59 protein-coding genes (2 of these 59 running past the window's edge) are annotated in these 57025 nt (G+C 37.3%); 23 read left to right on the forward strand and 36 right to left on the reverse strand.

Translation table 11 applies throughout. The features are described from left to right. Positions 1-1073 carry the 5' portion of a carboxynorspermidine decarboxylase gene (nspC, locus tag F3H00_RS03680; protein WP_148800411.1) on the reverse strand. The gene continues 67 nt to the left of window position 1, outside the view, so 1073 of the gene's 1140 nt are visible here — the first part of the coding sequence; its start codon is at positions 1071-1073; its stop codon lies beyond the left edge, outside the window. A gap of 83 nt (positions 1074-1156) precedes the next feature. Between nspC and F3H00_RS03685 the strand changes: the two genes are divergently transcribed. The 10 genes from F3H00_RS03685 (at position 1157) to F3H00_RS03730 (ending at position 8964) form a co-directional block, all read left to right on the forward strand. Further along, entirely contained in the window at positions 1157-1378 is a 222-nt protein-coding gene (locus F3H00_RS03685) for a MoaD/ThiS family protein (RefSeq protein WP_148800409.1), read from the forward strand. Position 1379: 1 nt separating this feature from the next. Beyond that, a complete protein-coding gene (locus tag F3H00_RS03690) occupies positions 1380-1814 on the forward strand; it encodes a molybdopterin synthase catalytic subunit (protein WP_021090672.1) in 435 nt (144 codons plus the stop codon). Between the two features lie 11 nt (positions 1815-1825). Further along, complete coding sequence (locus F3H00_RS03695) at positions 1826-2287, forward strand: molybdate transport repressor (RefSeq protein WP_087576576.1); 462 nt, start codon at positions 1826-1828, stop codon at positions 2285-2287. Positions 2288-2530: 243 nt separating this feature from the next. Beyond that, a complete protein-coding gene (locus F3H00_RS03700) occupies positions 2531-4378 on the forward strand; it encodes a TonB-dependent receptor domain-containing protein (RefSeq protein ID WP_149703709.1) in 1848 nt (615 codons plus the stop codon). A gap of 11 nt (positions 4379-4389) precedes the next feature. Further along, the gene (locus tag F3H00_RS03705; RefSeq protein WP_087585427.1) at positions 4390-5355 is read left to right on the forward strand and encodes an ABC transporter substrate-binding protein; all 966 of its coding nucleotides are present in this window, start codon (positions 4390-4392) and stop codon (positions 5353-5355) included. Next, positions 5352-6149, forward strand: coding sequence for an ABC transporter permease (locus F3H00_RS03710; protein WP_148800407.1), 798 nt, complete (start codon positions 5352-5354; stop codon positions 6147-6149). The genes F3H00_RS03705 and F3H00_RS03710 overlap by 4 nt, the downstream gene beginning before the upstream one ends. Beyond that, entirely contained in the window at positions 6149-6838 is a 690-nt protein-coding gene (locus F3H00_RS03715; protein WP_148800405.1) for an ABC transporter ATP-binding protein, read from the forward strand. The genes F3H00_RS03710 and F3H00_RS03715 overlap by 1 nt, the downstream gene beginning before the upstream one ends. Then, complete coding sequence (locus F3H00_RS03720; protein ID WP_148800403.1) at positions 6831-7937, forward strand: NnrS family protein; 1107 nt, start codon at positions 6831-6833, stop codon at positions 7935-7937. Before F3H00_RS03715 ends, F3H00_RS03720 begins: the two co-directional genes overlap by 8 nt. 111 nt (positions 7938-8048) lie before the next feature. Then, entirely contained in the window at positions 8049-8594 is a 546-nt protein-coding gene (locus F3H00_RS03725) for a YceI family protein (RefSeq protein ID WP_148800401.1), read from the forward strand. A 190-nt stretch (positions 8595-8784) separates the two neighbouring features. Next, positions 8785-8964: a hypothetical protein gene (locus F3H00_RS03730; protein WP_223155234.1), complete on the forward strand. Its 180-nt coding sequence runs from the start codon at positions 8785-8787 to the stop codon at positions 8962-8964. A 659-nt stretch (positions 8965-9623) separates the two neighbouring features. On the opposite strand, the gene F3H00_RS03735 is transcribed toward F3H00_RS03730, so the two are convergent. Next, entirely contained in the window at positions 9624-10835 is a 1212-nt protein-coding gene (locus F3H00_RS03735; RefSeq protein ID WP_148800399.1) for a saccharopine dehydrogenase family protein, read from the reverse strand. A gap of 93 nt (positions 10836-10928) precedes the next feature. Here F3H00_RS03735 and F3H00_RS03740 point away from each other — a divergent pair, with 93 nt between their 5' ends. Next, the gene (locus F3H00_RS03740; RefSeq protein WP_148800397.1) at positions 10929-11651 is read left to right on the forward strand and encodes a tetratricopeptide repeat protein; all 723 of its coding nucleotides are present in this window, start codon (positions 10929-10931) and stop codon (positions 11649-11651) included. On the opposite strand, the gene F3H00_RS03745 is transcribed toward F3H00_RS03740, so the two are convergent. Then, a complete protein-coding gene (locus tag F3H00_RS03745) occupies positions 11644-12285 on the reverse strand; it encodes a non-canonical purine NTP pyrophosphatase (RefSeq protein WP_148800395.1) in 642 nt (213 codons plus the stop codon). The two genes, F3H00_RS03740 and F3H00_RS03745, sit on opposite strands and share 8 nt — an antisense overlap. 113 nt (positions 12286-12398) lie before the next feature. Here F3H00_RS03745 and F3H00_RS03750 point away from each other — a divergent pair, with 113 nt between their 5' ends. Next, on the forward strand, positions 12399-13700 hold the full coding sequence (locus tag F3H00_RS03750; RefSeq protein ID WP_148800393.1) for an MFS transporter: 1302 nt from the start codon (positions 12399-12401) through the stop codon (positions 13698-13700). Next, positions 13697-14833 carry a BaiN/RdsA family NAD(P)/FAD-dependent oxidoreductase gene (locus F3H00_RS03755; protein ID WP_148800392.1) on the forward strand — a complete coding sequence of 379 codons (1137 nt, stop codon included), beginning with the start codon at positions 13697-13699 and terminating at the stop codon, positions 14831-14833. Before F3H00_RS03750 ends, F3H00_RS03755 begins: the two co-directional genes overlap by 4 nt. 247 nt (positions 14834-15080) lie before the next feature. Here the strand turns inward: F3H00_RS03755 and F3H00_RS03760 are convergent, their stop codons facing one another. From F3H00_RS03760 to F3H00_RS03785, 6 genes are all read right to left on the reverse strand, one after another. Beyond that, the gene (locus F3H00_RS03760; RefSeq protein ID WP_148800390.1) at positions 15081-15719 is read right to left on the reverse strand and encodes an HAD family hydrolase; all 639 of its coding nucleotides are present in this window, start codon (positions 15717-15719) and stop codon (positions 15081-15083) included. 74 nt (positions 15720-15793) lie between these two features. Then, positions 15794-16816 (reverse strand): OmpA family protein, encoded by a 1023-nt coding sequence (locus F3H00_RS03765; protein ID WP_149703710.1) that lies wholly within the window; start codon positions 16814-16816, stop codon positions 15794-15796. 154 nt (positions 16817-16970) lie between these two features. After that, complete coding sequence (gene rpsI, locus F3H00_RS03770; RefSeq protein WP_002939337.1) at positions 16971-17360, reverse strand: 30S ribosomal protein S9; 390 nt, start codon at positions 17358-17360, stop codon at positions 16971-16973. A gap of 2 nt (positions 17361-17362) precedes the next feature. Further along, entirely contained in the window at positions 17363-17791 is a 429-nt protein-coding gene (rplM, locus tag F3H00_RS03775; protein ID WP_002939292.1) for a 50S ribosomal protein L13, read from the reverse strand. An 80-nt stretch (positions 17792-17871) separates the two neighbouring features. Further along, positions 17872-20691 (reverse strand): RecB-like helicase, encoded by a 2820-nt coding sequence (locus F3H00_RS03780; protein ID WP_148800386.1) that lies wholly within the window; start codon positions 20689-20691, stop codon positions 17872-17874. Next, positions 20688-23033: a PD-(D/E)XK nuclease family protein gene (locus tag F3H00_RS03785; protein ID WP_148800384.1), complete on the reverse strand. Its 2346-nt coding sequence runs from the start codon at positions 23031-23033 to the stop codon at positions 20688-20690. The genes F3H00_RS03780 and F3H00_RS03785 overlap by 4 nt, the downstream gene beginning before the upstream one ends. A 151-nt stretch (positions 23034-23184) precedes the next feature. On the opposite strand from F3H00_RS03785, the gene F3H00_RS03790 reads away from it, so the two are divergent. Next, positions 23185-23772 carry a flavin reductase gene (locus F3H00_RS03790; protein WP_148800382.1) on the forward strand — a complete coding sequence of 196 codons (588 nt, stop codon included), beginning with the start codon at positions 23185-23187 and terminating at the stop codon, positions 23770-23772. Between the two features lie 123 nt (positions 23773-23895). Here F3H00_RS03790 and F3H00_RS03795 read toward each other — a convergent pair whose 3' ends face one another. From F3H00_RS03795 to F3H00_RS03910, 24 genes are all read right to left on the reverse strand, one after another. Then, positions 23896-24366, reverse strand: a complete 471-nt coding sequence (locus F3H00_RS03795; protein ID WP_085657825.1) for a FixH family protein — start codon at positions 24364-24366, stop codon at positions 23896-23898. Then, complete coding sequence (locus tag F3H00_RS03800) at positions 24359-24928, reverse strand: hypothetical protein (RefSeq protein WP_148800380.1); 570 nt, start codon at positions 24926-24928, stop codon at positions 24359-24361. Before F3H00_RS03800 ends, F3H00_RS03795 begins: the two co-directional genes overlap by 8 nt. 106 nt (positions 24929-25034) lie before the next feature. Then, entirely contained in the window at positions 25035-25247 is a 213-nt protein-coding gene (locus F3H00_RS03805) for a DUF4006 family protein (RefSeq protein WP_021090794.1), read from the reverse strand. Continuing rightward, the gene (locus F3H00_RS03810) at positions 25247-26110 is read right to left on the reverse strand and encodes a cbb3-type cytochrome c oxidase N-terminal domain-containing protein (protein WP_021091000.1); all 864 of its coding nucleotides are present in this window, start codon (positions 26108-26110) and stop codon (positions 25247-25249) included. Before F3H00_RS03810 ends, F3H00_RS03805 begins: the two co-directional genes overlap by 1 nt. After that, entirely contained in the window at positions 26098-26307 is a 210-nt protein-coding gene (locus F3H00_RS03815; protein ID WP_021090915.1) for a cytochrome c oxidase, cbb3-type, CcoQ subunit, read from the reverse strand. Before F3H00_RS03815 ends, F3H00_RS03810 begins: the two co-directional genes overlap by 13 nt. Positions 26308-26316: 9 nt before the next feature. Next, positions 26317-26982, reverse strand: a complete 666-nt coding sequence (gene ccoO / locus F3H00_RS03820) for a cytochrome-c oxidase, cbb3-type subunit II (RefSeq protein WP_084041629.1) — start codon at positions 26980-26982, stop codon at positions 26317-26319. Next, positions 26982-28469 carry a cytochrome-c oxidase, cbb3-type subunit I gene (ccoN, locus tag F3H00_RS03825; RefSeq protein ID WP_148800378.1) on the reverse strand — a complete coding sequence of 496 codons (1488 nt, stop codon included), beginning with the start codon at positions 28467-28469 and terminating at the stop codon, positions 26982-26984. The genes ccoO and ccoN overlap by 1 nt, the downstream gene beginning before the upstream one ends. A 92-nt stretch (positions 28470-28561) precedes the next feature. Next, positions 28562-29245, reverse strand: coding sequence for a response regulator transcription factor (locus F3H00_RS03830; RefSeq protein WP_084041627.1), 684 nt, complete (start codon positions 29243-29245; stop codon positions 28562-28564). A gap of 81 nt (positions 29246-29326) precedes the next feature. Then, the gene (locus F3H00_RS03835) at positions 29327-29971 is read right to left on the reverse strand and encodes a sulfite exporter TauE/SafE family protein (RefSeq protein WP_148800595.1); all 645 of its coding nucleotides are present in this window, start codon (positions 29969-29971) and stop codon (positions 29327-29329) included. A gap of 22 nt (positions 29972-29993) precedes the next feature. Continuing rightward, positions 29994-31112, reverse strand: coding sequence for a glutamine-hydrolyzing carbamoyl-phosphate synthase small subunit (carA, locus tag F3H00_RS03840; protein ID WP_148800376.1), 1119 nt, complete (start codon positions 31110-31112; stop codon positions 29994-29996). Beyond that, positions 31112-31663, reverse strand: coding sequence for a DUF507 family protein (locus F3H00_RS03845; RefSeq protein ID WP_087578297.1), 552 nt, complete (start codon positions 31661-31663; stop codon positions 31112-31114). The genes carA and F3H00_RS03845 overlap by 1 nt, the downstream gene beginning before the upstream one ends. Positions 31664-31712: 49 nt before the next feature. Beyond that, complete coding sequence (locus tag F3H00_RS03850; RefSeq protein WP_021090558.1) at positions 31713-32153, reverse strand: hypothetical protein; 441 nt, start codon at positions 32151-32153, stop codon at positions 31713-31715. A gap of 163 nt (positions 32154-32316) precedes the next feature. Then, a complete protein-coding gene (gene carB, locus F3H00_RS03855) occupies positions 32317-35577 on the reverse strand; it encodes a carbamoyl-phosphate synthase large subunit (RefSeq protein WP_148800374.1) in 3261 nt (1086 codons plus the stop codon). After that, the gene (gene mreC, locus F3H00_RS03860; protein ID WP_148800372.1) at positions 35577-36332 is read right to left on the reverse strand and encodes a rod shape-determining protein MreC; all 756 of its coding nucleotides are present in this window, start codon (positions 36330-36332) and stop codon (positions 35577-35579) included. Before mreC ends, carB begins: the two co-directional genes overlap by 1 nt. Further along, complete coding sequence (locus F3H00_RS03865) at positions 36322-37359, reverse strand: rod shape-determining protein (RefSeq protein WP_021090637.1); 1038 nt, start codon at positions 37357-37359, stop codon at positions 36322-36324. The genes mreC and F3H00_RS03865 overlap by 11 nt, the downstream gene beginning before the upstream one ends. 9 nt (positions 37360-37368) lie before the next feature. Next, positions 37369-38601, reverse strand: a complete 1233-nt coding sequence (gene clpX, locus F3H00_RS03870; protein ID WP_148800370.1) for an ATP-dependent Clp protease ATP-binding subunit ClpX — start codon at positions 38599-38601, stop codon at positions 37369-37371. Beyond that, positions 38601-39389, reverse strand: a complete 789-nt coding sequence (lpxA, locus tag F3H00_RS03875) for an acyl-ACP--UDP-N-acetylglucosamine O-acyltransferase (RefSeq protein WP_148800368.1) — start codon at positions 39387-39389, stop codon at positions 38601-38603. Before lpxA ends, clpX begins: the two co-directional genes overlap by 1 nt. 26 nt (positions 39390-39415) lie before the next feature. Next, entirely contained in the window at positions 39416-39862 is a 447-nt protein-coding gene (fabZ, locus tag F3H00_RS03880) for a 3-hydroxyacyl-ACP dehydratase FabZ (protein WP_087578292.1), read from the reverse strand. A 111-nt stretch (positions 39863-39973) separates the two neighbouring features. After that, positions 39974-41050, reverse strand: coding sequence for an epoxyqueuosine reductase QueH (locus F3H00_RS03885; protein ID WP_148800366.1), 1077 nt, complete (start codon positions 41048-41050; stop codon positions 39974-39976). A 26-nt stretch (positions 41051-41076) separates the two neighbouring features. Next, on the reverse strand, positions 41077-41826 hold the full coding sequence (locus tag F3H00_RS03890; protein WP_148800364.1) for an ATP-binding cassette domain-containing protein: 750 nt from the start codon (positions 41824-41826) through the stop codon (positions 41077-41079). Then, positions 41823-42503, reverse strand: a complete 681-nt coding sequence (locus tag F3H00_RS03895) for an ATP-binding cassette domain-containing protein (protein WP_148800362.1) — start codon at positions 42501-42503, stop codon at positions 41823-41825. The genes F3H00_RS03890 and F3H00_RS03895 overlap by 4 nt, the downstream gene beginning before the upstream one ends. After that, complete coding sequence (locus tag F3H00_RS03900) at positions 42500-43300, reverse strand: ABC transporter permease (protein WP_148800360.1); 801 nt, start codon at positions 43298-43300, stop codon at positions 42500-42502. Before F3H00_RS03900 ends, F3H00_RS03895 begins: the two co-directional genes overlap by 4 nt. Then, complete coding sequence (locus F3H00_RS03905) at positions 43297-44235, reverse strand: ABC transporter permease (protein ID WP_148800358.1); 939 nt, start codon at positions 44233-44235, stop codon at positions 43297-43299. The genes F3H00_RS03900 and F3H00_RS03905 overlap by 4 nt, the downstream gene beginning before the upstream one ends. A 12-nt stretch (positions 44236-44247) precedes the next feature. Next, a complete protein-coding gene (locus F3H00_RS03910) occupies positions 44248-45783 on the reverse strand; it encodes an ABC transporter substrate-binding protein (protein WP_410369063.1) in 1536 nt (511 codons plus the stop codon). 171 nt (positions 45784-45954) lie between these two features. Here F3H00_RS03910 and F3H00_RS03915 point away from each other — a divergent pair, with 171 nt between their 5' ends. Beyond that, the gene (locus F3H00_RS03915) at positions 45955-49263 is read left to right on the forward strand and encodes a DUF748 domain-containing protein (RefSeq protein ID WP_148800355.1); all 3309 of its coding nucleotides are present in this window, start codon (positions 45955-45957) and stop codon (positions 49261-49263) included. On the opposite strand, the gene F3H00_RS03920 is transcribed toward F3H00_RS03915, so the two are convergent. Next, positions 49260-49664 (reverse strand): hypothetical protein, encoded by a 405-nt coding sequence (locus F3H00_RS03920; protein ID WP_148800353.1) that lies wholly within the window; start codon positions 49662-49664, stop codon positions 49260-49262. The genes F3H00_RS03915 and F3H00_RS03920 overlap by 4 nt on opposite strands. Positions 49665-49780: 116 nt before the next feature. Here F3H00_RS03920 and F3H00_RS03925 point away from each other — a divergent pair, with 116 nt between their 5' ends. From F3H00_RS03925 to F3H00_RS03960, 8 genes are all read left to right on the forward strand, one after another. Beyond that, positions 49781-49984 (forward strand): tautomerase family protein, encoded by a 204-nt coding sequence (locus tag F3H00_RS03925; protein ID WP_021090801.1) that lies wholly within the window; start codon positions 49781-49783, stop codon positions 49982-49984. Beyond that, the gene (bcp, locus tag F3H00_RS03930; protein ID WP_085657869.1) at positions 49981-50478 is read left to right on the forward strand and encodes a thioredoxin-dependent thiol peroxidase; all 498 of its coding nucleotides are present in this window, start codon (positions 49981-49983) and stop codon (positions 50476-50478) included. The genes F3H00_RS03925 and bcp overlap by 4 nt, the downstream gene beginning before the upstream one ends. Positions 50479-50487: 9 nt before the next feature. Next, positions 50488-51129: a thiol:disulfide interchange protein DsbA/DsbL gene (locus tag F3H00_RS03935; protein WP_148800351.1), complete on the forward strand. Its 642-nt coding sequence runs from the start codon at positions 50488-50490 to the stop codon at positions 51127-51129. 104 nt (positions 51130-51233) lie between these two features. Further along, complete coding sequence (locus F3H00_RS03940) at positions 51234-52148, forward strand: branched-chain amino acid transaminase (protein WP_021090882.1); 915 nt, start codon at positions 51234-51236, stop codon at positions 52146-52148. A gap of 17 nt (positions 52149-52165) precedes the next feature. Next, a complete protein-coding gene (locus F3H00_RS03945; RefSeq protein ID WP_148800350.1) occupies positions 52166-53284 on the forward strand; it encodes a prohibitin family protein in 1119 nt (372 codons plus the stop codon). A gap of 2 nt (positions 53285-53286) precedes the next feature. Beyond that, complete coding sequence (gene hisIE, locus F3H00_RS03950) at positions 53287-54027, forward strand: bifunctional phosphoribosyl-AMP cyclohydrolase/phosphoribosyl-ATP diphosphatase HisIE (RefSeq protein ID WP_148800348.1); 741 nt, start codon at positions 53287-53289, stop codon at positions 54025-54027. After that, complete coding sequence (locus F3H00_RS03955; protein ID WP_148800346.1) at positions 54011-54541, forward strand: DUF2393 family protein; 531 nt, start codon at positions 54011-54013, stop codon at positions 54539-54541. The genes hisIE and F3H00_RS03955 overlap by 17 nt, the downstream gene beginning before the upstream one ends. Beyond that, complete coding sequence (locus F3H00_RS03960; RefSeq protein ID WP_148800593.1) at positions 54541-55092, forward strand: DUF2393 family protein; 552 nt, start codon at positions 54541-54543, stop codon at positions 55090-55092. Before F3H00_RS03955 ends, F3H00_RS03960 begins: the two co-directional genes overlap by 1 nt. A gap of 99 nt (positions 55093-55191) precedes the next feature. Here the strand turns inward: F3H00_RS03960 and F3H00_RS03965 are convergent, their stop codons facing one another. Together F3H00_RS03965 and purF are read right to left on the reverse strand one after the other, a co-directional pair. Beyond that, a complete protein-coding gene (locus F3H00_RS03965; RefSeq protein ID WP_148800345.1) occupies positions 55192-55851 on the reverse strand; it encodes a DUF8095 domain-containing protein in 660 nt (219 codons plus the stop codon). Then, positions 55848-57025, reverse strand: the 3' portion of a protein-coding gene (purF, locus tag F3H00_RS03970) for an amidophosphoribosyltransferase (RefSeq protein ID WP_107811560.1). The gene runs 160 nt beyond the window's last position; only the last 1178 of its 1338 coding nucleotides appear in the window; its start codon lies beyond the right edge, outside the window; its stop codon occupies positions 55848-55850. The genes F3H00_RS03965 and purF overlap by 4 nt, the downstream gene beginning before the upstream one ends.

Consider the following 57025-nt stretch of genomic DNA (forward strand, 5'->3'; position numbering starts at 1 on the left):
AAAAGCAGTAGATCAGGCAGCTTTATGCCGTTAAATGTCGTGTTTTTCACGATCGTATAATGGATTTGATCTTCAAAGATGACTCGGTCGCCGATTTTTAGCTCGCTATCAAATTTATACTCCGCATCGCCCGCTTCAAGCCCTACTATATCGCCAGCTAGGCAGGTATTACCGCCAAATCTATAAGTAAATTTACCATTTTCACTCTCACCTCTAACGGCTGGACGATACGGCATGAGCACAGTATCAGGCATATGCGCCTCGGCTGATGTGTCAAGGATAGCGATGTCTTTCTCGTTATGCACGATGTCAAGCACGCTACTTATCAAAAAGCCAGTTTGCCAGCCAACTGCCTCGCCAGGCTCCAGATAGACCTCAACGCCATATTTCTCGCGGAAGCGCCTAATGATATTTATAAGCAGCTCCACGTCATAATCAGCCCTCGTAATGTGGTGACCGCCACCCATATTTATCCACTTCATCTTTGGTATAAACTCACCAAATTTCTCTTCAAATGCCTCCAGTACGATCTGCAAGCTGCTCGCACTCTCCTCGCAAAGTGCGTGAAAATGAAGCCCACTAATGCCATCAAGAAGCTCAGGCTTAAAATTTGCCCTTGTAATGCCAAGCCTGCTAAATTTACCGCATGGATTGTAGCTGTCAGTTGGGGCTAGCGAGACCTCTGGATTGACTCTTAAGCCGCAGATGATGCCGTTTTGCAGGGCAATACCCTTGAATTTTTGCCACTGCGCAAAAGAGTTAAATGTAATGTGCTTTGAAATTTTTAAAATTTCATCAAAATCCTCGTCCTTAAAGGCTGGACTATAAGTATGAATCTCGCCTTTTACGTATTCGTTTGCAAATTTTGCCTCATGAAGCCCACTGCAAGTCGCACCGTCAAGATAAGAGCCCACCATGTCCATCACTCCGCTAAATGCAAAGCCCTTAAGTGCTACTAAAATTTTAGCTCCGCTTTGCTCTTTGACATATTTTAAAAGCTCTAAATTTTTACGTACTTTTGCCTCTTCGCAGACGTAGGCTGGGGTTTTTATACTTTTTAAAATTTCGTTCATTTTTTCTCGCTTTTTAAATTTTTAAATAAGTATATCTAAATTTATTTTTAAGTAAAATCAGCAAAAATTTCAAAGGATAAAATGTGGTAGAGATCGAATTTCTTGGGCCTATCGGACTTGAAAGTATAAAAGTAGAGGCAAAAAATTTAGGTGAAGTAAAAGAGGCTTTAAGCGAGAAAGAAGAGCTTAAAAAATGGCTAAATATCTGTGCGGTTGCCGTAAATGACGAGATCGTAAGCGATATAAATTTCGCTCTTAAATCAGGCGATAAAATTTCTATTTTGCCACCAGTTTGTGGGGGCTAAGATGCAAATTTATAATGGAAGTTTGGATGTTCAAAGCATCACAAACGAGTGGTATGAACGCTTTAAGGATAAAAACTGCGGTGCGCTCATCACTTTTGTTGGAATCGTAAGAGAAGAAGGTGGCATTTCGGCGCTTAGCTTTGATATCTATGAGCCAATACTTAAAAAATGGCTAGATGCCTGGGAAGAGCGAGCCAAAAAAGAAAATGCCTACGTGCTCTTTGCTCATTCAAAAGGCGACGTGGCAGTACATACGAGCTCATATGTAGCAGGTGTAGTAAGCCCTCAAAGAAAGGTTGCGCTAAGGCTCATAAACGAATTTGTCGAGGACTTTAAGGCCAATGCACCGATCTGGAAATATGACGTCATAAACGGCGAGAGAATTTATGCAAAAGAGCGCAGCCAAGCGATAAATGGTGCTGGAATTTTAGCTTAAAAGGAAAAGTGATGATAACAAAAGAGAGTAAAAAAGATGTTTTTTGGGCGCTTGCATTTGGGCTTGGACTTTTTATATTTAGCATCATTGGCTACTTTTATCTAGCTCTTGGCACAGCGTCTCTCTTTGGCATCATCATTGGCGCTCTCTCAGCGTTCTTTTGTGTTAGAAAAATTTTTCAAAACAACTTTTTACGTATTGAAGATGATGGATTTATTATCACAAAAGGCTCAAAAAGTATAAAATTTTACTTTAAAGATATCGACGAAATCGCCATTAAGAGTTTTGGCGATAAGAAAAAAGTCGAAACTTTAAGCGTAAAATTTAAGAAAAACCGTCTTGATAGAGATGCTTGCTTTGGGTTAGTGCAACCACTAGGTGATGATTTGATCATCATTTTTGATAAATACGAACTCTCGAAATTTACCATTTCAAAAGAGCTAAGAGATAGGCTTAATAATTTTAGAGCATAATTAAATCAACCTATGATCTAAAAATTTTTATATAACAATTATCAAAATTTTATACATTTTTTCACATTAAATTTACACCATTTAGCTACTCTTGCAAAAATAAAATTAAGCATTTTATCTACAATAGACTCGTAATTATGGATTAAAAATTTAAAGGATGACTTACATCAACTTTTATAAAGGGTTTTGCTACTATAATTATGATAAAAGAAATCATAATTATATCTTTAAAAAGGAGTTTACATGAGGCCCATTTTAAGCCTAGCAGTTCTTTCATCACTGCTTCTAGCAAATGAAGCAAATTTAGACATTATAAAGCCTATTAGAGAATTTGCTCCGCCACCAGTCATTACGCCAAACGTTGCACAAAGCGCCTTTGTAGAAAATCAGTTTGACCGCACTCAAAGAGGCGAATACCCATTTGTTACAAATTTACTTGATAACTCAGCTGATATGTTTCATATCTCAGCTGGAATGTATGGCAAAAGCTTTTACAACTCATCGCTTTTTAAATATCGCGGCGCAAATTTTTATACGATTTTAAACGCAAATTTCACCAAAGCAAATAGCTATAAAGATGGCAGTGGCAAAAGATGGGACTATGGCTACAATAGGCAAGGCCAAAGCGCTATCTTAGGTTTCGTACCAAATGATCTTAGCGAGCTTAGGCTTACGTTTTTAAGGGATAATATCGATAAAGACAAGCAGCCAGAGCACGAGATGGACGCTTTTAAAACGACAAGAAAAGTTGGCAAGCTAAATATTAGATTAGGCGAAGAAGATCTTTCAAATACGCTAAATTTTGAATTTGTCCTAAAAAAAGTTGAGCGAAAAGCTGATAATTTTCATCTAAGAGATGCCAATCAAAATGTAAAAGTGGATTTAAAGAGAAATATATTTGAGACAAATCTAAAATATGACGCTGACTTTGCAAGCTTTCACAATCAAATAGGCGCTGGCTTTGAAAAAGATAAACATGACGGCAAAAGATACATGAAACAAGGCAACAACTGGGTCTTTAACGGATACAGATTTGCCGATGTTAGAAATGATAAATTTATGCTCTTTGACACACTTGCTTATAAATTCAATGAGGCAAACGAAGCTTCTCTTGCTTTAAAATATGAAGATCAAAAAAGCAAGCTCAACGGACTTGATACTAAATATTTTGCACCAAATCCAATTAGCACCACTCGCAGGCTACTTCGTCAAATTTACGGTGAAGACGTAAGTGATAAGATCAAAAAAGACGCTTTTAGCGCAAGTTTAAAATATAAATTCAAACCAAACGATAAAGATATCTATTTTGCAAAACTTGAGAGTTTATCTCGTTTGCCAAGCAACATGGAGCGTTTTAACGCACTTTATGGCGCAGGCGATAAAGGCTGGATAGCAAATCCAAATTTAGAGCCAGAAAGACACAATAGAGCAGTTCTTGGCTTTAAATTTGGCAGTGAGTTTTACAAAGAATACCTAAACTCTTTGCAAAACAAAGACGCATTTAGCTTTGGAGGACATTTCATCGCTGATAGCGTTAAAAATTTAATCATTTTTGATAGAAGACACTCAAAAGCTGCCACGTCACTAAACAAAAATGCTGTCATCTCAAGAAACGTTGACGCAACGCTTTATAGTGTAAATTTCAATACAGAATATAGCTTTGCAAGGCACTTTGGCTTAAAAAGCTCACTTTACTACAACTATGGACAAAATAAAACCGATGGCAGGCCACTTTATCAAATAAGGCCTTTTGAGGCAAATTTTGCATTTGACTACAAAGACTATGCAAGTTTTGGTAGCTACAACCTAGGCACTGCACTAAGACTAGTTTCAAAGCAAACTAGAGGTGATTTTAGCAAGCAAAATGGCTTAGGCATCGATAAAAAAGAGGCGGCAAAAGGATTTGGCTTGCTCGATCTTTATGGTGGCGTAGAGTTTAAAAACAAAGTTGGCATAAGATTTGGCGTAGCAAATTTATTTAATAAAGATTATGCGGAATTTATCAGCGGTGATCACGTAGCAGCACTTGATCCAGTAGTCGTTCATGCCCCTGGCAGGACATTTTTCATTAGCTTTCACAGCAGTTTTTAAAGGAGAAAAAGATGTTAAATAGAAGAAAATTTTTAGGACTTAGCGCAGCTTTAGGCGTTAGTGCATTTGCACCAAATTTATTTGCAAAAGAGAGCTTTACTATGTGGGGTGCACCAGCGATCCCAAGCGTTATCATGGCGGTTGCTGCGCTGCAAGGCGAGTTAAACAAAACTTATGATGTAAGTCTAAATATATGGAAAACACCAGATCAGCTGCGTGCAGGCGTAGCTAGCGGGGATATCAAAGTCACGATGTCACCATCAAATGTCGCTGCAAATTTAAGAAACCAAGGGCTTGATTTTGCGATGTTAAATTTACTGACACTTGGCGTTATGAACGCTATGGTTAAGGATGAAAAGATCAAAAATTTAGAGGATTTTGTAGGCAAAAAGCTCATCATGCCATTTCGAGGCGACATGCCTGATCTTGTTCTAAGAGCGCTTTGCAAGAAGCGAGGCATAGACGTTAATAAGATAGACATCACCTATACAGCAACGCCACCCGAAGCTCTGCTTTTATTTTTACAAAAAGATTTTGACATTTTAATAGTCCCACAACCTCTTGGTGAAGCGACTATTTTGCGTGGTAAAAAAGCAGGTGTTAGCGTGCATTACTCAGTTGATTTTCCAAAAATTTGGGGCGAGAGCTTTGGTACAAAACCGATAATCCCAATGGCTGGCATTATCGTAGAAAGAGGCTTTTACGAGAAAAACTTAAATCTATTTGACACGCTTCATAGCGATCTTAAAAATGCACTTTCATGGATACTTGAAAACAAGCAAAGTGCAGCAAAGATAGGCTCAAGCTACCTGCCAGCTCCAGAAGTAGCACTTGCAAATGCTTTTGATAAGGCAAATTTAACGGTTACAAAAGCAAATGAACTGCAAAATGAGATCATGGCATTTTTTGAAGAAATTTATCAGTTTAATCCAAAATTTCTAGGCGGCAAGATGCCAGATAAAGGTCTATTTTTATGATACTAATTGATGGCATTAAAAAAGATCGCTCAAGCTTTTTAAAAATAATTGACTATTTTTGGGGCGGATTTAGCGGATTTGCCGTAGTTTTTTTGATCTTAGCCATTTGGCAAGTGGGAAGCGAGTTTAGCTCCCCACTCTTGCTTCCACCACCAAAAGATGTATTTTTAAAAGCCTGTGAAATTTTAAAAGATTATAAAAACAGCGAGATAAACATAACGCTTTGCAGATCACTGATCGGAGTTTGCTCGGCAACATTTTTTGGTATATTTTTAGGGCTAATAGCAGGTAGTTTTAAAAGTTTTGCAGCCCTTTTAAAGCCTGTTATTACCTTGCTTTTGTCGATGCCACCAATTATTTGGATAGTGCTTGCTATTTTTTGGTTTGGATTTGGAAATTTTAGCACCGTTTTTACTATCTTTATAACCGTTTTACCGCTTACTTTTGCAAGCTCAGCAGTTGCTATGAGTAGTGTAGATGAGGAGCTAAAAGAGATGTTTGACGCTTATAATCTAGGAATTTTAAAAAAGATAAGACACCTTTACATCCCGCATCTTACGAGCTACATAATAAGCTCTATTAGCGTAGCTGTCGCAATGGGTGTAAAGATAGTCATAATGGCTGAGCTACTAGGTGCAAATAACGGCATGGGAGCAAAGATAGCAAATGCAAGGGCAATGCTTGAAACAACCGAGGTAATGGCGTATGTTCTTTTAAGCATCACTCTTATCATGCTTTTTGAATACCTCATCATCGAGCCATTAAAAATAGCTTTGATGCCTTGGAGAAGATGATGCTTGAGCTTAAAAATGTAGAGTATGAAATTTTAAGAGATAAGGTCGTAAGGAATTTTAGTCTAAATGTAAAAGGTGGCGAGGTAGTGACGCTTTTTGGGCCATCAGGATGTGGCAAAACAACGATACTTCGGCTTATTAGCGGACTAAATGAGCCTAGAAAAGGAAAAATTTTTAATAGCTTTAAAAAGACTACATATTTTTTCCAAGAAAATCGCCTGCTTACATGGAAAAATGCTCTTGAAAATGTGCTTTTAGTTATGGATAAACCAGACATTAACGCTGTTTTAGAGCTTTTTAAAAAGGTTGGACTAAGTCAAAAGGACACTTTAAAATACCCAAGCGAGCTAAGTGGCGGCATGAGACAAAGGGTAGCTTTCGTAAGAGCGGTCGTAACAAAGCCTGATCTACTTTTAATGGATGAGCCTTTTTCTGGGCTTGATTATGATATGAAAGAAATTTTAATTGAAATTATTGGCCAAAGAGTAAGTGAAGGTATGAGCGTAGTTCTCGTCACACACGATAGAATGGAAGCTGTCAAGATGTCAAATAGAATTTATTTCCTATCAAGTAAAGGCGCTGTCATACAAAGAGAACTTGAAATAGACAAAGATTTCAAAGAGCGCGATTTTACGTTTATTAGCAAGATAATAGATGAAAATTTCAAAGGGCAAATTTATTATGATTAATAACTTTTTTACTCATCCTATGAGGATATTTTTCTTAATGAGTGCCGCCTGTGCGGTGCTTGGTGCTAGTGTGTTTTTTACTCCAACTGATTTTGTGAGTTTGCATAAATTTATATTTTTGCAACTTTTTTTAGCGCTTGCTTATGCTGGATTTTTGCTAACTGGACTAACCGATTGGACAAATTTTCAAGCATCTTTAAAAATACATGCTTATATATTATTTTCACTCTTTTTTATAAGCTTTATCTTGGCATTTTTTAGCCTATTTTTAGCACACTGCTTTATCGCTCTTTTTTGGCTTTACTTGGTTTTGCTTTGTCTTTATATGATCTGGCAGGATAAAAACGATGATCAATTTGGCGTGCTTGGCTTTTTATTTGGCATTTTAGGCTTTGAAATTTATTATCTAATAAGCGGCAATGAAAAATTTCTAAATTTACAAGTTTTCATCCACGTAATCGCTATCTTACTCATCTCGTACCGCGTTAGTGTCGTGCTTGGAAAAGAAGCGTTAAAAAGAGAAGAAGGCATGGATGAAGCTGTTTTTGTGCCAAATTTTATCTATAAAAATATCGCTATCTGCTGCGTTTGCGCCTTTTTGCTTTTTAATATATTTTTTGAAGCAAGTATGGGTGTCTATTATGCCGCGATAGCTTGTGGAAGTGCGGTACTTGCAAAGCTTAAAGAATGGCACTATAAAGAGCTTTTTAAGCATAGCTTTGTACTTTTATACTATTTTATGCAACTATTTTTAGCGCTTGGATTTTTGGGAATCGGCTTTAGCGGTATTTTTGGACTCCATCTTGAAACAAATTTTATGCATCTAATAGCGATAAATTCAGTAATTTTTAGCGTGATGCTTATATTTAATGTCGCAGGACTTCGTCATAGCGGACAAGAACTTGAGTTTTTACGCCTTAGTAAGATTGCTTTTATTTTAGTTCTTTTAGCTGGCATTAGCAGAGGAATTTTGGCTTATTTTTGGAGTGGCTTTTACATTCATTTACCAGCAACACTCATAGCAATCGCTTTTGTTTTTTGGCTCATAAATTTTTATGTGATCTTTAGGGATAACGATTTTAGCGATGATCCAGAGTAAAAAGATATTAAAAATTTATTCACTAATTAAAAAGAGTTTTTAAGTCTTTTTTGAAGTAAGTGGATATATAATTTGCGATATTTATTATCAATATTATAAAAAGGATTCTTTATGAACAAACTTACTTCTGTTGCTTTAGCAGCTTCATTTTTTGCAGTTTCAGCTCTTGCATTTAGCGTAGAAGGTGAACCAAAGGTAACATTTACTGGCTACAAGCTAGCAAATAAGACAGCCGTACCAGGTACTTTTAAAACGATAAATTTTAAAAGTCAAGAAAATGCAAATTTTGCTGATTTTTTAAAGAGCTTTGAATTTAAGCTAGAGCCAAAAGATATCGACACAAAGCTGCCTGACCGCGATAAAAGGATTGGCATTATTTTCGATAGCAAGGCAGTAGATGGCAAGATCGTAGCAGTAAGTGGCGACGATAAGGCTGGAGAAATGGATGTTGAGCTTAGCATAAATGGCAATTCAAAAACTTTTAAAACAAAATATGAAGTGCAAAATGGCAAGCTAGTAGCAAAATTTTCAGTTGATCTTGTAAATGATTTGAAGCTAAATGAAAGCTTTGATAAATTTGCCGCTGCCGCCAAACCATTTCACGGCGGAAAGAGCTATCCAGATGTAGATGTTGGCTTTGAAGCGGTGATAAAATAACTTTCAAATTCGGCGCCAGTAAATTAGCTTGCGCCGAAGTTACCTCTTTATCCTAGTTTCTTATTTTGTGATACCGAAAAATCGAAGATGACGGATTTTTCGCGGCAAGAATGCGAAATTTTATTTTAAAGATATCGACGAAATCGGCATCCCCGAGATAGACACCAAGCACAAAATCGACGTTTTAAACGTGAGATTTAAACGGGGCAAACTAGACCGCGAGGCAGCTGACGGTCTTATGCAGCCTATCGGCGACGATGACGCCGTGATATACGACAAATACGAACTCTCAAAGTACGAGATTTTTAAAATTTTAAAGCAGAAATTTGAGGCGCTAAGCGTGCAAAAAAGCGAAAATAAGAAAAAGTAAAATTTGTCTCGGCCCGCCGGCGCCAAATTTGATTTTTGACTTTGGCGACCGAAAATTTGCGAATTTGACCAAAATTTGAGCCAAATTCGCAAGGCTAAATTTATTTATTAAAATACGCCGCGAGTGCGCTTAGCACGACTAAAAAAGATAGTGAAGTTTTTGAAGAGTTTAAATTTTTCCTTTTGTTGTTATTTGAGTGGGCGCAGGGTTTGAGCGACTGGAGATTGAGAGCTTTAAATTTACTCAAATTGGCATTAATAAAATTTGCGCGATTATAGCTAAATTTAAACGCTTTTCGGTGTGGAAGCTTAAATTAAATTTGATGTAAAATTTGAATGCTAGCGGTGCAAAATTTAAACTAGAAATTTAAATACTACATAGCAAAGCGCGGTATTTTTTGCTTAGATGAGGCGAAATTTCTACTTCACTTCGCTTGTAGCTGCAAGTAGAAGTGACGAAATTTTCGCTCCAAGACTAGACATATAGTCTGTCGCGGGGGCAAAAATTTCAAATCTATTTAAATATACCCACTAAATAGGGAGAAGTATTTTTGCCTTAATCAAGGCGGATTTAAATTTTATGACGGGAGCGTATATGAAATACGTGACCGAGTAAAATTTAAATACAACGCAGAGTAAGGCAAAAAGACAAGCCTAAATTTAGACTTCGTACCTCTCGCCGGGTTTCATTTCGATTATCTCCCACGGCAAGCCCTGCTTATTTAGCTCATCCATGAAAGGCTTGGCATCGAAATTTTCCATGTTAAAGACGCCTTTTCCGCTCCAGATGCCCTTTGCGACCATCATCGAGCCGATCATCGCAGGCACGCCCGTCGTGTAGCTCACGGCCTGCGCGCCCGTCTCGGCGTAGCAAGCCTCGTGGTCGCAGACGTTGTAGATGTAGACTTGGCGCTCTTTGCCGTCCTTGAGTCCGCGGATCACGCAGCCGATGTTGGTTTTACCTTTCGTACGAGGACCGAGACTCGCAGGATCAGGCAGCAAGGTCTTTAGAAACTGTATCGGCACGATTTTTACGCCGTTGTGTTCTACCTCGTCGATACGCAGCATGCCGACGTTTTCTAGGCATTTCATGTGAGTTAGGTAGCTCTGTCCGAACGTCATAAAAAAGCGGATTCGCTTTAGCCCCTTGATGTTTTTTACAAGGCTTTCTAGCTCCTCGTGGTAGAGCAGGTAGCTGTCTTTGACGCCCACTTTCGGATAGTCCCATTTGAACATTATTTCCATCGGCTCGGTCTCTTTCCACTCGCCGCGCTCCCAGTAGCGGCCCTTTGCGCTTACTTCGCGCAGGTTGATTTCGGGGTTAAAATTCGTCGCGAACGGGTAGCCGTGATCGCCTGCGTTGCAGTCTAGGATGTCGATCTCGTGGATCTCGTCAAATAGATTTTGTTGCGCGTAGGCGCAAAATACATTGGTCACGCCAGGATCAAAGCCGCTTCCCAGCAGCGCCATCGTGTTTGCGGCTTTAAACTCGCCGTCCTTTGCCCACTGTAGCTTGTATTCAAATTTGGCAGTATCTGGATGCTCGTAGTTTGCCGTGTCGATGTAAGGTATGCCGGCGCGAGAGCATGCGTCCATGAGCGTTAGGTCCTGATACGGCAGCGCCACATTTAAAAGCAAATCGGCGCCCGTTTTTTTGATGAGCGCGACTACGGCATCGGTATCGTCCGCGTCGATCTGGGCGGTGTCAATTTGCACGCCTAGGTGATCCTTGATAAATTTAGCGATCGCGTCGCACTTGCTTTTTGTGCGGCTTGCAAGGGTGATCTTACTAAAAACGTCCGCGTTCATCGCGCATTTTACGGTCGCGACTTGGCTCACGCCGCCCGCTCCGATGATTAAGATATTTGACATTTTTGGCTCCTTAAAATTTTAGTGATTTTAGCAAAGTTAATATAAATTTCTAACTTCAAAAGGTAAAATGAGCCAAATTTTAAAGGTAAGAAGATGAAGAAAATTTTGCCATTTTTAGCGCCTATTTGCCTCTTTGCAAGTAGCTGTGACGAGCTGGTGCAAGAGAGTGTGAGGGAGTTTTATAAAAGCGATAGAAATTTGGAGAGAGCCATAAATTTAGCCGAGCAAGCGACTGATGTCTGCTTAAAAGAGGGCAACACCGAGCAGGCGATCACTTCGCTCATAAATAGCGCTAGCATTTGCATGGTAAATAAAGAGCCACAAAAGGCGTTAGAGCTCTCACAAAGAGCCCTAGAGCTTGCGGCAAACGTTAGCGACAAGCTGCTACTAGCTCGCTCTTATCATAGCCTAGGTGCGGCACAAAAGGCACTAGGCAGATACGACGAAGCACTTGCTAATTTTCAAGAAGCTCTAAAAATTTATGACAACGCGCCAAATGCCCCAATGAAAGACGAACTCATCTGTATAAAAGGCATTGCTAGCGTCTACTACCTAAAAAACGACTTTGACAAAGCCCACGAAAACCACCTTTTAGCGCTAAATTTACTTGATATCACGCCGGAGTTAAGTGGCAACGAGCTTGTGCGATCAGAGCTTTTAGTAGAGCTTGCTAACGACCTAGCAAAGCTTAATCAAAAGGACGAAGCTACCCAAAACTACAAAAAAGTGCTTGAAATTTTAAATGGAAAAGAGCAAAATCCTCGCGCACGGGATCTTTTAGAGCGAGCCAACAAAGGACTAAAAGAGCTTAACTAAAGTTTTTCTTTAGACTTTTTAGCACGAAATTTGCAAGCTCAAGTCCCTTTGAACGGTGAGAAATTTTAAGCTTCGTCTCATTATCTAGCTCGCCAAGCGTTTTAGTAAAGCCATCTGGGATAAAGAGCGCGTCGTAGCCAAAGCCATTTGTACCACGCTCCTCATCTATTGCTTTGCCATACATAAAGCCATGCGTCGTGTAATCACCAAATTTCGAGCTAATAGCGATACAGGCGGTGTAGTGAGCTGGTGAGCTCTTTAAATTTAGAACCTTTAGCTTGCTAATTAGCTTTGCTCTATTATTTGCGTCATTTGCGTTTTTGCCACATACTTTGCCATTTTCATCAAGGTCAAAATAGCGAGCTGAGTAGATCCCCGGCTCACCGCCAAGTGCATCCACGCTAATGCCACTATCATCGCTAAGAGCGATAAACTCATTATCAAGCCCCTGCTCTTTAAGCTTTGCAAAGACAGCTCTTGACTTTATGAGCGCATTTTGCTGAAAAGTGCTGCCATCTTCAACGATCTCAAATGGCTTTACAATCTCGCTTAAGGCGTAAATTTCATAGCCTTTTAAAAATTCTTTTATCTCTTTTACTTTGTCTAAATTTGATGTCGCAAGCACAATCTTCATTGCAAGAGCTCCTTGATTTTTGGGCGTATTTTACAAAAAAGTAGATTAAATTTTTAAATTTAAATTAGCGTTAAAATGATAAACTTAGTCCTTTTAAAAATAAGGAAAATTTTATGTTAAAAAGCGTTTTACCACTATCTTTTATCATAGCAAGTAGATTTTTAGGTCTTTTTATAGTTTTGCCAGTGCTTAGCCTTTATGCCTTAAATTTACGCGGAGCAAACGAGTTTTTAGTAGGGCTAATAGTAGGCGTCTATGCGATCTCACAGATGATATTTCAAGTGCCTTTTGGAGCGCTCTCGGATAGGATAGGACGCAAGAAAACATTAACGATCGGACTTTTGGTTTTTATCATCGGCTCAATAATTTGTGCACTTACAAGCGATATTTTTACCATGCTATTTGGTAGATTTTTACAAGGTGTAGGTGCTATCGGAGCAGTTGCAACTGCGATGATAAGTGACTATATAACAGAAGAAAAACGCTCAAAAGCTATGGCGATAATGGGTGCTTTTATAGGGCTTAGTTTCACACTTTCTATGGTGCTTGGGCCGCTTCTTGCCAAAGACTATGGGCTTTCAAGCCTCTTTTACTTAAGTGCCGCCCTTAGCCTACTTTGCATTGTACTTCTCTACACCGTTGTGCCAAAAGAGATAAAAGTAAGCGCTAAAAGTGAAAAAGTACCGTTTGGCAAGTTGTTTTTGCAAAAAGACTACATGATCATAAATTTCACCTCTTTTATGCAAAAGATGCTAGCAAGCATCGCATTTTTGGTGATTCCTATCGTTTTAGTAAAAGAGTATGGTTACGAAAGTAGCGAGCTTTACAAGGTCTATTCGTTTGGCGCCGTGCTTGGCTTTTTGGCTATGGGGCTAGCTGGCGCCCTTGGCGATGGCAAGGGACTTAGCAAGGTCATCTTGATAGCTGGCACGCTGCTTTTTGCTCTAACCTACACCATTTTTGCCATTAGTTTTACGCTTTTTATCTTCGTTTTGGGAGTTGCTATATTTTTTATAGGATTTAACCTTCACGAACCAATCATGCAATCAACCGCAACAAAATTTGTAAAATCCTCGCAAAAAGGCTCAGCCCTTGGTGTATTTAATTCATTTGGTTATTTAGGAAGCTTTGTTGGAGGTGCGTTTGGTGGATACATCTTGCATGCTTTTGGCTTTAAAGTACTCGCCATCATCTGTGTGGTACTTTGCGTGGTATGGCTTATTTTACTCTTTAGCCTGAGCGATCCAAGAATTTTTAAAAATATCTATCTAAGCCCTGAAGTAAGCTTAAATTTAGAGTTACTAAATAGCCAAAAAGGTGTAGTCGATTATTACAAAAACGAGAAAAATCAAGTGATAAAATTTGACTCTCGCCTAATAAGCGAGGCAACTTTAAAAGAGAGTTTGAAGTTTTGATCTACGACGTCATCATCATTGGCGCCGGTGCTAGCGGACTATTTTTAGGAGCAAATTTAAAGGGTAAAAAGATTGCCATCTTAGAAAAAAATAGTAGTGCTAGCAAAAAGATCCTAGCAAGCGGTGGAGGCAGATGTAACATCACAAATCGCTTTATAAGCGCTAAAAACTACCTTGGCGAGCAAAAATTTATAGAGCAAATTTTAAAAGTACTGACTCCAGATCAAGTTTTAATTTTTTTTAGCGAGCTTAAATTTAGTGAGCAAAAGCAAAATCAGTTTTTCTGCGATAGCGGTGCAAAGAGCGTTTTAAACGTGCTTTTGAAAAGACAGAAAGCGGATATTTTTTACAACGAAGAAGTTCTTGGTGCTAAAAAAGTAGATGAAATTTTTGAAATTTTGACAAAAGATGAGAAATTTAGAGCTAGAAATTTAGTCATCGCAAGTGGCGGACTAAGTTATAAAGCCCTTGGCGCAAGCGACATTGGTTATAAAATAGCAAATGATTTTGGCATTGAAACATCAACTCTTTTGCCTGCACTTGTTGGATTTAGCGTACAAAAAGATGAGTTTTGGTTTAAAGAACTTAGTGGCGTTAGCCTAAACGCCGAGGTGGAAATAAATAGCAAAAATGAAAGCCATAAATTTAGTGACAATCTGCTTTTTACGCATAGGGGCATAAGCGGACCAGCGATACTAAATGCCTCGCTATTTTGGCAAAAGGGGCGAATTTGCATAAATTTTTTGTCCAAATTTAGTGAGAAAAATTTAATAGATGGCAAAAAGCAGCTTAGCTCGGTTTTGCCCTTGCCAAAAAGGTTTGTGCTAGAGTTTTTAAGAAATTTTGGCTTAAAAGACAGAGCTTTTTATGAATTTAGCGATAATGAGAGACAAATCATAAAAAGGCTTTTTGCTTATGAATTTGCCCCAGCTGGGACATTTGGCTTTGAAAGAGCGGAAGTTACAAAAGGTGGCGTAAAGAGTGAATTTTTAGATGAAAATTTACAAGCCTATAACGTTAAGGGGCTTTATTTTGTTGGTGAAGTCTTGGACATCACTGGCATGCTTGGCGGATATAACTTACATTTTGCATTTGCAAGCGCTCTAAAGGTGGCTAGGGTCTTAAATCTATGATCTCCTAGAAGTTAGCTAATTTTTAGATAAATTTTCATATTTTAAATAAGATAAATTTACTATGAAAGCAAGTTTTTAAGCAATTTATTTAGAGTAATTTAGATGTTTAAAATTCATAATAAATACTTTAAAAAGATTTTATACCAAACAAAAGCAACGAATTTTTGGAATAAATTTTATAGCCAAGCAAGCTAAACATTAGGTTGAATTTAATTTAAAGTATAAGTAGTTTAGGAATATTAGATTATTAAACCTCTTTTATAAAGCTAACGGCTTCAAATGGGTTTGAGAAAATATGTTTACTAAATTTCTCCAAATCACTCTTTTGACCATATCCACAAGTTAGACCCACACCTGTAACAAAAGCAGCTTGTGCGGCCATTAAATCCATAATGGTATCACCTACCATAAATGCATTATTTTTATCTTTATTAAGTCTAGTTAAAGCCAAATTTATTGGCTCTGGATTTGGTTTTGGATTAGCAACATCGTCTCTTCCAATAACAGTTTTTATATATTTCATAACTCCTAAATGCTCAAGCAAGATAATAGAAAATTTTGAAGTTTTAGTAGTAACTATACCTACATCAGCAAAGCTACTTGCCTCCTTCAATGCTTCATTTGCATAATCTAAAAGTACCGTCTCATCAAGATAAATTTTTTCATAGCAAGCTTTATACTCTTTTATATAGCTATCAATTAAATTTTTGCTTGCACCAAGTCTTTCAAACATTATTTCAAGCGGATGACCAACCAAAGACTTTAATGCATTATGGTCTGGCTCTTTTTTACCATGGGATAAGAAAGCTCTATTAAATCCTTTTAAAATAGCAGAAGTCGAATCAATAAGCGTACCGTCCAAATCAAAAAGTATGGTTTTTTTCATCATTTTCTCCGTAGAAATAAAAAAGGGCCTAGCCGAAGCTAAGCCCCTAAAAAAAGTAACTTTAAATAATAAGATTATTTATTGAAAGTAGCTTCAACGCGTCTATTTTGAGCGCGGCCTTCTTTAGTTTTATTTGTAGCAATTGGTTTAAGCTCACCGTAACCAACTGTTGAAATTTTATCCTCACTTACGCCATAGCCAGCAAGAACATCAGCTACTGCTTTTGCTCTTTTTTCAGATAGTTTTTGGTTATAAGCTTCTGCACCTACGCTATCAGTGTGACCAGCAAGTACAACTTTATAATCTGGGTGTTCGCCCATGAAGTCAGCTACTTTTTTGATCTCAGCTGCATATTTTGGTCCAACTTTGTAGCTATCAAATGCAAAGTTAACATCTAGATCTCTAAGAACGATAACTTTCTCGCATCCTCTTTCGTCAACAACCACGCCAGCTGGAGTGTTAGGGCATTGATCTATATCATTTGGCACGCCATCATTATCATCATCAAGAACTGGAGTTGCTGCTGCAACTGGAGCTGCTGCTGCAACTGGAGCTGCTGCTGCAACTGGAGCTGCTTTTGAGTCAAGACCGATACCAAAGCCTAGTGAATAGAATAGGTTATGATCAGCATGTTCAAATTTGATAGCGTCTCTTGCTTCTGCTTTAAGAGCGAATCTATCAGTTACTTGATATCTTAAACCAAAACCATATTGGCCAAAACCGCCATCTTCATTTTTAACAAAAATAGCTGGAACATCTTCATAACCAGCACCAACTAAGCCATATAGACTAACTGGTCCAAAATCAACTATATCTTTTATAAGATTTGCATGATATCTAAGAACTCTTCCTTCTCTTGTTAAGCTACCTGTTTTTTCTTTTGCTTTTTGAGTGTAATCAACACCAAGCTCTACTTGGTCAAAGAAAAAATCTTCAAGATTTCTAGCAGCTCTAACACCAACGAAGTTGTGGTCTTTTACACGTAAATTTCCCTCTGGGTGAACACCACCAATAGTTGGAGTAACTTCATAATTATATGCTGCGTTAGACGCAAAAACCGCTGTTGCGGCAACCATAGCTAAAGCAATCTTTTTCATATTTAGAATTCCTTTCTTAGGATTTATTTTAAAGTGGTTACATTTTAACTGAATAAAATTTAACCGACTCTAAATCATAATTTAATTAACAATGTAAATTTGAAATTTACACAACTTAAATTTTTGCAAATGCAAAAGCACTTGCAAAAATTCATTAACGTTTAGAGAATTGTGGGCTTCTTCTTGCCTTTCTTCTACCAAATTTCTTACGTTCAACAACACGAGAATCTCTAGTTAATAAGCCTTTTGGTTTAAGTGCTGCTCTAAAATCAGCATCCATATCAGCTAAGGCACGTGAAATGCCGTGTCTTAAAGCCTCTGCTTGTGCTGAATAACCGCCACCTAAAGTTGTGGCTACTACATCTATTAAACTCTCTTGTTTAGTAACCAAAAGTGGTTGAATTACTTTAAGCTTTATAGCTTCATGTCCGCCAAGCCAAGTGTTAAGATCCATACCATTTACTACGATTTTACCGCTTCCAGACTTTATCCAAACCTTTGCTACGGCAGTTTTTCTTTTACCAGTTGCATAAACTTTTGCCATAATTATTTTCCTTCTTTTTTAGCTATTTGTGCCGTATGAGGATGCTCACTGCCAGCATAAACTTTTAGTTTTTTTATCATCTCTCTTCCAAGTTTAGTTTTTGGAAGCATTCCACGAACAGCTAATTTAAATAGTTTTTCTGGCTTATTTGCTATCAAATCGCCAAATTTTTCACTCTTTACGCTACCAAAATATCCTGAGTGTCTGTGATAAAGTTTATCTTCAGCTTTGTTATTACCAGTAAATTCTACTTTTGAAGCATTTATGATGATAACATAGTCGCCACAATCTACGTTTGGCGTGAAGCATGGTTTGTTTTTGCCACGAAGTATAGTTGCTACCTCAGTTAGCAATCTACCAAAACGTTTACCAGCTGCATCAACAACGATCCAGTCTCGTTTAACTTCGTTTGGCTTTGTTATTTTTGTCATTTTCTTACCTTTGCCAAGTTAATTTTTGAGTTGTGATTGTATTTAAACAATGCTTTTATAAAGCTTAAATTAAGTAGCATTTAAACTTCAATATATGAAATTTTTCCATCAAGAGCGTAGAAGATGACGGCGATTATACTATGCTTTGGATAAAATTTACTTAACGCCTCTTTGTATTCTCCAACTTGTTTTTTATTTTCCTCGATATTTTTATCGGTCGTTTTATAGTCAATCACACGAATTTCACTCTCTCCGATACAAAATAAGTCCATCTGTTTTAGTTCATTTTTTACTTTAAATGGCTGCTCTTTGTAAATTTCTTTATCTTTTATGCACTCTATAAATTTTGGCTCATTTATTAGCATTTTTGCCCGTTTAAAGGCACCTTCAAGTCTATCAGGTGAGAGAAATTTATAAAATTTATTTAGCATTAAACTTTTGGCTTTTAAAAGCGAATTTTCATCAAATTTTTCACTCATCTCGAGCAAATAGTGAAACGCTAAACCAAAATAGATTGCCTCTAAATTTTTACCGCTCGTTTTTTGCTCTCTTGCCTCTACATCTTGCCTTTCTATCTTTAAAATTTCAGGCATTTTTTCATCTTTTGTATCCTCTTTTTGCTCGCTCTTGCTAGGCAAAATTTTACCAAAGCTAAACTCTTTTAGATCAAGATAGTCGTTTACTTCGCTTTTATCACTTCTAGTATAAAAAGAAAAAAAGCTAGGACTATTCCCACTTGGAGCGGCTTGTTTAATGATGATAAGCGACTTTGTAGCCCTAGTGAAAGCAACGTAAATTTTATTGATATTTTCTTGCTTCTCAAGCTCTCTCATTTGCTCTAACACACCAGCATACTCAGGGTCAAAATTTTCTCTACCAGAAATTCTACTTTTTACTATCCACTCGCCTTTTTCGCTATATTCTGTTATGAAGTTTGAGTCATCGCCCCTGCCCTTACTCATCATATCGCAAACTATCACGTGAGCAAACTCTAGCCCTTTTGACTTATGAACAGTCATTATCTTTACGCCATCAGCATTTTTAGGACTGATTTTAGAACTGAAATTTTCAAGATTAAAGATAAAATCACTTAAATTTTTGTAGCCGCTACTTAGTTCAAAAAGCCTTAGAATGTCAACATCAGCCATATTTATGTATAAATTTTTAGCTAGATAAAATAGGCTTTTTGTCGCACTATCTTCAGCTTTTATTTTTAGCCTTTTAGGATTTGTATTTATGAGTGCTTTTACATTTTTTTCATAAATTTCTTCACCAAAAAGACAAAATTTTGCATACTCGATGATCGCTGCAACAAACGGCGTTCGCTTTAGCTCCAAGGTACCTTCATTTACGCTTTTTATCCCCTCACTGCTAAGCACCTCTGAGATGAGGCTGATGTCACTATTTTTCCAGCAAAGCACAGTTATCTCACTTGCATTTACGCCAGCTGCAAGTAGCTCTTTTACTTGTGAAACTGCTGCACCCGCGATATCCTCGTCACTTAGCACACGCAAGTAGCCATAGTCATCTTCCTTGGCCTCAAAATAAGGACACTCGCCACTTACTTTGTAGCTTAGCTCCTTATCTTTTTTATCTGATTCTTGTGGCTCAAAACTAAGTCCATATCTATGATAAATTTCTTCAAAAACGGCATTATTAAATTTCACCAAAGCCTTTAAACTGCGGTAGTTGCTAGGCAAATTTTCCACCAAAATTTGCTCAAATTTCTCTCCAAGCTTATCAAAAAGCTCTTTTTTACCGCCCCTAAATTTATAGATACTCTGCTTCGTATCTCCAACGTAAAAGAAGCTTCCAAGCCCGTTTTGCCCGTATCCTGAAACGATTTCATTGATAATTGGCAAGATGATCTCATATTGGATCACGTTTGTATCTTGGAACTCATCTATCAAAAGGTGATTTATGCGGCCATCAAGCCTAAAATAAAGCACATCTTTATCAAAATTTTCAACCAAAAGCTTAAAGACCAGCTTATTTATATCAGCAAAGCTTAGAGAATTTATCTCTTTATTTAGCTCTAAATTTGAGTGTTTATAAACATTTAAGAGCTTGCTAAAACCACTAAGTCTGTATCTTTCAACCTCCAAAATATACTCTTTTGCCACCTCTTTTAGCTCGTTAAAGAGCCTATCAAGCTCACTTGTATAAATTTTGCTAAAAGTGCGGTAATTTAGGCTCTCTCTTTCAAAGACCTTGTTTTTAAAAAGCTCAAACAAATTTTGCTCTTTAAATGTCTTTTTAGCCGTATCACTAGCACCATTTTGCAAGGCTATATGCTCATTTATCTCCTTTTGCGCTGCTCTTACCTTGCTATCATCTGGATAGCTTGCACCACTATCTTTTAGCTCACCACCAAAGCTCTCATAAAATTTAGCCAAAGTCTGCGAAAAACTCGCCTCTTTTTGGCTTGAGATTATCATCATGAGTGCAAGCTCACTAAGAAGCTTTTGATCTTTACTTGCCTCTTTTACAAATTTTTTCCACGCCAGATCTTGTAGACTATCTTGCACGCTGTAATCAGGACTAAGCCCTAAATTTTGACTAAATTTCTTTAGGATTCCAGAGAAAAATGCATCAAATGTATAAATTTTTAGCTCACTTTGCAAAAACCTATCAAGCTTCTCATCGCGTCTTTTTATGACCTCATCTTGGCTCAAACTAAGCTCTTTGCAAAGCTTTTCAAGCTCGTCCTTTTTGTTTTGCAAGTCCAAAAAAGTTGTGATTATGCGCTCTTTCATCTCATTGGCCGCTTTTTTGGTAAAGGTTAGAGCGATGATCTCGTTTATATTTTCGCCTCTAAGCACCAAAGCGATATAACGAACGCTTAAAGCGAATGTTTTTCCGCTTCCAGCACTTGCTTTTAGGGCTAAAAAATCTTTCATAACTCTCTCCTACAAAGTATGGCATACTCGCAAAATTTACAAGCTCCGCTTTTTCTTTCAAAATTTATCTTAGTATTATTTATACTCTTTAGATTTTCTATCTCATCCTTTAGATCATCTACGCTTTTTTTTGAGCTAATAAGCACAGGTTCATTCTTTAGAACAAAGTAAGCACTTTTTACCTCGCTACCATAAAGTGCTTCATAAAATGCAAGCTGAAGCGAGTTCGCATTTGCATCACCAGTTTTATAATCAAGTATAAAAGGCTCGCCATCAGGGCTAGCATCGATCCTATCGATAATGCCTTTTATCTTTACATCACAAAAATCACTCTCTAGGTCTTTTTCACACTCAAGCACTCTAAAGCCAGCACTTAAACGTTTATTTTCAAACTCTGCGTATTCTTTAAATTTCTGCGACCAAATCTCAAGCTCAAGCGAAGAAAAATCTTGCTTTGCAAGTATTTCTTTAAAAATAGCCAAATCAAATATATTTTTTTGTCTATAAAAATCACTTGTGTAGTATTCATAAAGTGCCTTATGGAAGCTATTTCCCTGCTTAGATCCTGGCTCAGTTGCTATAGCTTTTGCTCCTTTTATACCAGCTATCTTTGCGTAATAATACTTTCTTGGGCAAGTTAGAAATAAATTTAGTGTCGAAAATGATAGCGGTTTAGTGAAAAAATCATGCTCCAAAATGATCTCATCATCGCTTAAATTTAGGCTTGTACTTCCTTTTAAAAATAATTTTAAATACGCCTCGTCACTAAATTTCTCATCTTTTATTATTTTGAAATTTTTTAAAAATCTTGAAGGAATACTCTCTTCGTTTAAAACACAGCTTATGGCGACCTTTTTGGCATTGTTTATAAGGCTTTCGTAGTAAAATCTCTGCAAATTTTCACGCTCAAGGTAGCTTATAAGTCCTGCTTTTTGCCTCACTTTCGAGTTTAAAAACATCTCATTTGTGCTTCTTGCTGGGATGAAGTTATCATTAAAATCAACTATGATTATACCATCAAATTTCATTCCACGGCTCTCAAGCATGCCCATGACACTGATCTTTCCGCCACCCACATCATCGATGCTTAGTCGCGAGATATTTAGCAAGAAAATTTCACTTAACTGCTTTAAGCTAAAGTCAAAATACCTACATAAATTCTCAATCCTAAAAAGCTCAAGCGCGAGCTTTTCTTCACATCTTGGCTCATTTTCAAGCGTTAAAAGCTCATCTATTAGCCCTTTAAATTTAGCAAAGTCGCAAAGATCAAAGTAGCTCGATTTAAATTTATTAAAAAGCTCTTCGCTTATGCCAAGCGCGCTCAAGATAAAGCCAAGCTCCTCGTAGCTCTCACATTTACTTTGATCAAAAACCGGCCTTGCCTCTTCATTGATCGCTTTTGTAATGTAAAAAAGCGCCTCATAAAATTTTGTATTTTTAAAGCTCTCGCCCATAGCGTAGTTAAAAATTTTATCTCTATCATGAAGCCTTAAAATTTCACTAAAGCTCTCATCTGGCAATATGACAGCGATGTTTTCAGGCTTTATACCCTCACGCACAAACTCGCTCGCCTTTGCCATAGCGTAGGCACATTGCAGGCTTCTAGTGGCAAATCGCTTTTCTAAGACTGGCTCAAATTTTTTGATATTTTCTAAGCAAATTAGCTCATTTGTCTTTAAATTTAGCTCATATTTTTTGTAATTTTCAATCTCACTAATAGCTGAAATTTGCTTTATTTTATTGATTAGCTTTGCATTGAAAACACTAGTTTGAAAGATAATTTTTAGCGTAGTTAGCTTTGAGATTTTCTCTAAAATTTCCCACTCAAACTCGCTTAAAATTCCATCTATATGCAGTGAAATTTCACTAAAGCTTTTGATGTAAGCTTCATTTATGTTATAAATTTTTGGCAAGGTTATATCATCGTAGAGATTTTCTCTATCAAGCAAGCTCTCATACTCTTTTAAAACCGCTTCAAGTATGTTTAAATGCTCCTCAAAATTAGCGTAAATATCGTTAAATTTGATCTCAGCAATACTCTTTTTACTAATAGCTAGCTCTTTAAAAAATGAAAAAAGATAGTCATTATTTTTCAAAAATTCAAAAAACTCAGTTGGAATTTTAAGAACAGAGTTTGCCTTTTTGACGCTAGCACAGGCTCTATTCATAAGCACCAAAGCATAGGTGCTATCAATCTCAAATCTACCATCTACATAAACTATCTTTTTATAAAACTCGGCAATGCTTAGGCTTTTTGGGATTAACTCATCATTAAAACTTGCATTAAATTCACGAATCTTACGCGAGTTCGTAAAGACAAAAAGTTGGTTTAAGTTATGCATTTTTCTCTCTTAAATTTTTAAGCAATGATAGCTAAATGCTGATAAAAGAGCGCTTTTTACGCTTAGCTAAAGCTTTAAATTTTTATCTAAATACATTAAAATTTTAAGCCTTAAAGAGCCAAAAGCTACAATCACAAAAAAAGGAGCAAAAATGCATAAAGGGTTAAACAGACAAGGTTTTTACTACGGCTTTCCGGTTTTGCTGGCTACCACAAAAGATAAAAACGCAAACGATGATATCACGGTGCTTTCATCTTCTTGGACGTTAGGAAATACAGTAGTGCTTGGCATAGGCATTGAAAATCAAGGCTTTAAAAATATCAAAAATGGTTCAGATATCACGCTAAATTTATGTGATGAGAGTCTGCTAAAAGCTGTGCAAAAAATGGAAAAACTAACTGGTGATAGTAACGTGCCAGAAGAAAAAAAGAATCTTGGCTACACCTACGAGCACGACAAATTTAAGGTGGCAAATCTCAGCAAAGAACCTGGCATAAAAGTAAAAACCGTCAGGATAAAAGAGTGCAAGATACAGATAGAAACGGTTGTAGAAAAGATAGAGTTAAAAGAGTGGTTTAGCATAGTTACTTGCAAGATTACAGGCATTTTTGTAGATGAAAATTTACTAAAAGATGAAAAGATAGATACGCAAAAATGGCATCCATTAATCTATAAATTTAAAGAATATGTCGGCACTTGCGAGCGTTTAGGATTAAATTTTGGATTTAAAGAGATTTGATTTATAGCTTTATTTAATAAAAACTTAGTCTCTTGGTTTTAGATTTAGGCAAAAAGATTAGTTTATTAAAATTTAAACTCGGCTTTGAAATCTTTTCCAGATACCAAAGCTGCGATTTTAAGATCATTTTGTGACATTAAGGTCAAATTTATAATACCTTGTATCATTAGTGTCACTTAGCCTTAAAAGTAGCTGCCATCTACCTTCTTTTAGACTTGTTTCTTCGCTTACTAGATCATTTTCTTGCCATGAAGCTCTTAAAATTTTATTTTCTTTATTTGTCTGTGGGCGAGTGAGTAAAATTTCATATTTTAAAGCTGAAATTTCTCCTTTTTTTGGAGTTAGATGAAATTTAAACTTAGCATTTAGGGCATTAAAATTTGGCTCAAATTTTAGATCAAATTTCTCATCAAAGCGTTTTTCACTCTCTTTGATAAAGGTTATATTTTCATCGACATTTTGGTAGCTTTGCATATAGGAGCTATCCATCTCAACTGGATGTTTTAGTGCTATGATGATCGTTACTGCGCAAGCGATAATGATAGCAATGAAGCTAAGCACAATAGCATAAGGCCAAAAAGTTTTTTTATCCATTTTTTACCTTTTTATAAAAGATAACAATTATAAAAAATGCAACCAAGCCATAGATGAAAAATCTTAAAAAATTTAACGTAGTTTTATTTGAATTTCCAACACTACTTTCAAGCTGTAAATTTAAGCTAGATGCGATTTGTTCGGCAATATCAGCGTAGCCATTTAATATAGCAGCATTATAGACATCTTTGCCATTTTTAGAAACCAAAATAGGAATTATCGTTCCTGACTCTGGATTTACACTTAAAATTTGTTCTTTATTAAAAAGCTTTGAAGTATTAGAATCGGCAAAAATTTCTACTTTCTTTTTATCCTTTATAAGCAGTAAAAAAGCATAAGGCGAGCTAAGGTTTTGCTCTTTAAAAAGAGCTTCTAGCTCACCATCTTTATATACGCCAACTACTAAATTTATACCGCTTTTTGCATAAAGCTCACTGCCGATCTCATTTAGCTTTACACTTACTTTTTGGCTTAGAATTTCATCATTATTTATCACAAAATTTGCTCCCAAAGCCAAACTTTGTGAGAGCAAAAATATAAAAATGAGTATAAATTTTCTCACACCTAGCCTACAAAAAGGTGGTTTGATGTAAGCACTGACCACGCACAAATAGCTCCTGCAACAACTATCAGCAAGATTATGGCTTTTTCTATTATGCCTAGCATCACTACTCCTTTATAATGACGTGTTTAGCGTTATCAACGCTCTTCATCTCAATGCTGCTTGCATCTTTTAATGAGTAAGGTTTGGTTGCTACATCTTTTTGCAAGCCAATACCAATATAAGTAAGTACGCCAAGGATAGATAGCAAAAGCAAAACTGCCACCAAATAACCGCTAATACCATTTAAAGCAAAGATATTTCTATTTTTATTTTCCATTATTCGCCCTTTGATAGCGATATGACATATTCGCCAACTGCTTTTTGTTGTATCTCATTTAGTCTGCCATCATTAAATTTAGGCATAACACCGATGTTGCCGTTTTTACCACGATTTAGTACATCTACGATGAACTCACTTGAACCATATTTACTAAGATCAGCCGACATACCATCCATGCCTTTGCCATCATCTCCGTGACAAGCTGCACAAGCTGCGTAAAGCTCTTTTCCCATAGCTACTAAATTTTCGTTTTTTGTACTTTTTATAGCACTTATCTCTTTTGCAACATAAGCTGCGATAGCCTTTGCTCCATCAGCATCAGCTAACCCTGCTGGCATCTCACCCATAGGATAATCAAGCCCTTTTGAGCCATTTAGTATCGTATCGACTATTCCTTGTTCGCTACCCCAAATTTGTAAATTTGCAGCTTTGCCACCAATGCCATCGCCTGTGATGCCATGACATGCTGAGCATTGCACTAAAAATACGCTCTCTCCCATAGCATGAAGCGTTTCTTTGCTTGGGTTTGCATACTCTTTTTCAAATTTAGCGTTTGCCTCTTTTACTTCTTTATTATATTCACCGATTTGTGAGTAAGAATTTAGTGGATAACCAAGTAAATAATACCAAATCGCCCAAACAAGCGTTAGTAAAAAAACTACCGCCCAACCAAATGGAACTGGATTTTTATACTCGCCTATCCCATCCCAGTTGTGCTCGCTAAGCTCTACGCTTTCATCCTTTTTAACTTTCATTTGACCAACATACTTGCCAGCTACAACGACAGTTAGTACGATAATTAAGATGGCACCTATTAACGCAAGTAAATTTATATTATCTTCTAAATTTAGCCATTGCATACGCTCTCCTTTGTAGCCTTTTGCTCTAAAATTTTACTACCGATCTCATCATCTAGGGCTAATCTTGAATACTTCTCATAATTTCTTCTACCTTGCTTTTCACTTTTGTAAAGATGAAAAAAATAAGCATACAAAGTGATAGCTAAGAATGCTGTCAAAATAAAATAGCCATAAGCTTGAAGTTCTCTAATATCCATTACTAACTCCTATTTTAGGCTATTTAGATAGGCGATAAGTGCCACAATCTGGCGAATTTCACCCTTTGCAAAGGCACTTTTTACTTGCTCGTCTTTCATACTTTCAACGATACTTGCAGCCTGCTCTTTCACGTTAGCATTTGCTTGCTCAAAAGTACCAAGAGCTGGCATATCTTTCTCATCATAAGGTGTGTTAAAAACCTTTTTAACAGTTAGTGCTTCAGCGTAAGCAGTCTCTATATCAGCATTTTTCTTAAACAAAAATGGATATGCTGGCATGATCGAACCTGGCACAACAGAGGCTGGGTTTAACATATGATTTTCATGCCAATCTGTCGTTCTATAATTGCCCACACGCATAAGATCTGGACCAGTTCTTTTTGAACCCCAAAGATGCGGACGATCATAAGCAAATTCGCCACTTAGCGAATACATGCCATATCTATCAGTCTCAGCTTTAAACGGACGTATCATCTGTGAGTGGCAGGTGTTGCAACCATTTTGTATATATATATTTTTTCCAGCAAGCTCTAAAACCGTATAAGGTTTTGTACCCTCAAGTGGCCTAGCTCTATTTGCAAAGTCAGGTAAAATTTCTACTACGCCAGCATAGGCTATGACGATAAATACGCAAACTGCAAAAAAGAATGGATTTTTTTCTAACCAAGCAAACATCACATCACCTCCACATTGGCTTTAGCACCGCCCATAGGCGTTGCACTTTTTGGCTCTACCAAAATAGCTTTAGCAGAAGTTGATTTGTAGATATTGTAAGCAAACATCAAAAAGCCAATCAAATACAAAAGTCCGCCAATAGCTCTAATGTAATAATAAGGTATAAGTACTACAACAGTATCAATAAATGAGTAGAGTAAATTTCCATAGCTATCAGTTGCTCTCCACATCATACCTTGCGTAATACCAGCAATCCACATCGAAGCAAAGTATAAAACGATACCTGTTGTTTGTATCCAAAATTGAGCTTCCATTAAGGATTTTGAATAAATTTCGCGCTTAAAGATACGTGGTGTCATATGATAAAGTGCCGCCATAGTCATAAAACCAACCCAGCCAAGTGCTCCATCATGCACATGTCCTGGCACCCAGTCAGTATAGTGAGCTAGTGCATTTACAGATTTGATAGCCAAGATAGGGCCTTCAAGAGTTGAAAACATATAAAAAGTTGAAGCTAGAATCATAAATTTAATAAGCGGGCTCTCGCGAAGTTGTGTCCATTCACCTTTCATTGTAAGAAGCATATTAATAGCTGAACCCCAAGAAGGCAAAATCAAAACAATAGAAAAAACCGAACCCATAGTCTGCATCCAATCAGGCACAGCAGTATATATTAGGTGGTGACCGCCAGCCCAAAGATAGATAAACATAAGGCCCCAGAATGAAAATAACGAAAGCTTATAAGAAAATATTGGCTGTCCGCTCTCTTTTGGCAAGAAGTAATAAATTTGGGCGATGATCGCTACTGTAAATACAAACGCAACTGCGTTGTGACCGTACCACCACTGAACCAAAGCATCATTTGAGCCAGCATACATCGAAACTGAGTGTAGCCATGAGCCATATCCACTAACTAGTCTTGTTGGAATTTCCATGTTATTAAATAGATAAAGCATAGCAACGCCAAGAAATGTAGCAATGTAATACCAAACTGAGATGTAAAGTGTCTTCTCACGGCGTATACCAATAAGCCCAAATATACTAATACCCCAAAGCACCCAGACTACTACTACTGCGATATCTAATGGCCACTCAAGCTCGGCATACTCCTTAGATGTACTCTCGCCCATAAAAAGTGTCACAACAGCTAGAATCATAACAAGTATATAAAGCCAAAAATGAAGCTTACCAATGAACATCAAAAACGGAGATTCACTCATTGATACTTTTAAAACACGCTGTCCAATGTAATACCAAGTGGCAAATATACCAGAGAGCATAAAACCAAAAATGATACCGTTAGTATGAAGAGGACGCAATCTACCAAATGCCGAATACTCACCAGCTATATAGTTTAGATCAGGACAGGCAAGCTGAAAAGCCACCAAAACACCAATAGCCATGCCAACAATACCAAAAAATATCGTGGAGAACATAAAGAGTTTTGCCACACTATAATCATAATGTAGCAACTGGGATGGTCGCATAAATTTTCCTCCTAGTTAAATTTATATTAATTTTCGGTTATTTTAGAGTAGAAAAACTATAAAAAGACTTAATTAATATAAATTCTCTTTTACTAGGAGAGTCTTCTATCTATTTTGTAACCAAGTCCAGGAACATTTTTTATAAAATTACTACCAACCTTATCTCTAACACGTTTAACAAAGGTCCTAATAGCAGCCTCTGTCACGCTCTCACCAACCCAAACAACATTTTTTATTTCATCGTGAAGTACAAGCGTGCCAAGTCTTTTTATGAGTAAAGATATAAATGCAAGCTCTTTTTTTGTAAGAGAAATTTCAACACCATCTCTGATAAGCACACGTTTTATTTTATTAAAACTATATCCATTTGTAACCTGAATAATATTTGCTGTTTCTATCTTATTTTTAGCGACATTTTCTAACGTAACTAAAAAATCATCAAGATCAATCGGCTTTAAAACGTATTTATCAATACCGACATCTATCGCTTTTAGAAGTGTTTCTTTTTCACTATTTGTGCTAAAAACTATAATAGGTGTATCTTTTGAAATTTCTTTAATGCATTTAGCCATATCAAGGCCATTCATTATAGGCATAAAAACGTCTGTTATAACCATATTTGGATTATATTTTTTAAATTTCTTAAGTCCTTCATCGCCATTTTGAGCAGTGATAACTTTTTCGAATTTATCTCGCATAACTTCTTGTACTATTTTTTTACCATCTCCCTCATTTTCAACGATAAGAACGGTTAGATTATTAAGAATCTTGCTCATTTATTCTTCCTTTTTGGTTATATTTATCAAACTTCATAAATTTTGACACAATTAACAATTATCTCTCTTACTTTAACTATCTTAGGCATTTGCTCTATATCCTAAAAACGATAGATAAATTCCATTTATTATCATTATGCTAGCTGAGATCTTAAACATTATGTCTTTAAATTTTTCATTTAAAATTCCAAATACAAAGCTAGCTAAAAGCATAGCTGGCAATGTACAAAGACCAAATACAAGCATTATAAAAGCCGAATCAATAAAATTTGCACTTAAAATCCCAAGTGCCAAAAAATAATAAACCACACCACAAGGCAAAAAGCCATTTAAAAAACCAAGTAATAAAAAATTTGCTAAATTTTTCTTTTGAATCCTTGTTTTTGCAATTCTTACTACAAAATTAAGCGCCTTTTGATTCTCTACAAATTTTAAAAGCTCACCCCTAAAAAGTAAGGCAATACCGATAAACGCGATCACTAAGCCAACTATAAAAAATATAAGACCTCTTACTTGCAAACCAAAGCTAATGGCCGCTCCAAAGGCACCAAACAAAGCTCCTAAAACTACATAAGCAAAAATTCTAGCTAGACTATAAAGTGTGCTTAGCATTAAAATTTCTATTTTATTCTTACCTTTAAAAAATAGAGTCTGCAAGCTCAAAAATCCGCTACACATACCTACACAATGACTAAAACTACTTAAAAATGCAACTGAGATAATCATGTAAAGGTTTATGCTTTGCATCTTATAAAATTTCTAAAAACTGCTTAAATATATATTTACTCTCGCTTGGACCACCACTTGCTTCTGGGTGGTGCTGGACCGAAAAGATCGGATAGTCTTTGTATCTCACACCTTCGATCGTGTTGTCAAATAAATTTCTATGAGTCACAACAGCTACTTCTGCGATACTCTCAGGCACGTTATAGTTGTGATTTTGTGTTGTTATCTCGATCGCCTTGGTTTCTAAATTTAGCACTGGGTGATTTGCTCCGTGCTGACCAAATTTAAGCTTATATGTCTCGTATCCAAAGGCGTTTGAGAGTAATTGATGTCCAAGGCAAATGCCAAATATAGGTATCCTAGCCTCAATCATCTTTTTGATCTCGCCTATTTCGGCCTTTAAATTTTTTGGCTCACCAGGACCATTTGATAAGAATACCCCATTTATCTCACTATTTTTAAATTTTTCTATTAAAATTTCAGCCTTAGTGTCGTGTGGCACGACGATAACCTCAAGGCCGGTTTCACATAGCTCGTTTAGGATATTTCTCTTTACGCCAAAGTCAAAAACAGCTATCTTTTTACCAATACTTTTTAACGGCTTATATGACTTTAAATTTCTATCCCAAGCGCCTTTTTTATGCTCGTACTCATCCATCGCACTAACTGTTTTTACGTAGTTTATATTTTCTATACGTCCGCTACTTTCAAGCCTGCGTTTTAGCTCATCTTTATCACTTATCTGCGTTGAGATATAGGCCATAAGCGCACCTTCATCGCGTAGCATCTTTGTAAGGTATCTAGTATCAATGTCATAAACGCCAAATTTACCTTGCTCTTCGAAAAATTTTCCCAAAGATTTTTGTGAGCGGTAGTTTGACGGAGTCTCGTTGTAGCTTCTCATTATAATGCCACTTGCATGAATTCTAAGGCTCTCCATATCATCCTCATTTATACCTACTATGCCTATTTCTGGCATCGTAAAGACGATAAACTGACCAGCATAGCTTGGATCGCTCATGATCTCTTCATAGCCAGTCATCGAGGTATTAAAAACGAGTTCACCTGCACACTCACCATGAGCACCAAAAGCTTTTGCTTCTAAAAAAACACCATTTTCAATGTAGATATAAGCTTTCATTAAAGCATGCCTCTTTTTTTAAGCTCATCTTGATACAAACGCTCAAAAACAAGATCATATTCATCAGTTCCTGGGATTAGCTTATGTTTATAATTTTGTATCATTTCATAAACATCATCTTCTATCTTCTCATAGCTTTTTAAGTACTCGTCTATTGAGTTATAAATCACATTTTTTACGCGATTTTCAGATACATTATAATCAACAAGACCGCTCTTCCAAATAGTTTCAAGCACTTTGTGAGCGATATTGCTAAATCTATCTTCGTGAGTTAAGATTACATCAAATTCACCTGCGAGCTTCTTTTTAACGAGCCAAAACATATTTTTGCGGTCAATTTGCATAGTTTGCATCTCGTCTTCATTTTTCTCCAAAAGCTCATTTACTCGCTCATCTAAAGCTCTTTCTTTTTGAATATCGACTGTTAAAATTTCACTTGTTTTTGCTACGATTGGCTCAATGCCTTTATTTAGTCTTACGAAACCACAATTTAGAAGATCTATTGCTATTTTATGTGAAATATACGGAACGTGTGGGAGTTTTAAACGCATTTTAAACCTTTAAATTTTTATGCCATTTTAACTAAATAAAGGTAAAACTTTACTTTGAAATTTTAACGACTTTATTATTATCGCTTCTTAAAAAATAAATTTCTCTTCGTCCTTCATAAAGTATCTTTCCATCAGTCTTTTGCTCATTTTCTAAATTTGATGAGATATCTAAAGATAGCGATTTGCTCATAAAATAATTTTCTCCTAAAGTGCGTCCAAAGTCAGGATACCAACTAAAAGCACAAACTATCAACAAAACTAAATAAAAGGCTCTAAAAATTTTTCTAAAAGGCGCGTAAAAAAAGCAATACCCAAATATAAAAAATACAGGCAAAAGCCATAAAAAAGGTACGTTATCAACAAAAATAACATTAAAATACTCGCTTATGCCATAGTAAGAAAAGTAGTTGTTGTAAATTCCAACAAATAGCGTAAAAATAGGAGCAAGGACAAATATAATACCCGTAAAAAAAGCATTTAAAATTTTCATAATCTCTCCTTTTGAGTGAGATTATATTAAACATAAGCTTTAATATTACTAGATTGATGAAAGCTAGACTAAAATTCAAAGCAAAATGCCATACATAGACATCTACTGCTTCTAGCAATACTTTAAAAACAGTTTAGCTATAAGCTAAACTGCCTTAAATTTATTATTTTTTAGATAAATACTCTTGCAAGCTTTTTACTTCAAGTGCTTTGCCGGTTTGTACCGAGCTTAGCGACTTAGCGGCTGCAAGTGCTGCTCGGATCGTTGTAAAGTAAGGAATTTTAAATCTAAGCACGTTTTGGCGGATTTTTTTACCATCATCCACGCTTGATTTTGTATCGCTTGTGTTGATGACAAGCGCGATATCGCCGTTTTTAAGCCTATCTTCAACGTTTGGCCTGCCTTCGCTTATCTTATAGACAAACTCGGCCTCCACACCAGCCTCGCTTAAAATTTTATGTGTACCGCCAGTTGCGATGATGCTAAAGCCAAGCGCTATTAGCTCTCTTGCAAGGTCTGGCGCGTAAGATTTATCAGCGTCAGCTAGAGTTAAAAAGACCCTGCCTTTGCTTGGCAAAGTATTGCTCGCAGCGATCTGACTCTTTGCAAATGAGCTTGCAAAATCGTGGCTTATGCCCATGACCTCGCCCGTACTCTTCATCTCAGGACCAAGGATGAGATCGGCACCACTTAGCTTATTAAACGGCAACACGCACTCTTTTACGCAAATATGCGAGCTAACGCGAGGTTTTAGGATGTCGCCATCTTCATAAACCACTTTGTAATCATCATAAAATTTAAACGCTTCACGTAAATTTCCTTGCCACATAACTCTTGTCGCTACCTTTGCCATTGGCACGCCAGTAGCCTTGCTCACAAACGGCACGGTCCTGCTCGCGCGAGGATTTACCTCGATCATATAAAGCTCGTTTTCATAGATGGCAAACTGGATATTCATAAGGCCGACAACGCCTAAATTTAGCGCGATATCTCTGGTTTGCTTCTCCACTTTTTTTATCATTTCTGCGCTTAAGCTCATCGGTGGCAATATGCAAGCTGAGTCGCCAGAGTGAATTCCAGCCTCTTCGATGTGCTCCATTATCGCGCCTATATAGACCTCTTTGCCGTCACATATCGCATCTACATCAAGCTCTTTTGCATCTTGTAAAAATTTATCAAGTAGCACTGGCGAGTGGTTGCTAACTTTGACCGCTTCGCTCATATACTCTTTTAGCTCGCTCTCGTTGTGTACCCTTCTCATCGCCCTGCCGCCTAGGACGTAGCTTGGGCGAACGAGCACTGGATAGCCGATAGTAGCGGCCTTTTGTAAGGCTTCTTCTAGGCTAGTAGCGGTGTCATTTTTAGGCTGAAGGACGCCTATTTTATTTATAAATTCGCTAAATTTCTTTCTATCCTCGGCCACGTCGATCACTCTTGCGGTTGTGCCGATGATCTTAGCGCCGATCACGCTTAGGCGTTTTGCAAATTTAAGCGGAGTTTGACCGCCAAAATGCACGATCACGCCATCTGGCTTTTCGCGCTCGATGACTGATCTCACGTGCTCAAAATCAATCGGCTCAAAATACAAAATATCGCTCGTGTCGTAGTCGGTTGAGACGGTTTCTGGGTTGCAGTTGTACATTATCGTTTTTATGCCAAGGTCTCTTAGAGCGTAGCTTGCATGCACGCAGCAGTAGTCAAACTCTATGCCCTGGCCGATTCTGTTTGGACCGCCACCTATTATCATCACCTTTTTAGCGTCTTTTGCTAGCTCTTTTTTAGGAAATTTAGTGATATTTGTGGTTGAGTAAAGATACGGCGTTAGTGCCTTAAATTCGCCCGCGCAAGTATCAACCTCGTTATATTCAAGCTCGATGCCAAGCTTTTGCCTAGCAAAGTATATATCATTTTGGCTAAGCTCAAGATCGTCTTTTTCATTTATAAGCACAGCTATCATCTTGTCTGAAAAGCCCATACTTTTGGCCTCTCGCAGTAGCTCTTCGTTGTTTAATATATCCATGTCGATCTTATCTTCAAATTTAACTATCTCATAAATTTGCTCTAAAAACCAAGGATCGATCTTGCTAAACTCATGCACCTCAGCCACGCTAAAACCATCTCTAAAGGCTTGTGCTAGGTATAAAATTCTCTGCTCATTTGCATTTCTGATACCATAAATCAGAGCGTTTTTCTCTAGGCTAAGGCTATTAAATCCGCAAAGGTCGCGCTCTAAACTGCAAAGCGCCTTTTGAATACTCTCTTTAAATGTCCTGCCTATCGCCATAACCTCGCCAACTGACTTCATCGCAGTGCCTAAATATGGGTTTGATCCTGGAAATTTCTCAAATGTAAAGCGCGGGATCTTTGTCACGATGTAGTCAATCACCGGCTCAAAGCTAGCAGGTGTGCCTGTGATATCATTTTTGATCTCATCTAGGCTAAAACCAACGGCTAGAAGCGTCGCTACCTTGGCGATCGGATATCCAGTGGCTTTACTGGCAAGTGCAGAGCTTCGGCTAACGCGTGGGTTCATCTCGATAACAATCATACGGCCAGTTTTTGGATCTATGGCAAACTGCACGTTACTACCACCAGTATCAACACCGATCTCACGAAGTATGGCAAAGCTTGCATCACGCATAGCCTGATATTCTTTATCCGTGAGTGTGAGTGCTGGAGCTACTGTAATGCTATCGCCTGTATGCACGCCCATTGGGTCAAAATTTTCAATAGAGCAGACGATGATGCAGTTATCATTTCTATCTCTAATGACCTCCATCTCGTACTCTTTCCAGCCAAGCAAGCTCTCTTCTATCAAAATTTCATGTATCGGGCTTGCGTCAAGGCCGGTGTTGGCTAGCTCTTTAAACTCGTCCATATTATAAGCCACGCCGCTTCCTGCACCACCAAGCGTGTAGCTAGCTCTTATGATGAGCGGAAAGCCTATCTCATTTGCTGCATTTAGCGCGTCATCCATGTTGTAAGCATATCTACTCTCAGGCAGGTCCATGCCGATCTTTTGCATAGTCGCTTTAAAAATTTGTCTATCTTCGCCTTTTTTTATCGCTTCTGGGTTTGCACCAAGAAATTTCACATCCTTTAAAAGACCGCTCTCAAAGACCTCCATAGCGGCATTTAGCGCTACTTGTCCGCCCATCGTTGGCAAGATGGCATCAATATTTTCTTTTTCGATGATCTTTAAAATGCTATCTTTTGTGATCGGCTCAATATACGTTGCATCGGCAAAATTTGGGTCAGTCATGATGGTGGCTGGGTTTGAGTTGATAAGCACTACGCGGTATCCAAGCTCTTTTAGCGTCTTGGCCGCTTGCGTGCCTGAGTAGTCAAATTCGCAGGCTTGACCGATGACGATAGGGCCTGAGCCGATTAGCAAAATGGTATTTATATCTGTTCTTTTTGGCATCATTTTTCCTTTGTTACAACGTATAGATAGTTTGGTATGTTTAGCTTTGCATAGGGCTCAACTATCACGCTTTGATAGGAGCTCTCTTTTAAAATTTTACTCACGCGCCCTACTGGCACCCCACTAAAAAATATCCCATCAAGCCCGCTCGTAAAGACCTCGTCGCCCTCTTTTGGACTGAGCCATTGTGGGATAAATTTCACCATTATTTGGCCTTGATTTCCATGCGCAATGCCTGGAATTTTGTCATTTCCTATGTAAACTGCAAAGATACTTTTTGGGTCATTTTGCAAGTAAGCTAGCGGCTTGCCATCTTTTGCGATGACTATGCCAGCGCTATTTCCTTGATAGATGAGTCCATAAATTTTATTTGGATCGTATCCTTCAAACTCACTTATCCAAATTTTATTATAATCCCCGATATGCACGTAGCTAAGCCCTTTTACTAGCTTTACAGCTGGGGCGTAGGCAGTTGAGTTTTTATCTTTTAAAATTTGATTTAGCTCGTTCGCAAAAGTAGAAAGAAGCGTGGCTGAGCGCTCTAGCTCTTCATTTTGCGCTCTTAGCTTTTCTATCTCGCTAGCCTGCCTAAAATATTCGTTTATATAGTCTTTCACGCTTTTAGCAAAATTGTCGTATGAATTTGTAGCATAGTTACTAAACCCAATAGAAAGATTACTTAAAATTTCTCCCTTGAAAACTGAGGCCGTAGCAAGCAATGCTATAAAAACAAAAAGAACAATCTTACTCTTCATTTGTCAGCTGTTGTAAAAGCCCGATCTCTTCAAGTGCCTTGCCCGTTCCTCTAGCAACCGCGAGAAGTGGCTCATCTGCTACAAAAACTGGAAGTTTAACGATATCAGATAAAAATTTATCAAGTCCTCTAATGAGAGCTCCACCGCCAGTTAGCACGATACCAGTCTCCACGATATCGCCCGCAAGATCAGGCGGCATCATCTCAAGCACGGTTTTAAGCGCATCTGCGATCTCTTTTAGTGGTTCTCTCATCGCCTCTCTCACATCTTCGCTTGTTAGCTCGACTCTACTTAAAAGACCACTTACTTGGTCGCGACCTTTTACCACTACGCTTAGCTCTTTTTCAAGCTGCACAGCAGAACCTACAGCAATCTTTATCTCCTCGCCAGTTCGCTCACCTATTAGTAGGTTATATTTCTCTTTTATGTAATTAACAATGCTAATATCAATCTTATCGCCAGCTGTGCGGATTGATTTTGAAATAACTAGACCACCAAGTGAGACAACACCTATCTCAGTCGTACCACCACCGATATCAACTACTAGGTTACCTTGTGGCTCACGAACTGGTAAATTTGCGCCAATCGCTGCTGCCATAGGCTCTTCTATCAAAAATACTTCTCTTGCACCAGCACTTAAGGCGCTCTCTCTAACGGCCTTTCTTTCGACCTGAGTAAGTCCATAAGGAACTGAGATGATGATCCTTGGGCGTAAAAAACTTTTTCTTTTGTGAGTCTTTTCTATAAAATAGCGTATCATACGCTCAGTCATATCAAAATCCGCAATAACGCCATCTCTCATCGGCCTTATCGCCTCAATATCGCCTGGAGTTTTTCCTACCATCTCTTTTGCAGCATGTCCGACCGCTAAAATTTTTTGTTTGCCATATTTCTCACGCCTTACTGCAACAACAGAAGGCTCATTTATTATTATGCCTTTATCCTTTACCAAAACAAGTGTATTTGCAGTACCGAGATCTATGCCCATATCACTTGAGAAAAAACCTATAACCTGATCTAAAAACATCTATTTCCTTTACGCTATTTTCTTATCGTGCTTTATTAAAATTGGCTTTGCCTTATCTTTTACAGTCTCTTTTGAGATAACAATATCATACTCTTTTAACTCTGGTAGCTCATACATTATGTCTGTCATAAGCTCTTCCATTATACTTCTAAGCCCCCTGGCTCCAGTCTTTCTCTCAATAGCCAGACTTGCTATCTCTTCAAGTGCTTCATCATCAAATTTAAGTGTAGCACCGTCAATAGCACAAAGCTTTTGGTATTGTTTTAATATCGCATTTTTTGGCTCGGTTAAAATTTTAACCATATCTTCTTTTGTTATCTCATTTAAAGTAGCTACTACGTGAAGTCTACCTATAAGCTCTGGAATGAGGCCATATCTTACAAGATCGTCTGGCTCAAGTAGGCTTAGTAAATTTTCTTTTTCATTTTTGCCACGTTTTTCTTGGTTAAATCCAAGTATGTTTTTACCAACCCTTCTCTCGATAATATCAAGAAGTCCGTCAAATGCACCACCACAAACAAATAAAATATTTGTCGTATCTATCTGGATAAAGTCTTGGTTTGGATGTTTTCTACCACCTTTTGGTGGGATATTTACAACACTTCCTTCGATGATCTTTAAAAGCGCTTGCTGTACGCCTTCACCTGAAACATCCCTTGTAATGCTTCTATTTTCACTCATTCTAGCGATCTTATCGATCTCATCTACAAAGACAATGCCTTGCTCCGCCTTTTTCACGTCACCATTTGCAGCTTGTAAAAGCCTGGTAAGGATATTTTCAACATCCTCGCCAACATATCCAGCTTCAGTTAGACTCGTAGCATCACAAATAGCGATAGGCACGTCAAGAAATCTCGCTAAAGTCTGAGCCATCAACGTCTTACCACTTCCAGTTGGGCCAACAAGCAAGATGTTTGATTTTGAAATTTCAGTATCGTCTTTGATGTCGCTTTGTTTAAAAATTCTCTTATAGTGGTTATATACGCCGACACTAAACACCTTTTTAGCCCTGTCTTGACCGATCACGTAGTTATCAAGTACCGCCTTTAACTCCTTTGGTGTGAGCTTTTGATACTCTATCGTTTCGTCATTTTTACTCTCTTCTACGCTAGTATCTCCATGTATCATATCGTATGCGGCTGCTATACAATACTCGCATATATAGGCATTTCCTTCTATATCTGCTAGTAGCCTTCTCTCGGCAGACTCAGCCTCTCCACAAAAATTACACTTTCTAGCCATTAATCTCTTCCTTTTGCAAGTGGAATTCCTCTTGTCGTTTCTAATATAAATTTACACATTTTCTTCACGTTTTCGTCGCTAGTTTTTGAGATCAGCTCATTTGCTTGATCTTTTAAGCTAATGCCTTGATTAAACAAAAATTTATAAGTACGAACCAGCTCTTCAACTTGCTCTTTATTAAATCTGCGTCTAATGCCAACCAAATTTAAGCTTCTTATATAAGCCCTATTGCCTTCAGCTAAGCAAAATGGCACTACGTCTTGGCTTAGTGCACTAGCACCTGCTACCATGCAGCTCTCGCCAACCCTAACAAACTGATGAATAGGCGTAAGGCCACCCACAACAGCATAGTCGCCAAGCTCGACATGGCCTGCTAGAGTTGCGTTGTTTGCCAAAATGACGTTGCTACCGATAATGCAATCGTGTGCGATGTGAGAATACGCCATGATAAAGGCGTTATCGCCGATCCTTGTTATACCATCGCCCTTGTGCGTGCCTGAGTTTATCGTGCAAAACTCACGTATAGTTGCGTGCTCGCCGATGATGACGCCAGTATCGACCTCGTCTTTGTAGCTTATATCTTGTGGGATATCGCCTACGATCGCATAGCTAAATACACGAGAGTTATCGCCGATCTTGGTTTTGCCAAGCACCCTAGCACCCTGCTTTATCGTGACGTTGTTGCCAAGGACTGCATCTTTACTTACAAAGGCGTAGGCCTCGATATTTGCGTCATCTCCTATTATCGCTCCATCTTCTATTACAGCTGTTTGGTGGATATTTTTCATTGTCTCTCTTTTTCTTAAGCAAAAGCCTATTTATCGACTATCATCGCTTTTAGTTCAGCCTCTGCACAAAGTACTTCATCGACGTATGCTTTACCTTCAAGCACCCAAATATTTCCCTTGTGCTTTAGCACGTTTAGTCTGTACTCTAGTCTATCTCCAGGGCGGACAGGATGGCGAAATTTTGCTCCGTCTATACTCATAAAATAGACCACTTTATTCTCGATACCAGCTTGGTGCTCGTCGCTCATGCTCTTAAAAGCTAGCACACCACCAGCTTGCGCCATGCCTTCGATTATCATAACACCAGGATATATTGGGTGACCTGGAAAATGCCCCTGAAATATAGGCTCACCAATGGTTACATTTTTGTAAGCCACGATGTTTTTAGCTGGCTCTAGCTCAACAACTCTATCTATAAGTAAAAATGGAAATCTATGTGGGAGAATTTTTTGAATTTCTACGACGTCTATCACGTTTTAGCCTTAGTAATGTAAATTTTTGGCGATTGTAACAAATTTATACTAAGAAAAAAATTATTAGCCTCTCTTAAAAATCTCTGAAATTTAGCTTTGATTAATTTAAATTTAGTGCTCTAAAACCAAAATTTCTTCGCTGTCATTATAAAAAACAGCCTTTGCATAAATTTCGTAGCTGCCCTTTTTGATCTCGTCTAAGATGATGATAGGATTTTGCGAAAATTCTCCACTTGTATCGCGACGAAATTTCATCTCATCACTAAGCTCAAGCGGTCTTTTGCAAAGCTCATCTATGCTTGCAAAATTACTATTTGTAAATTTATTAAATCGATTTAAGCTCATAAAAACCACGCCCTCTTTTAGCTCATCATCCATCTCGCAATCTCTTGCTACATTTAGCTTTAAACTCTCTCTTTTAAAACCAGAGTAAAGCACAAAGTAACTCGGTGTCACGTAACCTTCAAATTTTACGTAAGCACGTAAAAGCCTGTAGTTTAAAAATCGCCTTCTAAAAAGGTGAAATTTCTCCCCCTTTGCCTCGCACTCGCGCACCTTTTTATAAAGCTCAAGCCTCGCCTCAATGCTACCATAAAGCGCCCTTGCGTGTAGCTCGCTCATTAGCTCACTTTGAGGTAAATTTTGCGAGTCTCTCTGTTTTTTTAGCGCAAAGACGCAGCCGCAGTAGTTTTGGTGATAGAGCTTGTCTTTTTTAGCGAGGATAAACTGCTCACTTGTGCCACCATTTTTTCTATAATCAACTGCAACAGCCTCCAAATTTGAGCCAGCCACCGCCTCATCAAGCGCCTTTTTAAGCTGAGAAAAGTCTTTTTTTGGACTCATCAAAAGTGTCGTCGTTATCTTACTAAGACCTAGCTCAAGTGCCTTTTTAGCGGAGTCTTTCATACGAAAGTCAAAGCAGTATTCGCACCTTTTGCCCTTTTCTGGCTCATCTTCAAGTCCTTTTGTGCCGCCAAGCCACGCCTCATAATCGTATTCGCCACATATTAGCTCAATGCCTAGCTTCTCGCAGCTTCGCTTCACGTCCTCAAAACGCAGTAAAAATTCGCTATATGGATGTATGTTTGGATCATAAAAATAGCCTACTATTCGTTCATTTGGATAGTCTTTTTGTAGGCGCCCTAAAAAGTAGTGGCTATCGACCGAGCAGCAGATATGAACTAGCAAATTTGACCTTTTTTGCTTGCATTATATCAAAGTTTTTTATCATAAAATTTAGCCGCATCGAGGTATTTTTTAAGAATATTTTGGCTTACTAGGTCATCAAATTTACCAAAAACCATTTGATTGCCAGATTCGATTATAAGTACTTTTTTTGCAATCATCTTAGCACTTAAAATATCATGCGTGATAAAAATAATGCTGATCTTTTCATCTAAGCTTAAAAGCAAATTTATGATCTTTTGCTTTGTCGCATTGTCAAGCCCGCTTGTTATCTCGTCGCAGATTAAAATTTTTGGCTTTGAAAGAAGGGCTAGCAATATCCCAACCCTTGTCGCCTCACCGCCACTTAGCTGTGACGGATATTTTTCTAAAATTTCATCTTTTAAATTTAAATTTATTAGAAGCTCTTTGAGTTCATTTTCACTAAAACTAAGCTTGAGATATGACCTCACATGAGCGATAGCTGTTTTTACTTTTAGCGCTGGATTTAGGGCTTGCTTTTGGTTTTGCAAGATATATCTGATATCTTTTTTGAGCTCATTTTTATCCGTGATCTCCCAATCGTTTATGTAAATTTTGCCCTCACTTTTTGGCTCACTAAAAGATATGAGCTTTGCAAGCGTACTCTTGCCACTACCACTTTGGCCCAAAATGGCTAAATTTTCGCCATCATCAAGTTCAAAATTTATCCCCTCCAAAAGGTGCAAAGTTTCAGCCTTGGCATTAAAATGTTCTTTGAAGTTTAAGCTTTTTGAGACGTTTTCAAGTCTGATTTTCACGCATTTTCCTTTAAATTTAGCCGCCCATCTCTCATCTGCCAAATTTCATCGCTAAGATAGTTTGTCAGCGCCTCATCATGTGAGATAAAGATGACACTTATCTTGCCTTTTAGGCTCTCTAAAATGCCTGCTACTTGGCCCCCGCTAATGCTATCAAGCCCGCTTGTTATCTCGTCGCAGATCAAAATTTTTGGTTTTAGACAAAGCGCAAGAGCGATCTGCACGCGGCTCGCCTCGCCCCCACTTAGTTCATATGAGTATTTGTGCCAGATGAGGTTTGCGTTATTTAGACCAAACTCCTTAAAGTAGCTAAACGCAAGCTCTTTATTTGCCCTTTTGTCGCCATCAAGATAGGCGTTAAAGTGATCGCCCACGTTTAAGAGTGGATGCAGGCTGGCAACTGAGTTTTGAAAAACAAGCGCAGCGACCTTTTTTCGGTACTCTTTTAGCTCATTTTGACTAAGCTTTAAGATATCTTTTTTATAAATGCTAAATTTATCTGCCTTCACTCTAAAATGATCATCAAAAAGCCTTATTAGGCTCTTTGCAAAGAGCGATTTGCCGCTGCCACTAGCGCCTGTGATACCTATAAATTTACCCTCGCTCATGTCAAAATCAAGCTCGCTCAAAAGCTGCCTATCCTTATAAAAAACGTTTAAATTTCTAATCTCTATCATATTTTTATATTGCCATTTTTTGAATTTGACGTGATGATCGAGGTTGCAAGGATGAGCAAAAAGAGCGTCACACCGGGGAAAAGCACCATCCACCAAGAGCCAAGAAAAAGCGCCTCTTTGCTCTCATTTAGCATGATGCCAAGGCTTATTTTATTTGCATCACTGCCAACGCCAAAAAAACCAAGCGTAGCCTCCATGACGACTGCATTTATCGCATTTATGCCAAAGATACTAACTACAAGATGCTTTAAATTTGGCAAAATTTCAAAGCAGATAAGGCTAAATTTACCAGCGCCATTTATCACGGCCTGCTCGGCGTAGTCGCACTTTTTATTAAGCCTTAAATTTTGCATAAAGACTTTTGCGCCCTGCATAAAGGAACAAATGGCGATGATAAAAGATGTTATAAAGAGATCTCCGCTACTAAATGAGCTAAAAAGCATGATAAAAACGATGTTTGGTATGCTTAAAAAGGCATCAAGTCCCTTATCAAAAAGGCTCTCACAAACTCTGCACTTGCTCGTGCCAAAATATGCGTAGATGAGTGAAAAAAGCGTCGTTAAAAAGCCAGCTAGTAGCAAGATAAGAAGTGAGTTTTTAAGCGCGTAGGCAACTCTTGTGAGATTGTCCCTGCCTAGGATGTCAGTGCCAAAGATGTGCTCACTACTTGGGGCTAAATTTACCGCCATAAAGTTAGTAAAATTTGGCTCAAATTTAGAAAAAAACGGCGTCACAAAGGCAAATGCGACAAGTGCCAAAAATACAAAGCAAGCTAGAAAAAATATGACTTTTCTCATAAATTTCTCTTATCTGCCAAAATAGCAAAAATTTTTGCTAGCAAATTTGCAAAAACAACAAAAACGGCCGTTAGCAAAATGGTTGCAAGTGCGACTGGATAGTCTTTGGCGATCACTGCATCAAGACTTAGTTTGCCTATGCCCGGAAATGAAAAAATACTCTCAATGACGTATGATCCTGCAAAAACGCCAGCCACAAGAGTGGCGAAATAATAGACTATATCGGTGCTTGCGTGCTTTATCGCAAAGAGATAAATTTTGCCACTGCTCAAGCCTCTAGCGCGCGCTGTTTGGATAAAGTCAGCATTTAGGCTTTGATTTAGCCTGTCACGCACAAATTTCACGTTTGCGCCAAGGTGTGGCAAGATGATGGCAAGCGTTGGTAAGATGATAAATTTAGCCCCTACTCCGCTAGATCCTAGCTCGTTTGCCCCAGAGCTTGGCAGCACGTTTAGATAGACGCTAAAGATCGCTATTAGCACGAGTGCGATGTAAAAATGCGGTAGTGAAGCTAGCAAAAACGAGCTAAAATTTATAAAGATGTCGGCAAATTTATTCTTATAAATGGCGCTTAAAAGCCCCAAGAAAAATGATAAAAAAACTATCAAAAAAAACGAAGCAAAAAATAAAATGAGTGAGTTTAAAAGCCGCTCTTTAATGAGCAGCGACACACTTGCCCCGCTTACAAAGCTAGTGCCAAAGTCCCCCGTGACAAAGTGAGCTAGCCATCTAAAATACTGCACAAAAAAGCCATCTTTTAGCCCCAAATTTTCTAAAATTTGCTCTTTTATAGCCACGCTCACCGCTTCGCTTCGCAAAAACATCGCGTCAGTGACGTTTCCTGGCAAAAAATATATGAGCAAAAATAGAAAAAATGAGATAAAAAACAGCAACCCAAGGCTTGAGATCGCTGTTTTTAAAATGGCTCTAGACAAGGCTTTTGTCCACTATTTTACTTGCCACTCTCTTATATTCCATAAAAATCCAGCCCCATGGTGACCTAAAATTTGCGTCTTTATGCCTAAAATTTTGTTGTTAAAAACGAGTGGATAGTCAAGATAGGCTATAAAAATGTAAGGTGGATTTTCAAAAAGCGCTTTTAGAAATTCTTTATAGTATTTTTTCCTAAGCTCCACGTCCTTTGTATATCTTGCGTTTTTTAGGGCGAGATCAACGTTTGCATCTTTGTAGTGGTTAAAATTCCAGCCATTTTCATTTATGCTCACATCGGCAAATCCGCCAAAGATCCTGTATGTGTGAAAATCTGGATCAAATGGGCTTCCCCAGCCGATGATAAAGCTATCAACCTCGCTTATACTAAAGGCTGTTCTTGGCTTTGCGTAGGCTTTGGCTCTCACGCCAAATTTATTTAGCTCACTGCTTAAAATTTTGGCTAGATTGACCCTTAAGATGTCGTTATTAAAGGCATAGATATCAAAGCCAAGCTCCTTGCCGTCCTTTTCAAAAAAGCCAGCCTTATTTTTCTTAAAGCCACTCTTTTCAAGCAGCTCCCTAGCCTTTTGCGGATCGTAGTTAAATTTAAACTCGCTGTCATTTGCAAAGCTTTTTTCTATAGGATTATTCGCTACGCTTGCATATCCGTGAAATAAATTTTTCACTATCTCATCTTTATTTATAGCGTAGTTTAGAGCTATCCTTACATTTTTATCTTGAAAAAGAGGATCATTAAAGTTAAACATCAAAGCTCTATAGTCTGCACTTTTAAATTTAAGCAGGCTTAATTTTTTATCATCTTTTATAAAATTTACGCCAGTTGGAGAAATGAGAGCAACGTCTATCTCACCACTTTTAAGCCCAACGAGCCTTAAATTTTCATCACCAACAATTTTAAAAAATACCCTTTTTATCTTTGGCTCGCCCTTGTAAAATTTATCATTTGCCACAAACTCCAAACTCTCATCTTTTTTCCATTTTACAAGCTTGTATGCGCCAGTGCCAATAGGAGCGTCATTAAATTTATCAGTCGCGATATCTTTGCCCTTTAAAATGTGCTCGGGCAAAATGCCAAAGCTAAGTGCGTCAAGAAACGGCGGAAACGGCTCATTAAGCGTAATCTTTACTTTATAATCCCCTAAAATTTCAACGCTTTTTACCACCTCGTAGTTTGAGATAGCAGGCGCGTTTAGCTTCTTATCTTGAGCCGCTTCGATGGTAAATTTAACGTCCTTTGCGCTAAATTTCACCCCGTCATGCCAAAAAGCATCATCTCTTAGCTCAAAAACATACTCCAGCCCATCATCACTCACCTGCCAAGACTTGGCAAGCTCAGGCACGACGTGGCTATTTTCATCATGGCTAGTAAGTCCAGAAAAAACCAGCGAAAGCGTAGGATCGTGATCCTCGTCGTAGAGTGGATTTATACGAGGTGTTTGCTCCTCGATAGCGACCACGACTTTGCTCTCGTTTGCGTAAAGGCAAACGCCAAATAACAAGAAAAATGCAAGTAAAATTCTCTTCACAATTATCTCCTTTGATTGAAATATTTGTGAAATGGTAATACGAATTTTATAAAAGTATTATTAACTAAAATGCAAATTTGAACGTCTAAAAATTTGGAAATTTCTAACTAGAATTTAACCTTATTTAAAGTAAAATCAAAGTTTATTTTAGATCACTTCAAGGTAAAAATTTAAATGAATAAAAATAAAAAAATAGCCCTAATTTCAGGCATAAGTTTAGTTTCACTTTTGCTTTTTTATACGCTTCTTGGCTTTTTTGGAGTACCTTATGGCATTAAAAATATCGCTCCAAAATATCTAAAAGACTACAACGCAACGCTTTTTGTGGAAAGTGCTAAATTTAATCCTTTTACCTTCGAGCTAAATGCGACAAATTCTGAGCTAAACACTACTTCGCCACTTTTTAGCACAAAGCAAATCGACATCAAGCTAAAGCCATTTTCTATCTTTAAAAAATTAGTTGAAGTTGATATTTTTAGGCTTCAAGAACCAAATGTCAAAATTTTACGAGATAAAAATTCAAAATTTAACTTTAGTAATTTTATAAGCGATGATAACGCAACTACCGAAGATAACAGCACTAGCTCTATAAATTTTGCCCTAAATAACGCAAAAATCATCAAAGGCTCATTTTCATATAGCGATCAAAACCTCACAAATCCATTTAACGTAAGCTTTGATGATATAAACTACGAGCTAAGCTCGCTAAATACTAAGAAAAATAGTGCGGGCAGCCATATTTTTGACTCAAACTCGACTCTAGCTCACAAGATCGATCTAAATGGCGATATCAAGCTAAATCCCCTAAAAATCGAGGGCAATATCAGCATAAAAGACTTTAGCATAGATCCAGTGGCGATTAGCTTTATCGATAATGACACACTAAATCTTAAAAATGCGGTCATAAATTTAGGAATAAATTACGCTTTAATTGCCGACGAGAACGCTACAAATATAAATTTAAAGGATAGCTTTTTAAATGTAAAATCACTAAGCATAGATGAGGGCAAAAACAAACTAAGCCTTGGTGAGCTAGAGCTTCCAAAATTTGATCTATCAAGTAAAATAGCAGACAAGATAGATGCTAAATTAGAGTTAAATGCCATAAATTTAAGCGATGTGTCATTTAAGAATGCAATAGCAGTAAGCTTAAAATCACTAAATTTAAGCAATATTTCGCTTTTAGCAAATTTAAATGAAAAAAGTGAGCTAAATGTGACAGCCACACTAAATAGCATAAATACAAATGCCCTAAAAATAGACGAAACCAGTAAAAATTTAGTAAATCTAAAAGATATAAATGCCTCAAATTTAAATGCAAATTTAGCAAATAGCAAAACCACTTTAACCCTTGAAAAAATAGCGTTTGATGGCATCAATGCCCCACTTAGTAAAAATGCGAATGCAAATGTGGAAGGGACTAAAATCTCAAACATTAGCTTCACTCAAGATACCAATAAAAGCCTTGCAACTCTTGATGAGATTAGTATAAATGGTATAAATTTAAAGGCAAAAAATAAAGAAATTTTAGATATCGCTGATGTGCTTACAAAAACGATCAAATTTGATATTTTAAATATGGCTTTGAGCGCTGAGAATATCGATGTAAATAGACCAAAATTTAACTCAGAGTTAAATGGTAACGGCTTAAGCGCGATAAACCAGCTTGGACTTGGTGAGAAAGAGCCAGCAAAAACAGCCAATCATCGCACTAAAACCAAAAAAGAGAATACATCAGCTTCAAAAAGCAAAGAAAATGAGTTTAAATTTGATATAAAAAATATCAATGTAAATAACGCCAATATCGCTTTGACGCACCTTTTTGATGGCGAGAAGATCGCTCATAAATTTGATAATTTGTTTGTAAAAATAGCAAATTTAAGTAGCGATTTTAGTAAGCCATTTGACGCGAAAGTGGATATGAAAAGCTCGCAAAAGCTAAATTTAGACCTAACTTCAAAGATCAAACTTGAACCACTTGATATAACTGCTAAAATCAAACTTGAAGATAAAAATTTGCCAAAATATTTTGCTTACGCAAAGCCATTTTTAGAGGCAGATCTTTCAAGTGGAGAGATGAGTGCAAACGCCGAGCTTCACTATGCAAAAGATATAAAAGCGGACGCAAAGCTTAGCGTAAAAGATATTAGATTAGATGATAAAAATAAAGAAAAACTAATCGCGTTTAAAAGTTTAGAAGTGGATAAAATTTCACTTTTTAAAGATAATCTTGAAATTACTGGAGTTGCTTTAAATTCGCCGTTTATCAAGGCTCATCTAAGCAAAGAACGCGAATTTAATCTAAGCAAAATCGTAAAAGAAGATAAAAGCAAAGTCCAAAGTGAGCAAAAAACTGAGAGCAAAAAGGCAGCTGGCAAAAAAGATGACGAGCTAAATTTTAGTATCAGAAATTTCTCACTTAACAACGGCGAGGTTGATTTTTCAGATGCGTCACTATTTATGCCATTTGCTACAAAAATTTCAAATCTAAATGGCAAGCTAACCGACATCGATAAAAAACGTCCAAGTTCTGGCGAGTTTAAAGGCACAGTTGGTAAAAACGGTTTTTCTCAGATTACAGCAAAACTATTTCCTTTTGAGCTAAAGCAAAATAGCGACATTAAGCTTGATTTTAAAGACATCGATCTAATCAACATAACACCATACAGCGGGCAATTTTTAGGTTATAAAATAAAAAAAGGTAAGTTAAATTTAAATCTAAATTATAGCGTTGTTGATTCAAAACTAAATGGTTCAAATCTTATAAATTTTGACACACTCACACTTGGAGAAAAGGTCGATTCAAAAGATGCTGTAAATTTACCACTTTCGCTTGCTATATCGATATTAAGCGATCAAAATAATCAAATAAATATCGACCTGCCAGTTGAAGGAAATTTAGACGATCCAGACTTTAAATATGGCGGTGTCATTTGGGCTGCTGTTAAAAAACTCTTTGCAGACATTACGTTAGCTCCGTTTAGATTTTTAGGTAATGCTCTAGGACTTGGCAGCAAGGATCTAAGCTCTATTGATTTTCTTGCTGGAAGTAGCGAGCTAATAAGCTCAGAAGCACCAAAAATAGCTGATTTTATAAAATTAACCACTGCAAAGCCTATGATGAAACTTAGCATCACGCCTACTTACTCCGAGATAGATGTACTCTACTTTAAAGAAAAAAAGCTTGATCAAAAGATAAATCAAATAATCGCCTCAAGTGGCAAAGATTATATTACCGTGCTAAATTCTCTCGTTCCAAACGCTAAAGATAAAAGCGATAAAGCCTTAAGAGAAGAGGCAATAAAAACCATCGAAGTGGATAAGGAAAAGCTAATTGAGCTAGCAAATGAGCGTGCAAATGCAGTAAAAGAAGCGCTCATCAAGGCTGGGCTTGAGACTAGCCGCATAAATGTAAATGATGCAACAAGCTCAGATCCTAAACAAAACACCTATACAAGCGTGCTTATGGGAGTGGCGAACTAAATTTCATTTATCTCACTGCTTCTTGCGTTGTAAACAAACCAGCTAAGAAGCATGAGCATCATAAATGCGCCAAAGACTAGGCTTGCGTAAAAATATAAGCTAAAGCCTTCACCTAGTAAATTTGCATTGTGAAGAGCGATCATAACACCAGCAAGTGAAATTAAATAGCCAATTAGCTTAATGATAAAAATTTTTGGATTTACAAGGATGAGTAAAAGCCCGCAAAGCATGACACCAAAGGCTATTTGTAAATTTAAAATGCCAGCTTGAGCACTTAAGCCAAATGTCAAAAAACCAAGCAAAAATATGACTAAAAACATCAAAACAGCATAAACTATCCTGCTTCGTCCAAAGCCGTACATAAAGCAAACAAAGCCTTTGTTATGTTTGTTGTAGTCCATTTTTTGCTCCTATGTAACAAATTTTTGTATTTTAATGCCAAATTCTTAAATAAAGGCTTTAATCTGAAATTTCACTCATTTTGGCTAATATTTTACATCTTGAAAAAGGAGCAAAAATGCCTTATGTTAATATCAAAATAGCAGGCCCAGAGCCGACAAAAGAGCAAAAAGATCAAGTCTTTAAAGAGGTGACTGAGACGCTTGTAAGAGTACTTGGCAAGAAAAAAGAGGCGGTTATGATTTTCATAGAAACTCACGACGCTAGCAACATCGGCGTAGGTGGCGAAAGCGTAGAAGATAAGAGAAAGGGGATAAAATGAGCGAATTTAGCAAAGCAGATTTGGAGAGAAAGATAACACTTGAAGTTGGTGACAAGGCGCCAGAGTTTGAAGCGCTAAATCAAGACGGCGTAAAGGTCGCATTAAAGGACTTTATAGGCAAAAATGTAGTGCTTTACTTCTACCCAAAAGACAACACTCCAGGCTGCACGACTGAGGCTTGCGAATTTAGCGCAAACTACGATCAGTTTATCAAAAACGATACCGTCATCATCGGTGTTAGCCCAGATAGTGTGAAATCACACGTTGGCTTTATAGCAAAGCAAAATTTAAAGCACATTCTATTAAGTGATGAGGATAAAGAAATTTCAAAGCTTTATGGCGTTTGGCAAGTCAAGAAAAACTATGGCAAAGAGTATCTTGGTATCGTTAGAAGCACCTTTGTGATCGGCAAAGACGGCAAGATAGTTAAAATTTATAAAAGCGTAAAAGCCAAAGATCACGCCGCAAAAGTACTAGCTGATCTAGCAAAATAAGGAGCAAAGATGAAGCTTATAAAAATGCTAATTTTAAGTGCGTTTTTTGCGCTAAATTTATCAGCACTGACTGAAGGCGTGGAGTATCAAACTTTAGCAAAGCCGCTTAATGTGCCTAAAAACTCGGTCGTTAAGGTCTTTAGCTATGACTGCCCACACTGCTATAAATTTGACCGGACTATCACAAAAAAGCTGATATCAAAGCTTGAAGATGTGAAATTTATCCCATATCATCTAAGCACAAAAGGCAAACTTGGCGAGACCGCGAGTAAAATTTTTGCCGCTCTTATATCGATAGATGAGGCAAATGGCACTGATCTACTAAGCGATGAGTCAAAATTTAAGCAAGCAAAATTTGCGATCTATAAAGCAAGACATGATGAAAAAGATGATTTTGATGATGGCAAAGACAAAGAGAAATTTATAAATTTAGCCCTTAAAGCAGCTCACGTGAGCAAGAACAACTACGAAAAAGCACTAAATAGCGAAAGAGCAAAAGAGCTTTTAGATGCGTGGTTTGCCTCTTATGATGTCGCTAGCATTAGCGGTGTGCCAGCTTTTGTAGTAAGCGGGAAATATCTAATAAATTTAAGTGCGGCTTCATCAATAGATGAGATGGCAAAGACGATACAAGAGCTTTTAGATAAGTAGTTTTGGCGGGTAATATCTGCAAATTTTGGTCTTAGAAATGTAAATTTAAAGCAATTTTAGATAAACTCAGACCAAAATTTCTAAGAAAAAAGAAAGGTTTAACAATGAATGCTTCAGAATTTATCTGGATGGATGGAAAATTGGTTAAATGGGACGATGCAAAAGTACACGTTCTAACTCACTCTTTGCACTACGCTAATGCCGTATTTGAAGGTACAAGAGCTTATAAAACAAAAAAAGGTCTAGCTATTTTTAGACTCCAAGATCATACAAAAAGGCTTTTAAGATCAGCAAAAATGACTGTTTTAAATGTACCTTACACCGAGGAAGAGCTTGAAAAAGCGCAAATAGAGCTTCTTCGCGCAAACAAATATGACGGCAATGTTTATATCCGCCCACTTATATTTTTAGGATACGGCGTAATGGGTGTAGCTCACACAAAAGCGCCAGTGCAAACCGCTATCGCTTCATGGGAATGGGGTGCTTATCTTGGCGATGAAGGTCTAGAAAAAGGCATTAGAGTTAAAATTTCAAGCTTTGCCAAACTCGCACCTGCTGCTCAAATGAACAGAGCAAAAGCTAGCTCAAACTACCTAAGCTCACAAATGGCAAACTACGAGGCAAAAGAGGCTGGATACGACGAGGCGCTACTTCTTGATAGCGAGGGCTTTGTAGCTGAAGGCCCAGGCGAGTGTTTCTTTATCGTTGAAAACGGCGTTTTAATCACTCCACCAAACGACAACAGCCTACTTAGCATCACTCAAGATACAGTCATAAGACTTGCTCATGATCTTGACATAGAAGTAAGAAGAGAGCGCATCACAAGAGATCAGGCTTACACAGCTGACGAGGCATTTTTCACTGGTACTGCAGCTGAAGTAACACCGATAAATAGCATAGATAACCGCATTATCGGCAACGGAGCTAGAGGCGAAGTGACAAAGAGACTACAAAAAGCTTATTTTGACGTAGTTTATGGTCTAAACAAAAAGTATGAATCATTTTTAACATATATTTAAAAATTTAAAGGAACGAAATGCCCGCTGATTTAAACGATTATTTCAATAAAAAAAAGCCAGGTAATGACAACAGAGGCTCAGGTCAAAATAGCGACAAAGAGCCACCTTTCAAAAAGGACTTTAAAATGCCAAATTTGCCAAATGGTTTTGGTAAATTTGGAGCACTTGCCTACATTGTAATTGCAATTATTGCTATTTTTGCTATCACTCAGCCATTTAAAGTGATTCACTCAGGCGAAGTTGGCATCAAGTCTACGGCAGGTAAATACGAGCCAAATCCTTTGCAACCAGGCTTTCACTTCTTTTTACCTTTTATCCAAGACATCATCATCGTGGACACCAGAGTTAGGATCATAAACTATACTTCTGGCGAGGATATGGGCGAATCAATGCAAAAATCATATCAAGGCGTTGGCGCTGGAATTTTACGTAAAAATTCTATTTCAGTGCTTGATGCTAGAAATTTACCAGTTAGCATTGATATTACTGTGCAATACCGTTTAAATCCAGAAAATGCCCCTCAAACTATTGCCTCTTGGGGTCTTAGCTGGGAGAGTAAGATAGTTGATCCTGTCGTTCGTGACGTGGTTCGCAGTATCGCTGGTAAATATACAGCAGAAGAGCTTCCAACAAAGAGAAACGATCTAGCAAGACAAATCGATGATGGCATAAGAAAAGATATCGACTCTCAGCCAAATAAGCCAGTTGAGCTTTTAACAGTCCAGCTTCGTGAGATCATCTTGCCTTCAAAGGTAAAAGAGCAGATCGAACGCGTTCAGATCGCAAAGCAAGAAGCTGAAAGAACAAAATACGAAGTAGAAAGAGCAAATCAAGAAGCCTTAAAACAAGCCGCACTTGCAGAAGGTACCGCTAAAGCTGCGATTATTGAAGCAAAAGGTAAGGCTGATGCCATTAAAATCGAGGCTGACGCAACTGCGTATGCAAACAAAGAGGTTGCAAAAAGTGTCGATCAAAATCTACTAAATTTAAAGCAGATCGAAACGCAAAATAAATTTAACGAAGCCCTAAAAGAAAACAAAGATGCTAAAATTTTCTTAACACCTGGCGGAGCTGTGCCAAATATCTGGCTAGACGCAAAAGATAAAGCAAGAGCTAGCTCAGTAAGCGAGAGATAAAAATGAATAGCGTAACGAAAAGTATAGACTGGCAAAAAGTTGGCGGATTGCTTCCAGTAGTGGTTTGCGATCATGCTACAAACGAAGTTTTAATGCTTGCTTACATGAACGAAGAAGCATTAAATTTAAGTCTATCTAGCCGTTACGCTCACTACTTTTCACGCACCAAAAATAGAATTTGGAAAAAGGGCGAAGAAAGTGGCAACACTCAGGAGATAAAGGCTGCTTTTTTAGACTGCGACAACGATACTTTGCTTTTAAAAGTGATTCAAAACGGAGGCACTGCTTGTCACACTGGAGCAAGGTCATGTTTTTTTAATGAGATAAATTTGCATGACGGCAAAATTTTAGATACAAAAGTTGAAGTCAAAAAAATAAATTATGGTGTGCTTGATGAGCTTTACCATGTAATAGAAGATAGAAAGCTAAATGCTAACCCTGAAACTTCATATGTGGCAAATCTTTTTAAAAAAGGTGAAAATCAAATTTTAAAGAAAGTTGGCGAAGAGGCTGGCGAATTTATAATGGCTGCAAAGGATCTTAGTTTCGCAGAAAACTCAAAGCAAAATGAGCAAAAAGCAAAAGATGATCTGATCTATGAAGCAGCCGACCTTTGCTTTCATGCACTTGTAGCACTTTCAGCCCATAATATCCATCCAGATGCTGTAAAAAACGAACTTGCAAGGCGTTTTGGCATAAGTGGCATTGAAGAGAAAAGATCGCGAGATGTTAAACAGCATTAAGCACAACTTGCTTTTTGTATTGCAAAATGCAAAGCTCATTGATTTTCTAACCTATGGCTGGATATTTTTAGCATTTATACTAATTGTGCTTTTAGGGATTTTTATAGCGATAAAGTCATGGTGGCAGATAGGATTTTTATTTATTTTGGCTGGTTTTTTTGGACTTTTTATAGGTAATTACTACGCGAACAAATATATAAATGAAAATTTAAGACCAGTTAGCATAAGCAAAATAACTACCAAGCAGCTTCAATATGTTGATGCACTAATAGTTGATTTTAATATTACAAATAATTCAAATAATGCACTTAGTATCTGTAAAATCGAGCTTGACTTCTATCTAAGCTCAAGACAAAATACGAAAGATTTTTTTAACTCACTTAATCCATTTGCTAGAAAAAGAATCATCTTAAACGAGGAATTTTTACCAAAGCAAAGCATTGAGGTTAAAGAATTTGTCAATGATTTCGCATTTATAGACTACAATATCTCTAAAAAAGTGGAGTGTTTTTGATGAGCTCAGCATATTTTACGATCGCTCATATTATCGTTCTTTTTGCGATTGCTCTGCTTTCCATTTTATTTCTTGTTCTCTCACTTAGGGCTGAGCGAAAGTTATTTTTATCACTATTTTTTACAAACATTCTAGTCTCAACCACACTTGCTGTTTTTTTGATGCTAGTGCTTGATAAATATACAAAAAAAGGTATGCTCGAAAATGTAAAAAGTGAGCGAATTTTGCGAAATGAGAGTATTGTTTTTAAGGGGCAAGTGAGAAATATCGGTAAATTTACAATTAGCAACTGCACGCTGACAGTCAAACTAATCAATCAACCGCTAAATAAAAATGACCTTGGCGGGGAAGCATTTTTTAAGCCAAGTGGGCTTTCATTTTTCTCATGGGTTCTTGGTACAGATAAGGACGAGAGGCCAAATACAGTTGAATATAAATTTGATGTAGCCAAAAATTTACCAAAGCAAAAAAGCACACCATTTACCGTATATATGCCATATCCGCCTTACTTTAAAAATGGCATGAATATCACAAAACTAAATTGCTACTAATCAAATTTAAAGCAAATTTTTACAAATTTCATAGGATAAAACGCTAAGTCTTAGTTTGATTTTAGAGTAAATTTTATCTTTTTTAGTATCTGAAAAGATTTAAAAAGTACAAAGTATATCAAGTAGCCTGCCCAATTTTTGTAGGTCATTTAAAAAGAGTTGCTTTGTTTTTTGTGTAAATTCTTTTGCTTCTTCAAGGATTTTAGTCTCGGCTATATTATAAACAAACTCTTTTTTTAGGACCTTTGCACCTTTTTTATAAAAGAAATTTGCTTCTATGATGCTTGCAAAAAAGCTATCATCTCTTAAATAGTAGTTTGTTGCTACATTTACATGCACTGGCTTTTGCAACAAAAAATCGCTGCAAACACTATTTTGTGAGCTAAATTTAACACTCTCAAGCACATCAGGCCTTATCTCATAAAATTTTATCTCATTAGCTTTTTTTAAAGCTAGTATATCACTTGATTTATTTAAATTTATAGAGCTATTATTTACCTCAAGTACGTTTATAGTACCTTTTGCAAGCGAATAAGCATTTAAAATTTTATCTTCTGCTAAAAAATTGACTACACCAAAAAATGGCACACTAGCATTTTGTTCTATAAAATTTTGAACGGTTTTTATTTGCAGCTGCTGTTTTGCGCCATTTATCTCATAGTAGCTTACGTAAATAGAAACGTCTTTTTTGCTTGGATTCTTTTGTGAGCAACCACTAAAAAATAGTGCAACAAGCAAAAAAATAGCTAAATTTTTCACTTTATGAAATAGTCACCATCAAAGCTTACAAGCGAATATTTTCGCTCATTGCCGATACTTTCTTTAAGTTCGTCTATGCTTAAAAATTCTAAGCTATCTGCACCGATATATTCTCTTACTTCCTCTGCATTTTTTTTAGAGCTTATTAACTCTTCAAAGCTTGGCGTATCGATACCGTATCGCTCAGGGTATTTAAGCTCAGGACAAGCGACTCTAAAATGAATCTCTTTAGCACCAGCATGTCTTAAAAGATCAACCACTTTTTTTGAAGTAGTACCGCGAACGATACTATCATCGATAACAACAATACTTTTACCTTTTAGAACCGATGACATCGGGTTAAGTTTTAGCTTAACTTTTAAATTTCTCATCTCTTGGCTTGGCTCGATGAAGGTTCTACCCACATAGTGGTTCCTAGTGATAGCTAGCTCAAAAGGGATCTTGCTCTCGTTTGCATATCCGAGCGCTGCTGGCACACCGCTATCTGGTACAGGTACGACGAAATCTGCTTTAATTTTGCTCTTTTTAGCTAGTACTTCACCCATTTTTTTTCTAACTTCATAGACACTTTTACCTTCTATCACGCTATCTGGGCGAGCAAAATAGATATATTCAAATGCACAAATTCTAGGATCTGGATCATAAATTTGGATACTTTGAAACTCACTTTTTCCATGTTCAAAAACTATCATCTCACCAGGCCTAATATCTCTTATAAAGCTAGCTCCCACAAGATCAAAAGCGCAAGTCTCGCTAGCTACGATATATCCACCATCTTTTAGCCTGCCAAGACTTAGCGGCCTAACACCCCAGCGATCTCTTATTGCAAAGGTTTTATGGCGTGACTGGATAAGCAGACAATAAGCACCTTTTATCTTATCAAGTGCTGCGATAATACGGTCCTGCAAGTGTTCGCTATGGTTTCTTGCGATTAGATGGATGATGTTTTCAGTATCCATATTTGTCTGAAATATCGCACCATCCTTAATAAGCTCATCTCTAACCTCATCTTTATTTACCAAATTTCCATTATGGACGATTGAAATTTGTCCCAAAGAGTAATTAGCGGCTATTGGCTGAGCATCACGACCCGAGTTTTTACCAGCAGTTGCATATCGGTTGTGACCAATAGCCATATCACCTTTTAGCGATCTTAAAATTTCTTCATTAAAGA

The sequence above is a fragment of the Campylobacter concisus genome, assembly GCF_902460845.1.
Classification (GTDB): domain Bacteria; phylum Campylobacterota; class Campylobacteria; order Campylobacterales; family Campylobacteraceae; genus Campylobacter_A; species Campylobacter_A concisus_X.

What these genes read in the sequence shown, in the direction of transcription:
- F3H00_RS03735 (WP_148800399.1), bottom strand. Translation starts at nt 10,835, where the DNA reads ATGTCAAATATCTTAATCATCGGAGCGGGCGGCGTGAGCCAAGTCGCG.
- F3H00_RS03780 (WP_148800386.1), bottom strand. Translation starts at nt 20,691, where the DNA reads ATGAAAGATTTTTTAGCCCTAAAAGCAAGTGCTGGAAGCGGAAAAACA.
- F3H00_RS03695 (WP_087576576.1), top strand. Translation starts at nt 1,826, where the DNA reads ATGATAACAAAAGAGAGTAAAAAAGATGTTTTTTGGGCGCTTGCATTT.
- F3H00_RS03725 (WP_148800401.1), top strand. Translation starts at nt 8,049, where the DNA reads ATGAACAAACTTACTTCTGTTGCTTTAGCAGCTTCATTTTTTGCAGTT.
- rplM (WP_002939292.1), bottom strand. Translation starts at nt 17,791, where the DNA reads ATGACAAAAATAACAAAGCCAAACGAAGTTAAACGAGACTGGATCGTT.
- F3H00_RS03765 (WP_149703710.1), bottom strand. Translation starts at nt 16,816, where the DNA reads ATGAAAAAGATTGCTTTAGCTATGGTTGCCGCAACAGCGGTTTTTGCG.
- F3H00_RS03915 (WP_148800355.1), top strand. Translation starts at nt 45,955, where the DNA reads ATGAATAAAAATAAAAAAATAGCCCTAATTTCAGGCATAAGTTTAGTT.
- hisIE (WP_148800348.1), top strand. Translation starts at nt 53,287, where the DNA reads ATGAATAGCGTAACGAAAAGTATAGACTGGCAAAAAGTTGGCGGATTG.
- F3H00_RS03835 (WP_148800595.1), bottom strand. Translation starts at nt 29,971, where the DNA reads ATGATTATCTCAGTTGCATTTTTAAGTAGTTTTAGTCATTGTGTAGGT.
- lpxA (WP_148800368.1), bottom strand. Translation starts at nt 39,389, where the DNA reads ATGAAAAATATCCACCAAACAGCTGTAATAGAAGATGGAGCGATAATA.
- F3H00_RS03845 (WP_087578297.1), bottom strand. Translation starts at nt 31,663, where the DNA reads ATGCGTTTAAAACTCCCACACGTTCCGTATATTTCACATAAAATAGCA.
- F3H00_RS03690 (WP_021090672.1), top strand. Translation starts at nt 1,380, where the DNA reads ATGCAAATTTATAATGGAAGTTTGGATGTTCAAAGCATCACAAACGAG.
- F3H00_RS03900 (WP_148800360.1), bottom strand. Translation starts at nt 43,300, where the DNA reads ATGAGAAAAGTCATATTTTTTCTAGCTTGCTTTGTATTTTTGGCACTT.
- F3H00_RS03935 (WP_148800351.1), top strand. Translation starts at nt 50,488, where the DNA reads ATGAAGCTTATAAAAATGCTAATTTTAAGTGCGTTTTTTGCGCTAAAT.
- F3H00_RS03785 (WP_148800384.1), bottom strand. Translation starts at nt 23,033, where the DNA reads ATGCATAACTTAAACCAACTTTTTGTCTTTACGAACTCGCGTAAGATT.
- F3H00_RS03745 (WP_148800395.1), bottom strand. Translation starts at nt 12,285, where the DNA reads ATGAAGATTGTGCTTGCGACATCAAATTTAGACAAAGTAAAAGAGATA.
- F3H00_RS03895 (WP_148800362.1), bottom strand. Translation starts at nt 42,503, where the DNA reads ATGATAGAGATTAGAAATTTAAACGTTTTTTATAAGGATAGGCAGCTT.
- mreC (WP_148800372.1), bottom strand. Translation starts at nt 36,332, where the DNA reads ATGAAGAGTAAGATTGTTCTTTTTGTTTTTATAGCATTGCTTGCTACG.
- F3H00_RS03955 (WP_148800346.1), top strand. Translation starts at nt 54,011, where the DNA reads ATGTTAAACAGCATTAAGCACAACTTGCTTTTTGTATTGCAAAATGCA.
- F3H00_RS03920 (WP_148800353.1), bottom strand. Translation starts at nt 49,664, where the DNA reads ATGGACTACAACAAACATAACAAAGGCTTTGTTTGCTTTATGTACGGC.
- F3H00_RS03810 (WP_021091000.1), bottom strand. Translation starts at nt 26,110, where the DNA reads ATGCAATGGCTAAATTTAGAAGATAATATAAATTTACTTGCGTTAATA.
- F3H00_RS03830 (WP_084041627.1), bottom strand. Translation starts at nt 29,245, where the DNA reads ATGAGCAAGATTCTTAATAATCTAACCGTTCTTATCGTTGAAAATGAG.
- rpsI (WP_002939337.1), bottom strand. Translation starts at nt 17,360, where the DNA reads ATGGCAAAAGTTTATGCAACTGGTAAAAGAAAAACTGCCGTAGCAAAG.
- F3H00_RS03795 (WP_085657825.1), bottom strand. Translation starts at nt 24,366, where the DNA reads ATGGATAAAAAAACTTTTTGGCCTTATGCTATTGTGCTTAGCTTCATT.
- F3H00_RS03925 (WP_021090801.1), top strand. Translation starts at nt 49,781, where the DNA reads ATGCCTTATGTTAATATCAAAATAGCAGGCCCAGAGCCGACAAAAGAG.
- F3H00_RS03850 (WP_021090558.1), bottom strand. Translation starts at nt 32,153, where the DNA reads ATGAAAATTTTAAATGCTTTTTTTACGGGTATTATATTTGTCCTTGCT.
- F3H00_RS03740 (WP_148800397.1), top strand. Translation starts at nt 10,929, where the DNA reads ATGAAGAAAATTTTGCCATTTTTAGCGCCTATTTGCCTCTTTGCAAGT.
- F3H00_RS03815 (WP_021090915.1), bottom strand. Translation starts at nt 26,307, where the DNA reads ATGGATATTAGAGAACTTCAAGCTTATGGCTATTTTATTTTGACAGCA.
- F3H00_RS03710 (WP_148800407.1), top strand. Translation starts at nt 5,352, where the DNA reads ATGATACTAATTGATGGCATTAAAAAAGATCGCTCAAGCTTTTTAAAA.
- clpX (WP_148800370.1), bottom strand. Translation starts at nt 38,601, where the DNA reads ATGGCTAGAAAGTGTAATTTTTGTGGAGAGGCTGAGTCTGCCGAGAGA.
- F3H00_RS03945 (WP_148800350.1), top strand. Translation starts at nt 52,166, where the DNA reads ATGCCCGCTGATTTAAACGATTATTTCAATAAAAAAAAGCCAGGTAAT.
- F3H00_RS03805 (WP_021090794.1), bottom strand. Translation starts at nt 25,247, where the DNA reads ATGGAAAATAAAAATAGAAATATCTTTGCTTTAAATGGTATTAGCGGT.
- F3H00_RS03750 (WP_148800393.1), top strand. Translation starts at nt 12,399, where the DNA reads ATGTTAAAAAGCGTTTTACCACTATCTTTTATCATAGCAAGTAGATTT.
- carB (WP_148800374.1), bottom strand. Translation starts at nt 35,577, where the DNA reads ATGCCAAAAAGAACAGATATAAATACCATTTTGCTAATCGGCTCAGGC.
- carA (WP_148800376.1), bottom strand. Translation starts at nt 31,112, where the DNA reads ATGAAAGCTTATATCTACATTGAAAATGGTGTTTTTTTAGAAGCAAAA.
- F3H00_RS03790 (WP_148800382.1), top strand. Translation starts at nt 23,185, where the DNA reads ATGCATAAAGGGTTAAACAGACAAGGTTTTTACTACGGCTTTCCGGTT.
- F3H00_RS03705 (WP_087585427.1), top strand. Translation starts at nt 4,390, where the DNA reads ATGTTAAATAGAAGAAAATTTTTAGGACTTAGCGCAGCTTTAGGCGTT.
- F3H00_RS03715 (WP_148800405.1), top strand. Translation starts at nt 6,149, where the DNA reads ATGCTTGAGCTTAAAAATGTAGAGTATGAAATTTTAAGAGATAAGGTC.
- F3H00_RS03940 (WP_021090882.1), top strand. Translation starts at nt 51,234, where the DNA reads ATGAATGCTTCAGAATTTATCTGGATGGATGGAAAATTGGTTAAATGG.
- F3H00_RS03960 (WP_148800593.1), top strand. Translation starts at nt 54,541, where the DNA reads ATGAGCTCAGCATATTTTACGATCGCTCATATTATCGTTCTTTTTGCG.
- ccoN (WP_148800378.1), bottom strand. Translation starts at nt 28,469, where the DNA reads ATGCGACCATCCCAGTTGCTACATTATGATTATAGTGTGGCAAAACTC.
- F3H00_RS03720 (WP_148800403.1), top strand. Translation starts at nt 6,831, where the DNA reads ATGATTAATAACTTTTTTACTCATCCTATGAGGATATTTTTCTTAATG.
- F3H00_RS03865 (WP_021090637.1), bottom strand. Translation starts at nt 37,359, where the DNA reads ATGTTTTTAGATCAGGTTATAGGTTTTTTCTCAAGTGATATGGGCATA.
- bcp (WP_085657869.1), top strand. Translation starts at nt 49,981, where the DNA reads ATGAGCGAATTTAGCAAAGCAGATTTGGAGAGAAAGATAACACTTGAA.
- F3H00_RS03760 (WP_148800390.1), bottom strand. Translation starts at nt 15,719, where the DNA reads ATGAAAAAAACCATACTTTTTGATTTGGACGGTACGCTTATTGATTCG.
- F3H00_RS03700 (WP_149703709.1), top strand. Translation starts at nt 2,531, where the DNA reads ATGAGGCCCATTTTAAGCCTAGCAGTTCTTTCATCACTGCTTCTAGCA.
- ccoO (WP_084041629.1), bottom strand. Translation starts at nt 26,982, where the DNA reads ATGTTTGCTTGGTTAGAAAAAAATCCATTCTTTTTTGCAGTTTGCGTA.